This window comes from Pseudomonas syringae (genome assembly GCF_002157375.1).
In the GTDB taxonomy this organism is placed as follows: domain Bacteria; phylum Pseudomonadota; class Gammaproteobacteria; order Pseudomonadales; family Pseudomonadaceae; genus Aquipseudomonas; species Aquipseudomonas syringae_T.
Window position 1 is genome coordinate 115343 of sequence record NZ_MTSA01000005.1, and the last position, 57224, is coordinate 172566.

53 protein-coding genes and 2 tRNA genes (2 of these 55 running past the window's edge) are annotated in these 57224 nt (G+C 59.7%); 17 read left to right on the forward strand and 38 right to left on the reverse strand.

Going from position 1 to position 57224, the window contains the following annotated elements:
* Window positions 1-509, reverse strand: the 5' end (the start) of a protein-coding gene (locus BW686_RS07585) for an OprD family porin (RefSeq protein WP_084915730.1). The gene continues 814 nt to the left of window position 1, outside the view; the window shows 509 of its 1323 coding nt (coding positions 1-509); its start codon is at window positions 507-509; the stop codon falls past the left edge of the window.
* A gap of 325 nt (window positions 510-834) precedes the next feature.
* On the opposite strand from BW686_RS07585, the gene mhpT reads away from it, so the two are divergent.
* Window positions 835-2049 carry a 3-(3-hydroxy-phenyl)propionate transporter MhpT gene (gene mhpT / locus BW686_RS07590; protein WP_084915731.1) on the forward strand — a complete coding sequence of 405 codons (1215 nt, stop codon included), beginning with the start codon at window positions 835-837 and terminating at the stop codon, window positions 2047-2049.
* A 129-nt stretch (window positions 2050-2178) separates the two neighbouring features.
* Here the strand turns inward: mhpT and BW686_RS07595 are convergent, their stop codons facing one another.
* The 3 genes from BW686_RS07595 to BW686_RS07605 form a co-directional block, all read right to left on the reverse strand.
* Window positions 2179-3126 carry a SphA family protein gene (locus BW686_RS07595; RefSeq protein ID WP_084915732.1) on the reverse strand — a complete coding sequence of 316 codons (948 nt, stop codon included), beginning with the start codon at window positions 3124-3126 and terminating at the stop codon, window positions 2179-2181.
* 85 nt (window positions 3127-3211) lie between these two features.
* A complete protein-coding gene (locus BW686_RS07600; protein ID WP_084915733.1) occupies window positions 3212-3979 on the reverse strand; it encodes a coniferyl-alcohol dehydrogenase in 768 nt (255 codons plus the stop codon).
* 69 nt (window positions 3980-4048) lie between these two features.
* Entirely contained in the window at window positions 4049-5530 is a 1482-nt protein-coding gene (locus BW686_RS07605; protein WP_084915734.1) for a benzaldehyde dehydrogenase, read from the reverse strand.
* A 276-nt stretch (window positions 5531-5806) separates the two neighbouring features.
* On the opposite strand from BW686_RS07605, the gene BW686_RS07610 reads away from it, so the two are divergent.
* The gene (locus tag BW686_RS07610) at window positions 5807-7564 is read left to right on the forward strand and encodes a sigma-54-dependent Fis family transcriptional regulator (RefSeq protein WP_084915735.1); all 1758 of its coding nucleotides are present in this window, start codon (window positions 5807-5809) and stop codon (window positions 7562-7564) included.
* Between the two features lie 60 nt (window positions 7565-7624).
* Here the strand turns inward: BW686_RS07610 and treS are convergent, their stop codons facing one another.
* From treS to BW686_RS07630, 4 genes are all read right to left on the reverse strand, one after another.
* Window positions 7625-9688 carry a maltose alpha-D-glucosyltransferase gene (gene treS, locus BW686_RS07615; protein ID WP_084915736.1) on the reverse strand — a complete coding sequence of 688 codons (2064 nt, stop codon included), beginning with the start codon at window positions 9686-9688 and terminating at the stop codon, window positions 7625-7627.
* A gap of 158 nt (window positions 9689-9846) precedes the next feature.
* Window positions 9847-10416 (reverse strand): LysR substrate-binding domain-containing protein, encoded by a 570-nt coding sequence (locus BW686_RS07620; protein WP_245399207.1) that lies wholly within the window; start codon window positions 10414-10416, stop codon window positions 9847-9849.
* 35 nt (window positions 10417-10451) lie between these two features.
* Complete coding sequence (locus tag BW686_RS07625) at window positions 10452-10712, reverse strand: helix-turn-helix domain-containing protein (protein ID WP_084915738.1); 261 nt, start codon at window positions 10710-10712, stop codon at window positions 10452-10454.
* 373 nt (window positions 10713-11085) lie between these two features.
* Window positions 11086-11691 (reverse strand): DJ-1/PfpI family protein, encoded by a 606-nt coding sequence (locus BW686_RS07630; protein ID WP_084915739.1) that lies wholly within the window; start codon window positions 11689-11691, stop codon window positions 11086-11088.
* A 121-nt stretch (window positions 11692-11812) separates the two neighbouring features.
* On the opposite strand from BW686_RS07630, the gene ftrA reads away from it, so the two are divergent.
* Window positions 11813-12766 carry a transcriptional regulator FtrA gene (gene ftrA, locus BW686_RS07635; protein WP_084915740.1) on the forward strand — a complete coding sequence of 318 codons (954 nt, stop codon included), beginning with the start codon at window positions 11813-11815 and terminating at the stop codon, window positions 12764-12766.
* Here the strand turns inward: ftrA and BW686_RS07640 are convergent.
* From BW686_RS07640 to BW686_RS07690, 11 genes are all read right to left on the reverse strand, one after another.
* On the reverse strand, window positions 12726-13904 hold the full coding sequence (locus tag BW686_RS07640) for a serine hydrolase domain-containing protein (RefSeq protein ID WP_084915741.1): 1179 nt from the start codon (window positions 13902-13904) through the stop codon (window positions 12726-12728). The two genes, ftrA and BW686_RS07640, sit on opposite strands and share 41 nt — an antisense overlap.
* 3 nt (window positions 13905-13907) lie before the next feature.
* Window positions 13908-15062, reverse strand: coding sequence for an iron-containing alcohol dehydrogenase (locus tag BW686_RS07645; protein WP_084915742.1), 1155 nt, complete (start codon window positions 15060-15062; stop codon window positions 13908-13910).
* 36 nt (window positions 15063-15098) lie between these two features.
* Window positions 15099-15743 (reverse strand): LysE family transporter, encoded by a 645-nt coding sequence (locus tag BW686_RS07650; protein ID WP_084915743.1) that lies wholly within the window; start codon window positions 15741-15743, stop codon window positions 15099-15101.
* Between the two features lie 63 nt (window positions 15744-15806).
* The gene (locus BW686_RS07655; RefSeq protein WP_102048004.1) at window positions 15807-17519 is read right to left on the reverse strand and encodes an FAD/NAD(P)-binding protein; all 1713 of its coding nucleotides are present in this window, start codon (window positions 17517-17519) and stop codon (window positions 15807-15809) included.
* Window positions 17519-19567, reverse strand: coding sequence for a 2,3-diaminopropionate biosynthesis protein SbnA (gene sbnA, locus BW686_RS07660; protein WP_086934798.1), 2049 nt, complete (start codon window positions 19565-19567; stop codon window positions 17519-17521). The genes BW686_RS07655 and sbnA overlap by 1 nt, the downstream gene beginning before the upstream one ends.
* A gap of 5 nt (window positions 19568-19572) precedes the next feature.
* On the reverse strand, window positions 19573-20895 hold the full coding sequence (locus BW686_RS07665) for a lysine N(6)-hydroxylase/L-ornithine N(5)-oxygenase family protein (RefSeq protein WP_084915745.1): 1323 nt from the start codon (window positions 20893-20895) through the stop codon (window positions 19573-19575).
* Between the two features lie 51 nt (window positions 20896-20946).
* The gene (locus BW686_RS07670) at window positions 20947-21915 is read right to left on the reverse strand and encodes an ABC transporter substrate-binding protein (protein WP_084915746.1); all 969 of its coding nucleotides are present in this window, start codon (window positions 21913-21915) and stop codon (window positions 20947-20949) included.
* The gene (locus BW686_RS07675) at window positions 21912-23051 is read right to left on the reverse strand and encodes an NAD(P)/FAD-dependent oxidoreductase (RefSeq protein ID WP_084915747.1); all 1140 of its coding nucleotides are present in this window, start codon (window positions 23049-23051) and stop codon (window positions 21912-21914) included. The genes BW686_RS07670 and BW686_RS07675 overlap by 4 nt, the downstream gene beginning before the upstream one ends.
* 15 nt (window positions 23052-23066) lie before the next feature.
* Window positions 23067-24566, reverse strand: coding sequence for a methionine--tRNA ligase (locus BW686_RS07680; protein WP_084915748.1), 1500 nt, complete (start codon window positions 24564-24566; stop codon window positions 23067-23069).
* Window positions 24559-24951 carry a cupin domain-containing protein gene (locus BW686_RS07685; RefSeq protein WP_084915749.1) on the reverse strand — a complete coding sequence of 131 codons (393 nt, stop codon included), beginning with the start codon at window positions 24949-24951 and terminating at the stop codon, window positions 24559-24561. Before BW686_RS07685 ends, BW686_RS07680 begins: the two co-directional genes overlap by 8 nt.
* A 344-nt stretch (window positions 24952-25295) precedes the next feature.
* Window positions 25296-26261, reverse strand: a complete 966-nt coding sequence (locus BW686_RS07690) for a site-specific integrase (RefSeq protein WP_084915927.1) — start codon at window positions 26259-26261, stop codon at window positions 25296-25298.
* Window positions 26262-26443: 182 nt separating this feature from the next.
* Between BW686_RS07690 and BW686_RS07695 the strand changes: the two genes are divergently transcribed.
* On the forward strand, window positions 26444-26926 hold the full coding sequence (locus tag BW686_RS07695) for an antitoxin Xre-like helix-turn-helix domain-containing protein (RefSeq protein ID WP_084915750.1): 483 nt from the start codon (window positions 26444-26446) through the stop codon (window positions 26924-26926).
* Here the strand turns inward: BW686_RS07695 and acuI are convergent.
* Entirely contained in the window at window positions 26923-27906 is a 984-nt protein-coding gene (gene acuI, locus BW686_RS07700; RefSeq protein ID WP_084915751.1) for an acrylyl-CoA reductase (NADPH), read from the reverse strand. The genes BW686_RS07695 and acuI overlap by 4 nt on opposite strands.
* Window positions 27907-27952: 46 nt before the next feature.
* Window positions 27953-28588: an acrylate utilization transcriptional regulator AcuR gene (gene acuR, locus BW686_RS07705; protein ID WP_084915752.1), complete on the reverse strand. Its 636-nt coding sequence runs from the start codon at window positions 28586-28588 to the stop codon at window positions 27953-27955.
* A 140-nt stretch (window positions 28589-28728) separates the two neighbouring features.
* Here acuR and BW686_RS07710 point away from each other — a divergent pair, with 140 nt between their 5' ends.
* The 9 genes from BW686_RS07710 (at window position 28729) to BW686_RS07750 (ending at window position 36913) form a co-directional block, all read left to right on the forward strand.
* The gene (locus BW686_RS07710; RefSeq protein ID WP_084915753.1) at window positions 28729-29808 is read left to right on the forward strand and encodes an NAD(P)H-dependent flavin oxidoreductase; all 1080 of its coding nucleotides are present in this window, start codon (window positions 28729-28731) and stop codon (window positions 29806-29808) included.
* A 102-nt stretch (window positions 29809-29910) separates the two neighbouring features.
* Window positions 29911-30678, forward strand: coding sequence for a molybdate ABC transporter substrate-binding protein (modA, locus tag BW686_RS07715; protein ID WP_084915754.1), 768 nt, complete (start codon window positions 29911-29913; stop codon window positions 30676-30678).
* Window positions 30679-31359, forward strand: a complete 681-nt coding sequence (gene modB, locus BW686_RS07720) for a molybdate ABC transporter permease subunit (protein WP_084915755.1) — start codon at window positions 30679-30681, stop codon at window positions 31357-31359.
* Between the two features lie 3 nt (window positions 31360-31362).
* Window positions 31363-32451: a molybdenum ABC transporter ATP-binding protein gene (gene modC / locus BW686_RS07725; RefSeq protein WP_084915756.1), complete on the forward strand. Its 1089-nt coding sequence runs from the start codon at window positions 31363-31365 to the stop codon at window positions 32449-32451.
* An 89-nt stretch (window positions 32452-32540) separates the two neighbouring features.
* On the forward strand, window positions 32541-33596 hold the full coding sequence (locus tag BW686_RS07730; RefSeq protein WP_084915757.1) for a DNA topoisomerase IB: 1056 nt from the start codon (window positions 32541-32543) through the stop codon (window positions 33594-33596).
* Between the two features lie 167 nt (window positions 33597-33763).
* Window positions 33764-33849, forward strand: a tRNA-Leu gene (locus BW686_RS07735).
* A gap of 531 nt (window positions 33850-34380) precedes the next feature.
* On the forward strand, window positions 34381-35181 hold the full coding sequence (gene trpC / locus BW686_RS07740) for an indole-3-glycerol phosphate synthase TrpC (RefSeq protein ID WP_084915758.1): 801 nt from the start codon (window positions 34381-34383) through the stop codon (window positions 35179-35181).
* Window positions 35182-35541: 360 nt separating this feature from the next.
* Window positions 35542-36009: an MEKHLA domain-containing protein gene (locus BW686_RS07745; protein WP_179149196.1), complete on the forward strand. Its 468-nt coding sequence runs from the start codon at window positions 35542-35544 to the stop codon at window positions 36007-36009.
* A gap of 97 nt (window positions 36010-36106) precedes the next feature.
* Complete coding sequence (locus BW686_RS07750; RefSeq protein WP_084915759.1) at window positions 36107-36913, forward strand: c-type cytochrome; 807 nt, start codon at window positions 36107-36109, stop codon at window positions 36911-36913.
* Between the two features lie 275 nt (window positions 36914-37188).
* On the opposite strand, the gene BW686_RS07755 is transcribed toward BW686_RS07750, so the two are convergent.
* The 12 genes from BW686_RS07755 to BW686_RS07810 form a co-directional block, all read right to left on the reverse strand.
* On the reverse strand, window positions 37189-37935 hold the full coding sequence (locus tag BW686_RS07755) for a lytic polysaccharide monooxygenase auxiliary activity family 9 protein (RefSeq protein WP_084915760.1): 747 nt from the start codon (window positions 37933-37935) through the stop codon (window positions 37189-37191).
* A gap of 144 nt (window positions 37936-38079) precedes the next feature.
* On the reverse strand, window positions 38080-38466 hold the full coding sequence (locus BW686_RS07760) for a VOC family protein (RefSeq protein WP_084915761.1): 387 nt from the start codon (window positions 38464-38466) through the stop codon (window positions 38080-38082).
* A 1-nt stretch (window position 38467) separates the two neighbouring features.
* Entirely contained in the window at window positions 38468-39481 is a 1014-nt protein-coding gene (locus tag BW686_RS07765; RefSeq protein ID WP_084915762.1) for an isopenicillin N synthase family dioxygenase, read from the reverse strand.
* 226 nt (window positions 39482-39707) lie between these two features.
* Complete coding sequence (locus BW686_RS07770; protein ID WP_084915763.1) at window positions 39708-40346, reverse strand: cysteine hydrolase family protein; 639 nt, start codon at window positions 40344-40346, stop codon at window positions 39708-39710.
* Between the two features lie 130 nt (window positions 40347-40476).
* A complete protein-coding gene (locus BW686_RS07775) occupies window positions 40477-40674 on the reverse strand; it encodes a hypothetical protein (RefSeq protein WP_086934802.1) in 198 nt (65 codons plus the stop codon).
* Window positions 40675-40920: 246 nt separating this feature from the next.
* On the reverse strand, window positions 40921-41826 hold the full coding sequence (locus tag BW686_RS07780; RefSeq protein WP_256898329.1) for a DUF6694 family lipoprotein: 906 nt from the start codon (window positions 41824-41826) through the stop codon (window positions 40921-40923).
* 97 nt (window positions 41827-41923) lie between these two features.
* A tRNA-Cys gene (locus BW686_RS07785) sits at window positions 41924-41997 on the reverse strand.
* Between the two features lie 209 nt (window positions 41998-42206).
* Window positions 42207-43931, reverse strand: a complete 1725-nt coding sequence (locus BW686_RS07790) for a tannase/feruloyl esterase family alpha/beta hydrolase (protein ID WP_084915765.1) — start codon at window positions 43929-43931, stop codon at window positions 42207-42209.
* Window positions 43932-44119: 188 nt separating this feature from the next.
* Window positions 44120-44500 (reverse strand): TolC family protein, encoded by a 381-nt coding sequence (locus BW686_RS07795; RefSeq protein WP_143514167.1) that lies wholly within the window; start codon window positions 44498-44500, stop codon window positions 44120-44122.
* Between the two features lie 91 nt (window positions 44501-44591).
* Window positions 44592-45992 (reverse strand): LLM class flavin-dependent oxidoreductase, encoded by a 1401-nt coding sequence (locus BW686_RS07800; protein WP_084915766.1) that lies wholly within the window; start codon window positions 45990-45992, stop codon window positions 44592-44594.
* A gap of 4 nt (window positions 45993-45996) precedes the next feature.
* The gene (locus BW686_RS07805) at window positions 45997-46437 is read right to left on the reverse strand and encodes an acyl-CoA dehydrogenase (RefSeq protein WP_084915767.1); all 441 of its coding nucleotides are present in this window, start codon (window positions 46435-46437) and stop codon (window positions 45997-45999) included.
* Between the two features lie 15 nt (window positions 46438-46452).
* On the reverse strand, window positions 46453-47655 hold the full coding sequence (locus tag BW686_RS07810) for an SfnB family sulfur acquisition oxidoreductase (RefSeq protein WP_179149197.1): 1203 nt from the start codon (window positions 47653-47655) through the stop codon (window positions 46453-46455).
* A gap of 364 nt (window positions 47656-48019) precedes the next feature.
* On the opposite strand from BW686_RS07810, the gene BW686_RS07815 reads away from it, so the two are divergent.
* Window positions 48020-49258, forward strand: a complete 1239-nt coding sequence (locus BW686_RS07815; RefSeq protein ID WP_084915769.1) for an acyl-CoA dehydrogenase family protein — start codon at window positions 48020-48022, stop codon at window positions 49256-49258.
* A gap of 8 nt (window positions 49259-49266) precedes the next feature.
* On the opposite strand, the gene BW686_RS07820 is transcribed toward BW686_RS07815, so the two are convergent.
* Genes BW686_RS07820 through BW686_RS07835 form a run of 4 tightly spaced genes read right to left on the reverse strand, consistent with a single transcriptional unit; the run spans window position 49267 to window position 53831 of the window.
* Window positions 49267-50253: an ABC transporter permease gene (locus BW686_RS07820; protein WP_084915770.1), complete on the reverse strand. Its 987-nt coding sequence runs from the start codon at window positions 50251-50253 to the stop codon at window positions 49267-49269.
* Window positions 50250-51254, reverse strand: coding sequence for an ABC transporter permease (locus BW686_RS07825; RefSeq protein WP_084915771.1), 1005 nt, complete (start codon window positions 51252-51254; stop codon window positions 50250-50252). The genes BW686_RS07820 and BW686_RS07825 overlap by 4 nt, the downstream gene beginning before the upstream one ends.
* Window positions 51241-52812, reverse strand: coding sequence for a sugar ABC transporter ATP-binding protein (locus BW686_RS07830; protein WP_084915772.1), 1572 nt, complete (start codon window positions 52810-52812; stop codon window positions 51241-51243). Before BW686_RS07830 ends, BW686_RS07825 begins: the two co-directional genes overlap by 14 nt.
* A 14-nt stretch (window positions 52813-52826) precedes the next feature.
* Entirely contained in the window at window positions 52827-53831 is a 1005-nt protein-coding gene (locus BW686_RS07835) for a sugar ABC transporter substrate-binding protein (RefSeq protein ID WP_084915773.1), read from the reverse strand.
* 307 nt (window positions 53832-54138) lie between these two features.
* Here BW686_RS07835 and BW686_RS07840 point away from each other — a divergent pair, with 307 nt between their 5' ends.
* Complete coding sequence (locus BW686_RS07840) at window positions 54139-54567, forward strand: VirK family protein (RefSeq protein WP_084915774.1); 429 nt, start codon at window positions 54139-54141, stop codon at window positions 54565-54567.
* A gap of 317 nt (window positions 54568-54884) precedes the next feature.
* On the forward strand, window positions 54885-55652 hold the full coding sequence (locus BW686_RS07845; RefSeq protein ID WP_084915775.1) for a C1 family peptidase: 768 nt from the start codon (window positions 54885-54887) through the stop codon (window positions 55650-55652).
* A gap of 10 nt (window positions 55653-55662) precedes the next feature.
* On the opposite strand, the gene BW686_RS07850 is transcribed toward BW686_RS07845, so the two are convergent.
* Window positions 55663-56859, reverse strand: a complete 1197-nt coding sequence (locus BW686_RS07850) for a XylR family transcriptional regulator (RefSeq protein WP_084915776.1) — start codon at window positions 56857-56859, stop codon at window positions 55663-55665.
* Window positions 56860-57027: 168 nt separating this feature from the next.
* Here BW686_RS07850 and xylA point away from each other — a divergent pair, with 168 nt between their 5' ends.
* A protein-coding gene (gene xylA, locus BW686_RS07855; RefSeq protein WP_084915777.1) for a xylose isomerase crosses the window boundary here: on the forward strand, window positions 57028-57224 show its start. It continues 1120 nt past the right edge of the window; the window shows 197 of its 1317 coding nt (coding positions 1-197); its start codon is at window positions 57028-57030; its stop codon lies off the right edge, out of view.

Below are 57224 nucleotides of genomic sequence, written 5' to 3' on the forward strand. Positions count from 1 at the left end.
AAGGTCTGCGGCAGCAGACGTGAAGGACTGGCAAAGGCAAACGGCAGAAAAATCGACACATCGCCGGTTTTGATCGTGGTCTGGCTGAATTTCAGCTTGCCGGTCAGCGCCAGCCGCGAATACTCGTCAGCGGCGCGTCCGTCGCTGGCGGACACGGGCAAAAGCTCGGTGCCGCTACGGTCCGGCGCAGAGTCCAGCTTCATGCCGACCAAGGCGCGTGCATCAAGGCCGAAGCCCACCGTCCCTTCGGTAAAGCCCGACTCGGCATTCATGATGAAGCCCTGCGCCCATTCCCGGGTAGACGTTTTGGCGCCATCGTCCTTGTAATCACGGTCCATGTAGTAATTGCGCAGCGTCAGCGTACCGTGGCTGTCATCCAGAAAACCCTGAGCCCACGCAGGATCAGGCAGCACACTGATACCCAGCAAGCCGAGCACAAGGCTGCGGTTTATTCCACGACAAAACGGGACCGACACAGCGGCGGCTGCATCACGAGCGTGCATTGGCATATTCGGTTACCACTTATTGTTGTTGTTTTTGGGTTCGGTCCGGCGCTTGATGGCAGACCTTGAGCAGAGAATTGAAAGATTACGCGCTGGCGTCAATCGAAAATGACCGATAATCGAACGTTAATATTATTAACCACTTTCCATAAGCGTCTCCACCTCAAACCTAAGCTCATGTTTCTCAATGAATAAATGCGCTTTTTCTCAGGATATCTGCGCGGATTCTTTTTTTAGTTATTTTTGTTACCTTGATTGGCACTTGTCCTGACGCTGGTTTGGTGGTCGGGAACAGGCTTTGCACACAACAAAAACAACAATGAGGCTTGCCATGAACAGTCCGCTGCGTCGTTCGACGCTGACCATCGTCTTGTGTTTCATCGTTGCCCTTATCGAAGGATTTGACCTGCAGGCCGCCGGTACGGCCGCAGCAGGATTGCGTCAGACCTTCGCCCTGGACCCGAAAATGATGGGCTGGGTGTTCAGTGCCGGCATCATCGGGTTGCTGCCAGGTGCATTTTTCGGTGGCTGGATCGCTGATCGCATCGGCCGCAAGAAAATCCTCGTGGGCGCGGTGCTGCTGTTCGGCGTCTTTTCGCTAAGCACCGCCTATGTACAGACCTTTTCCGGGCTATTGCTGGTGCGTTTTCTGACCGGCCTGGGCCTCGGCGCCGCCCTGCCCAACCTGATCGCGCTGTGCGCCGAAGCGGTCGGCGAACGCCATCGCGGCCTGGCCATCAGCGTCATGTACGCGGGCGTGCCACTGGGCGGTGCGTTGGCGGCGGTGGTCGCCGTGTTCACCAGCGAGCACTGGCAGACGACGTTCATCATCGGAGGGCTGGCGCCTTTGCTGGTTGTCCCTTTGATGATCCTGTTGCTGCCCGAGTCCAGCGCGTTCAACCAGCAGACGTCCGCCAGCACCGTTAGGTACTCGGCCACTGGCGCGTTGTTCGGCGAAGGCAGGGCGCGTACCACACTGGCCCTGTGGATCGGCTACTTCTTTACCCTGACCGTCATGTACATGCTGCTCAACTGGTTGCCTTCGCTGTTGATGGCTCAGGGGTTCAGCAAGCCACAGGCGGGGATGGTGCAGATGCTGTTCAACATCGGCGGTGCCTCGGGCTCATTGCTTGGCGGGCTGCTGCTGGATCGTTGCAACGGCATCAAGGTCGTGTTGTTCGTGTATGCCGGTTTGCTGGTGGCGCTGGCGGGTGTGGGCGTGTCGGTCGGGATCGTACCGATGGCGATGGCCGGGTTTGCTGCCGGGGTGTTCGTCATGGCTGCGCAACTGGTGCTGTACGCTTTGGCGCCGCCGTCCTACCCCACTTCGGTGCGCGCCACTGGCGTGGGGGCTGCCGTTGCAATCGGACGCCTCGGCTCGGTGGCCGGTCCGTTGGCCGCCGGGCAGTTGCTGGGGGCCGGTGCAGGAACAGCCGGCGTGCTGCTGGCCACATCGCCAGGCCTGGTGATTGCGGCTCTGGCGGCGATCACCGTGCTGTCGCGTTCGACACCTCCCGAGAAGCATCAAATCAAAGTTGCCGGCTGAACAGGCTGGCACGCGCCGCACATCAGAATCGGACGCAGAGCGTTGGAACGAGAGCAAGGCCAGGCCTCTCTCGTTCCGCACGCTCCAGTGCGTTGACACAATGGTTCATCAGTCCGGTCGCATCACGCCCTACAACTTGTGCAGGAAGTTCAGCACCAGCTTGTTGCCTTCAGTACGGTTTTCCGCACCCTGTTCAAAGTAACTGTTGACCGTCAGCACGTTCTCTTTATTGAAGCTGTAGAGAACGCCCGGCCCGATTGCCCAGACTTTTTCCTTGCGACCGCTGACGTCGTGACCGTCCACCTGAGTGTCGGTGAACTGTTTGAGCCAATAACCGTTGAGGCCCAGCGAGAGCTGTTCGGTGACGGCATATTGCAGGGTCAGGTTGGCGTGCAATGCCTGACCGGCCTGCGTGTCGGAAACGTTGCCGAATCCGGCTTGCGGGTCATCATTCTTGCCATTCCACAAGTACATGAAACGCCCACTGGCGGACCATTTCGGCGAGAACCACCACGTAGCGGCGTAATACGGGTTGAACGACCAGAAGTTGCTGCCGGGGTTGATCGAGCGGTTGCGATTGTAGGCACCCACCGGAACAGACACATCGGCTTCAATCCGCTGGGTCAACAACGGGCTGCCATCGGCGCGGGTCAGGGTCGGCAATTGCAGAAAGGGCCCGATGACCACATCGCCAAAACCGGCACGTGAACTCAACACCGTGTTATCAAGGCCATCGTCCACGCCCACATGCGCCAGCGAGGTATTGATCACGGTAATACCCGGCATCGCACCATTGGCCAGCGGCTGGCCGACGTAAATGATCTGCGTAGTGACGGCCAATGCATCGACGTCTTGTCTGGGAAGTTGCAGTTTGTCGCCATTGACGTCATTGAAACGGTTGGCTTTGGAGTAATTGAGGTATTCCTCCAGGTACCAGCCCGGCCCCGCAGGTGCCGGTGATCCGTCGTAGAAGCTGGTGTTGCCCAGATTGAGGCCCGGCAGGTCGTACGCCAATGCTGTCGATGACAGCGCGACGAGTGAAACGGGCACAACGGTACGCAAGATAGACGTGAGCATCTTGGGATTCCTGTACGTATTGTTGTTGTTTTTCAATAGCCCCGGCTTCACGACCGTGTCGCCGGGGTTGCACCGTGTTCCCCCGTCAGACGTAAGAGGCGGCGAGCCCTCCATCTACCGGCAGGTTGACGCCGTTGACCCAACGCGAAGCATCGGAACAGAGAAACGCGATCACGGCAGCGACTTCATCGGCCAGTGCCGGTCTTTTCATGTGCAGGCTGTCGCGTGCCACCCGCGCCTCCCCGACCATGCTCACGAAGTCGCCCAGGATGGGCGTAAACACCGGCCCCGGCGCGACACAGTTGACGCGCACCGACTGGTCACGAAACCACGCTTGAGATTGCTGGAAGCTCCAGACAATCAGCGCCTCCTTGAAGTACTGGTAACAGGTGTCCTGCGCGACCGGGTTGGCCGCCAGCCACTGCTGCCCTTCGCTGTAGCTCTCGGTGGCGGCCAGCGCTTTGTGCAGTTCCAGCCGTTCAGCCCACTGGGAACCCAGTACGGACGCCACATTGACGATGCTGCCACCTTCAGTCATGCGGGGCAGCAGGCGCTGGGTCAGGTGGCGCAGCCCCAGGTAGTTGACCTGCGCCACGGCCTGAACCGGCGCCGTGCCGGGCACGCCGGCAATGTTGCACAGGCCGTCGATCTGCCCGGGCAGACGCTCGACCAGCGCGTCGATGCTTTCAGGGTCACCCAGATCGGCCTGAAAAAACCCGTCCACGGTGAGTTGCGGTTCATGGCGATCAATGCCGATGACGTTAGCGCCCTGAAAGCGCGCCAGACGCGCGACCTCAGCGCCGATGCCGGACGACACGCCTGTGACGATCAGTGTTTTGTTAGTCAGGTTCATGGTCACGCACTCTTATTGTTATGGGATTACGTCATTGATGTCTGAAAGGCTGAAGCGACTGGCCTTGCCTCAGAATGGATAAACCGGTGGCTGGTTTTTCACGGTGACCCACTGCCACTGGCTGTATTCCTCCCAGTCGGCGGGGCTGCCTGCGCTGCCGCCATTGCCAGATGCACCTCGCCCGCCGAACGCGTTGATGCATTCGTCGGCCACTGTCTGATCGTTGATGTGCAGCATGCCGCATCGGAGCCGGTCGCCAAGCGCCGTTGCGCGCCCGACGTCGGGCGAAATGACCGCCGCAGCCAGGCCATACTCGGAACGATTGGCCAGTTCGATGGCCTCCTCATCGGTGGAAAAACTGACCACCACGGCCACCGGACCGAATATTTCCTCCTCAAACGCACGCATGCCCGGTTTGACACCGCTGAGCACGGTCGGCCGGTAGAACAAACCTTCGTATTCGCCGCCGGTTTCCAAGTGCGCACCGGCTTGCAGGGTGTCACTGACCACTTGATGCACGTGCTGCAATTGCCGGCTGTTGATCAGTGGCCCCAACGCAGCCTCGCCCCGTGCAGCGTTGCCCACCGTCAGGGCTCGGGCTTTGTCCGCCAGTTTGCGGGTCAGGCTGGCGGCGATGGACTCGTGAACCAGAATCAGGCCAGTCGCCATGCAGATCTGCCCCTGATGCAGCCAGGCGCCAAAGGCTGCATTGCTCGCGGCCAGATCAAGGTCGGCGTCTTCAAGAATGACCAGCGGATTCTTGCCGCCCAGTTCCAGCGAAACCTTCTTGAGGTTGCGCCCGGCCACTTCGGCGACTTTACGCCCGGCCCCGGTCGAACCGGTGAACGTGATCATCTGCACGTTGGTGTCGCGGCATAACGCTTCGCCAGCGTCTGCCGCCCCCGGTAACACGTGCAGCAGGCCCTTGGGCAGGCCGGCTTCCTCAAACAGCCGGGCAATCAGGAAACCGCCGCTTACCGGCGTCTGCGGATCGGGTTTGAGCACCACTGCATTGCCGGCAGCCAGCGCAGGAGCGACCGAACGCAAAGACAGCACCAACGGGAAATTGAACGGTGAAATGACCCCCACCACGCCGTGCGCGACACGCCGCGCGTACGACAGACGACCCGCCGCACTGGGCAATATCAAGCCGTGGCCGTGAGCCTGTGACAGCATGCCTGCGGCCTGGCGCAGCAACACGATGGTTTCATTCACCTCATGCTGGCCCTTCTGCAGGCTGCCGCCGGTCTCGCGGGCGACATACAGCGCCAACTCGTCAAACGCGCAAACGGCGTGATCGGCGGCCAGAAGAAAGATTTCAGCTTTCTCTCGAGGTCCCATCGCCGCCCATGCAGGCTGGGCCTGAGCGGCTTCCCGACAGGCGACGGCAATGTCTGCCGCGTCGGCCATCGCCGTGTTCATGAGCCGTTCGCCGGTCGCCGGCTCGATAACGGCTTGCAGCCGCGCCGAGGCAGTAATCCAGTCGCCATTGAAGATGCATTCAGCTTCAATCGCACGTTGCAGCAGAGGGGTTTCATTGGAGGCAGACATTTCAGGACTCCGGCTTTTATGGTTGTAATCGCCTGTACCCAGCAAGTGGATAGCACGCGCCGTCATAGGGCCGGAGCAAAGCCTGTGCCGGGTTTGCCATCAATCGTTCATATGCCGGGGCGACCGCTCTGCAATGAGGTTCTTCAGGCCTCGTCATTTTCCGGTGACCGTCGAACGCCACGTGGCAGCCTTCAAGGCTTGTTCATTTGATCAAGTTATGTTTAGTAACTAACTTAAGGATTGATCATTTCGATCATGCAGGTCCCAGGTACACGCATGAAAAACCCTGACCACAGCATCGCCACCGAGCACTTCTCACCCAGAGGCGACAGCACTCACCTTGATATCGGTGACTCGCCCACTGCAGAAGAGCTGACCGGCTGCCTGTTCTTTTCCCCTGACGATGGGCGTATCTGGCTCAATGACCAGCGCATGCTGCTGCTTCACAGCTCATCGTTCGGCACCTTGCGCCGCGAAATCATCGAGCGTCTTGGCCAGGAACAGGCACGTGGCATGTTCACCCGCGCCGGTTATCTGTCTGGCGCACGGGATGCCCGGCTGATCCGCGAGCGCTGGCCATTGGCCGATGCCACCTCGGCATTCAGGGCCGGTACGCACCTGCACACACTGGAGGGCATGACCAAGGTCGAACCGCTGCACTTCAAATTCGACGCAGAGTCAGGCTTTTACGAGGGTGAGTTTCTCTGGCATCACTCCTGCGAAGCCGACGAGCACGTTGCGGCCTATGGCATCGGGCAGGACCCTGTGTGCTGGACCGAGATCGGTTACGCCATCGGCTTTGTCAGCGGTCTGTTCGGGCAAATGGTGGTTTTTCGCGAGGTGGAGTGCCGTGGCATGGGCCACGCCAACTGCCGGGTCATCGGCAAGACCGCCGAACAATGGGGGGACGTCGAACGCGACCTGAGTTATTTGAGCGTATTGAAATCGGCGGAACCTGTTCATCCGGCGCCACTCGCTGGCACTCGCCATGAATCGGTGCCGCCTGCGGGTACTGATCAGCCGCTGATCGGCGCCAGTGCGGCGTTCAATGCAGCCACTCAGGCCCTGCAACGTGTGGCGATGACCCCTGCAACGGTGCTGATCAGCGGTGAATCGGGTGTCGGTAAGGAAATGTTCGCCCGTCAGTTGCACCAGCTCAGCAAACACAGGGATGGCCCGTTCGTAGCCCTCAATTGTGCCGCCATTCCAGACAACCTGATCGAAGCGGAATTGTTCGGTGTGGAGCGCGGGGCGTACACCGGGGCGACCCATTCTAGGCCCGGGCGCTTCGAACGCGCCAATGGCGGCACCTTGTTTCTGGATGAAATCACCTCGCTGAGTCTGGCCGGGCAAAGCAAGCTACTGCGCGCGCTGCAAGAACGCGAGATAGAGCGCGTGGGCGGCGGACACGGGATCAAGGTCGATGTGCGGGTGGTGGCGGCCACCAACGTCGATTTGCGCAAGGCGGTGGCCAGCGGCGATTTTCGTGAAGACCTGTTCTACAGGCTCAACGTTTATCCGATTGCCCTGCCCCCACTGCGTGAACGCCGCGATGACATCCCGCTGTTGATCAATGCCTTTCTGAAGCGGTTCTGTCAGGAATACGGCAGAACGCCTGCGGGGCTGACCATGCGCGCCTTGAAAACCCTGTTGCGTTACGACTTCGCCGGCAACGTGCGCGAATTGCAGAACCTGATCGAGCGCGGGCTGATCGCCAGTGATGAAGGCCAGGCGATCGATCTGGTGCATATCTTCCGCAACGAGTCGCTGCCTGTGAATTCCTACTCGTTGAACCACGATGGCGTGCTGTCGCAGGCTTCTTCGGCCGTGGGAGACACGGCACCCGAGGCGGGGCTGCTGGATTCGCTGGGGCGCAACGATCAGGCCTTCTCCATTGACGAACTCGAGCAGCGCCTGATCCGCGAAGCACTGGACAAGAGCGAAGGCAACCTGGCGGCCGCCTCACGCCTGCTGGGCCTGAGTCGCGCCCAGTTTGCCTACCGCGTCAAGAAACATCAGCTCAAGCAGGCCTGATCGTTACACCCTCCGTCAGCGACCGACACGCAGCCAGGCAGGCTGCGCGTCACACCGACATCACATGGGCAGCGCGCTGACCACACGCAACGCGAGGCCTTCGTAGGCATCCAGGGTGATGGTGAACTCGCCCTGTTCGGTCAGATCGCCTTCCACCCGCTCGTTGATGATGTCGACCACCGGCCCCGGCGCGATGCCCGGCAGGTGCAGCGTCTCGACAATGGTCTCGGAACTGAAGTTGAGTGCCGTGATCTGCGTGCCCTTCCCGGCTGGCAACTCGTGAACCATGACCAGCAATCCCGGATGCTCGACATCCGGGATCAGAATCTGGCGGCTGGCGGCAATGTCATAGGCACGGCGCACGGCGAGAATCTTCTTGAGCTGCGACGCAAACGAATCTGGTCGTTTCAACTGACTGACCAGGCTGCCGTACAGCGTCCTTGGACGCGGCATGTCGCCTGCAGAAAACTCGGCTTCCGGGTCCAGATCGGCCAGGTCGTAAGCACCCCGGTGAATCCAGCGGGTATCGCCGTCCTGCATCAGATGGTCGACCTGCTCGGCAGGCAGGGTCAAGGCACCGACAAGGTCCCAGCCAGACAAGGCAAACACACCTGGTTGCATGGCGTTGTACATCGCCAGCAGCAAGTGAATGTGCTGGATCTGCTGAATGTCGGCATCGGTGATCGCGTCCAGGTCTCGAATGCCCAGCGCTGCCGTGATGATGCTCGCCGTGGTGCAAGACACACCATTGGTCACGAACTTGAGGTTGTAAGGCGCATGCTCGCCGGACAGTTTCTCGTACATCTCTTCGCGGATGTGCTCGCGCAGGATGTTGCCGGGGAACGTCTGGCCTTGGTAATGGAACGTGTCGTGGGCGTGCAGCGTCCAGAAATGCACCAGCTCCAGCGTCAGCTCATCGTGGTTCTGCAACGCGTGAATAAGCGAAGCCGGGTCAATGCCATAAGCATGGACCTGACGCAGCATCAAGCGCAGGAATTCGGTGGTGCCGGTCAACAGCGCGTGCTGATAGGCCGGTCGGGTGATGAAGTCGTAGGACAGGTCGGCACCGCCCTGGCCCATGGACGCAATGTCATCAATGGTCAGGTTCAGTTCCTGAAAGCTGAAACCGCCAGCCTTGCGAATGGCCCCGGCCAGAAGCTGGTTGCCGGTGATCGACAGCGGATGGCTTTCCGACCAGGCCGTGCCCTCGGCACGACGTTCCACGCCCAGGAAGCCGTTGGCATCCAGACGCAATACGCGGGCGCCCATGACATCAATGGCGTGCAGCGCATCGCCGATGATCATCTGCTGGGCGGCAAAGCTGGGGTCCAGCCAGTTCAATGAAGGCTGGCCGTCCTTGAAATAGTGCAGGTAGACCCAGCGCCGGGCCTTGCCGTCGACGCCTTGCACAACGTCGGTGGCGCTCCAGTCGGTTTCCTTGACGCCCGGCTCGAAGAAGATGACGCGCTGCAACTGGCCGACGATGTAATGCTTGTCGCGCAACTGATCGACCACATCGGGCATCAGGTTGACCGCGTCCCGGCCCGCCGCAACATCGGGCAACAGTGACCAGTCTTCTTCACGGATCTCGACCATGTGAAACAGGCCGGGATAATCCTCATACGCCATCTCGGCCAGGCGGAAATCCGCGCCTTTGCCGGTGTGCGACGGGATGATGTCATCAATGATCACGGCATTGTGCGCCGCGGCGATGCGCGTCAGGCTCAACAGTTGCGCTTCGGTACCCAGGTCCGGGTCGATGCCGAAACTGATGCGGTCGAAGTTGCCGTCGATACTGGGCGTGCGTTCGCGGCCTTGCAGCCCGCCGGACAGTTTGAGCGGCCCGTTGTGGATACCCTGAATGCCGATTTCGGACAACGCATGCCACAGGGTTTCATCGCCCAGCGCTTCAAGCACCGAGCCGCCTTCACGGGTGACAATCGATGCCGGGTAGGCGGTAAACCAGACCGACGCGATAGCGGATGCATCTCTGGGACGTGCCAGTGCGAATGGACGCTGCCACAGCCTGCCCTGCCCCGAATAGGTCTTGGCGCGCTGTCTTGCGGCATTAAGCATCGATTGCTCGACCAGCCAGTCCACGTACTGCTTGTCCGGTATCGTCATAGCGTCCAGTCTTCCTCTTGAATCGGCGACCTGAGGCGCTTCGTGATGAAGCGCCCTGAATGTATTACCTACGAATAGGAGCGCACGAGGCCCGATTCGTTGCATTCATGTTCCGGCCAGGCCACGTTCAGGCGCACTGCGACGGGCGTTTTTTCGACTCAATATTGCGGGGCGGCAGCGATTGACGGTTTTTTCAGTGCCTGAATCACGGCGTTGGCAGCGCTGGACAGCAGCGAGGCCGGGCGGGCCACCACACTGATGTGACGCATCACCGTCAATGGCAGCGCAATCTGTTCCAGTTCCCGGACGCCGTCCCGCACCAACATGCTGGGCACAATAGAGATGCAATGGCGCTTGGCAACCAGATCCAGAAGCGTGTCCACACAGGTCAGTTCACCACGATGGCTGAGGCGAACCTGAGCCGATGCCAGTTGCTGGTGCAGACGTTCCATACCGGGATGTCGCCAGGCCACATAACGTGACACCTGGGAAAGCTCGACAAAGCTCTGCGGTATCGCCTGCTTGCCGTGCGCGGCCACCACGACGTAATGATCCGACCACTGATGATGCTCCATGTAGTGTTCGCTCAGTACCGTGCCCGGCAGGATGAGAATGTCGGCCGTTTCCTTGATCAACGCCTCCAGCGACGGATTCTGGACGCCGGGGTGCAACACGTTCAAATGAATATCGGGGTAATGATGGGCGAGGAAGTCCAGCGATGCGGACAGGCTGGTTTCACGAATATGAGTGTGGTAGTGGATGGTTACGCTGCCACTGACCCCATTTTTTTTAGTTGTTCGAGGGTGGCCATCACGGTCCCGAGTGTCTGGGTGATGACTTTTCCATCAGGGGTCAGCGTGCAGCCTGTGCGGCTGCGGATGAACAGGCGCTTTTCGAAGAAGTCCTCGACTTCTTTGATGGCATAACTGATGTTCGACTGGCTGCACCCCAGAATGGCGGCGGCCTCCGAGAACGAACCATGCTGGGCAACGGTTTGAACGACTTTGAAGAAGTGGGTTTTCATGTGTCCTGAACTCTGTTTTTTGCAAGGAGTGGGCGCGGGCCTGTCGCATGGCTGGAGGCTGCGGAACCGGCGAGGCGCCGGGAACTATCGGGAATACAGGAACCCCCACTGATACACCGGATTGCCCGGCATATCGGCAACTCGAAGCGATGTCTCAAGTGGGGGTAATGCGATTGCTGGCTGTTGCGTGAAACGTTCGCTATGCAGGTTTCGGGCACATAGCGCCATCCGTGGCAGCCCGAGGCTGAATGTCCCGGGTAACGCTGGGTGTCTTCACGTCAATAGAGTCGTCATGATCGTCAAGCCGTCCGGTTTTCCGAAGGCGCCTGGCGTGCCGGGATCGGCCTGACTGTGGTGAATGACGGGATCTGGTTCAGTCGTTCTCGGTCCAGTCAAAGTCCATTTGCAAGGCAGTGCGCTCGGCGAGTTCACGGCTGTGCAGGCGCTCGACCAGGTGAAGGCTCATGTCGATGCCGGCGGAGATACCGGCCGATGTCACAAACGAGCCTTCATCGACCCAGCGCAGGGTGCTGAGCACGTCCACAGACGGAAACATTTCCTTGAGATCGTTGATGTCTTCCCAGTGCGTGGTGACCTGCTTGCCGGCCAGCTTGCCGGTTCTGGCCAGCATGAACGCCCCGGTACACACGGCGGCGACAACCCGGTTCGGTTCCGACTGGTCACTGATCCAGCGAATCACGTCAGGTTTTTCCATTTCAGCGGTGATCACACCGCCCGGAACGATCAGGCAATCAATGGCCGGGTGGTCGTTGATCGAGAAGTCCGGATCGACCTTCAACCCGGCCCGGGCACGTACCGACTCTGTGCTGCGACCGATGGTGAACACGTTGAACAATGGGTGATCGTCACGGCTGTTGCGCGCGTGCATGCGTGTGGCTGTGGTAAACACTTCGTAGGGGCCGGCGAAATCGAGAACCTCGACGTCGTCATAAACGTAGATACCGATATTGAGTGGCACGAATTGGCTCCTGGGTCTGCTTGCCAGACCGCTTGCATGTTAAGGTTTTACCCGCGCAGATTACGCAGTGGCACCGATACAAACTACTGGCTGAAATGCCAATATCCGGTAACATCACGCCATGAAAAATCATCTTGTCGTCGCCCTCATCTACAACCAGCTCTGCACCTTCGAATTCGGCTGCACGGTCGAGGTATTCGCCCTCAAACGACCCGAACTGGGCGTCAGTTGGTACGAGTTCGCGACCTTTCCGGTGGATGACGGTCCGATCACCGCGGCCGGTGGCATCACCATCGTGCCGACGCCTGGCGAAGTGTTGCTGGAAAACGCCGACACCATCATCGTGCCGGGCTGGCGCGGCGTGGAATCCGCAGTCCCGCAACGCCTGATCGAACAGCTTCAGGCCGCTCACGCACGCGGCACCCGGATCTGCTCGATCTGCACCGGCGCCTTTGTGCTGGCGGCGGCGGGCCTGCTCGACGGGCACCGGGTCACGACCCACTGGCGTTACACCGACTTGCTGGCCACCATGTACCCGGGGCTGACCATTCAACCCAACGAGTTGTATGTGGATCAAGGCAACATCGTCACGGCTGCGGGCTCGGCGGCCGGGCTGGACATGATGCTGCACCTGGTGCGCAACGATCACGGGTCGCGGGTGGCCAATATGGTGGCGCAACGCATGGTGATCCCGCCCCATCGCGAAGGCGGACAGTCGCAATATGCATCCCGGCAACTGGTGGCGGCCAGCGACGGGCCGATTTCCAACCTGATGGACTGGATTCGCAGCGATCTGCAACGCCCGCACACCATCAAGGAAATGGCGTCGCGAGCGTCGGTCAGCACCCGCACCCTGCACCGCAGCTTCATGGAAAGCACCGGGCTGACACCGTATGACTGGCTGCTTGGCGAACGCGTGGCGTATGCCAAGGAGTTGCTGGAATCTTCGAAGCTGCGCCTGAATGAAGTGGTGGACAGGGCCGGTTTCGGCTCGGAAGAGTCGTTCCGCCGACACTTCCGCAACCTGGTAGGCATCAGCCCGAGCAGTTACCGCAAGCAATTCGCCCGGACCTGACATACACCGCGTCGACAATCGACTCGGCAAATTCCCCCCACGCACCGGTGACGGCGGTATTGGTCATCGCGACCATGCTGATCGCTGACACCGGATCAACCCAGTAATGGCTGCCGTACAGACCGCACCACGACCAGGTGCCTGCACCCTGCCGCTGCCCGGCAGCCGCTGGGTCGGTCAGAATCATCGGCCCCAGCCCGAATGCCCAGCCCGGCCCACGATGTGCGACAGGCGTCTGGCCGATGGCGTTGCCCAGCAGGCGCCCGGTACTGGTCGGGTTCAACAGCGGTGCGCCGCCCAGACGCAGGCACTCCAGCAGCCGAAGGTAGTCATCCGCCGTGCCCAGCAGGCCCGCCCCGCCCGACTCATAAGCGTGTACGTCATGGGCGCGCGTCGAGGACAGCCGCGCCTGCCCGCTGTCCAGCAACAGAACATCGTCGTGGCCTATTCGCTCAGGCGCCCGAGCACCCTGCATGTAAGCAGTGGCGAGCGGTCGTCGCAGCTCGTGGCGGAACGATGTCGACTGCATGCGCAGCGGCACCGTGACCCACCTTGCGACAGCCTCCGACAAACGCAGCCCGGTGGCCTGCTCGACCAGCGCGCCCAGCACATCGGTAGCCAGCGAATACCCCCAGGCGCAGCCCGGTTCGAACAGCAATGGCAGCGTTGCCAGCCGGTTCAGGTTCTCCCGCAAGTCGAACGAAACGCAATCCAGTCCGTCCGACACCCCGCTTCGCTGGTAAGCGTTGCCGCCCGGCTGTTCGAAGCCGTAACTGAGGCCGGAGGTGTGCGACAGCAGATGCTGCACCGCAATGACCGGCTCGCGACCGTCAGCCAAGCGTGGCCGAAAGGTCGGAAGCCAGTCTGTTACCGGCGCGGACAGGCTGATCACGCCCAGCTCGCAAAGGCGCAGCACGGTCACTGAAGTCAGCAGTTTGGTCAACGACGCCAGACGAAAGCGCGTGTCACGAGTGACCGGAATCCCCAGCTCGCGATCGGCCCAGCCCAAAGCGCTGGCATAGCGCAGACGCCCGTGCCGGGCGAGCAGCAACACGCCGCCGACTATCCGGCCCTGATCGACGAAACGACGCCAGACCTCCTCCACACGCTGCACAGATAGGTCGTCCAGTTGCACCATGCCTCAATGCCCCGCCACTGCACGGCGAAAGACCTGCGCATACTCTTCAGCCGAATGGCGAATCGGGTTGGTGTGCGAACAGCCGTCGGCAAAGGCCATGCGTCCGACCAACTCGGCATCGCGGTCATCGATGCCGATGGCACCCAACGCAGACGGAATGCCGATCTGGTCACGCAGGCTCAACACCCACTCCATCACGCCGTTGAAGCCCGGTCGCGGCAGGCGCAGGTAAACCGCCAGATCATCCATTTGCGTCAACAGCGCCGGACGATTGGCCTCCAGCACGTAAGGCAGCAAGATTGCATTCAGCAAACCGTGGTGATGGTCATAAAGAGCGCCCAGGCTCTGAGCGATGGCATGCACACCGCCCAGCCCGCGCTGAAAGGCCGCTGCCCCGAGGCTGGAAGCCACCAGCATCTGTTGACGCGCCTCCAGGTCCTGCCCGTCAGCGACAACCCTGGGCAGGAACGTCTTGATCATCTGCATGCCCTTGACCGACACCGCTTCGGCCATCGGGTGCCAGACCGGCGAGCACCAGGATTCCATGCAATGGGTCAGCGCATCGGCCCCCGTGGCTGCGGTCAGGTGTTTGGGCAGGCTCAGCGTCAGCGTGGCATCGAGAATCGCGATGCGAGGCATCATGCGAATGTGCAGCAGGGTGCGCTTGACCTGCGCCTGTTCATCGGTAATCACCGACGCCCTGCCCACCTCGGAGCCGGTACCGGCCGTGGTCGGCACGGCGATCACCGGGGCAATGCCTTCGGGGTCGGCACGCAAGTGATTCTGCCCGATGTCCTCGAAGTCCCACAGCGGTCGGTTCTGGCCAGACATCAGTGCGACAGCCTTGGCGGCGTCCAGCGCAGAACCGCCGCCAAACGCGATCACGCCGTCATAGCCGCCAGCCCGGTAAACCTCCAGACCGTCCGCTACATTGGTGCCGGTCGGGTTGCCCTTGACCCGGTCAAACAGGCCGCAATGGCCCAATTGATGGCGACAGTCCTCGAGCGCAGCTGAAATCATGTCGGTGCCACCCAGAACGCTGTCGGTGATCAACAGCGGGCGCTTGATGCCTGTCACCCGGCAGGCGTCGGCCAGCTCATTGACGCGTCCTGCGCCTGCGCGAATGGATGTCGGGTAGTGCCAGTCGTTGTGATGCATGGGTTTATTCCTTTAAAAATCGAGTAGGCGGACGCTTCAGTGAAAGAAGCCCGTGGGCAGCAAACCGATCAGCAGGCGCAAGCCGAACGCGATCATGAACAGACCGGTCACGATGTCGATTGCCCTCTTCATGCGCTGATAGCGGGCTTGCACGGCAGGAATCGAAAACAGCGTGGCCAGCAGCACGAACCAGGAGATCGCCAGCACCGCGATGATCGATACCCCGGCGGTGCGCACCCACAAGGGCATGCCCGGCGTGGTGACGGTGGTGAACATGCTGGTGTAAAACGCCAGCGCCTTGGGATTGGTCAGGTTGGTCAGCAGGCCGAAACGGTAGGCACGCCCGAGGCTGCCAATGCCCAATGCGCCGATGTCCCGGGGTTTGGGCTGGCTGCCGGCACTGCGCAGGCTTTTGGTGCCGAGCCAGGTCAGGTAAGCACCACCGAGCAGTTGCAAGGCCGGTTGCAGCCACGGCAATTGCTGAAAGATCAGCCCCAGCCCGGTCGCCGCCAGCAAGGCCCAGAGGATGCTGCCAGACGCAACACCCAGGCCGGCGCAGATTCCCTGCTGCCTGGACTGACTGAACGACAGTTGGGTGATCACCAGAAAGTTCGGTCCGGGGCTGATGATCAGAACAATGAACGCGCCCGCCAGCGCCGTCAGCAACGTGATCTCATACATACTGTTAATTCCTTTTTAATCATTTGGTTAAATGGTTTTATTCATCTTGAATGTGATGCAGCTTTAAGAACGGTCTGCCAGTGTTTCCAGACAGGTTTTCACCGCTTCATGCGCTTCGATGAGCGCCCGGCAGGCCGGATCGGGCGTGGGAACGTAGTGGTTGTAGAACGTGCAGCCCTCGACGGCAGGCCCCAACGCCCAGAGCCGTGACTGAGCGTGACCCTCGCGACCGATGACCCGACCTGCCGGGTCAGTGTCGATGCCATCGGCAGGCCACGCATGCGCTGGCCGAATCAGGCCGTGCTCATGCAAATCGTTGATCACGTCACTGCACGGCCCCGAAAGACCGCTACCAGCGACCCGAGCGCAGATGACGCTGTCGAATCGACGCTCTGCCCGCTGCGCGTCATCCATCGGCGCCAGAACAGTCACCACCCCGGCGTCGATCAACGCCAGCAGGTCTTCATGGCGCTCCTTTTGCGGCCCGCCAACCAGACGGTTCGAAAGCCCGGCCCACACGCCGTAAAACGCCTGCGTCGAAGCCTCGGTTAGGCCGTTGCGATCCGCGACCCTACGCAACAGGTCGCGATAGTCGCGCCAGACCTCCAGCGCCTGGCGAATCGGGCTGTGCGCCGTGCCCAGGCGGCTCAGCGCCAGGTCTTGCCTGATCCACTCGGCGAACCATTGGCCGTACGTACCCGCTTCGCCTGACCAGCGTCGGGTCGTCAGCCAGTCATCCGGGTCGAATGCCCCCCACTGTTTGGCCAACCGAGCAAACAGTGCGGGCCTGGAAACGGCTTCACGGAGCATGTTCTGCACGGACTCCAGTTGCCGTGGCGCATCGAGCCTGACCCTGGCCTGATAAAACACAGCCCGCATTTCGTCCTTGATCATGGGCAGCACATCGGTCTGGAAGTCGAGCTTCCCGCCGCGCTTTTGCTCGCGCAGGCAATCAATGGCCGCCGCGTTGAAAAACAGCCTTGGCAGCGCGGCATGGCCGGATGGATACCACTGCGGCCTGGCGTGGAACGGCAGCCCGCTGCGCGAATACAGAAACACCCTGGGCTCGCGTCCTGAGGGCAGGTAGCGCCAGCCGGTAAACCCTGCATCGCGCACATAACGCCCACCACGGCCCTGAGTGAGACGGGCCAGCGTGTCCATCGCCGTCAACCCCAGGCCTTCGATCCCTACGGTTTCGCCAACCGTCTGATGCCCGACGGTTTCAGAGGCGTGCCCGCCCGTGAGAAAGACCGCGTCGACATCCCGCGCCTGACTCACGCTACTCAGCCTGAAACCCGCGGCATCGGGCCGTGAGCGACAAGTGATGACCTGCTCTGCGTGATAACGCACCTGCACGTGGGCCGGGCAGTGTTGCAGCAGGAATCGATAGCTGTACTGCAAATAGCGCCCCAGCAAGGCGCGCGGCACGAAGTCGCCGAAAGCCACCGGCCTGCCCTGCCCGTCTTTGCTTGTATGACCACGCTCGTCAAGCCGTACCTTTTCAGCGTGACACCACTGCAAAAAGGTTCGGCCCGACGGCTCACAGGCCGGGAACGCTGCAGAGAACGCCGACAATTGGCCTGCGATGGTATTCAGCATCAGGTAGTCCGGCTGCTGCGCGTGGTGCAAGCCACTGCCCGGCGTCTGCGGATCGAACACCTCGATCTGCAGCGCCTGTTGTTCGGCGTGACGGCTCTGGCCGATCAACTGCTCCAGAACGCTGAGGCCACGCGACCCCATGCCGATAATGGCGATGATTGGCGTCTTCACGGCCATCACCAGCGCTTCGACTCGAAGAAGAACCGAGGCACCGACAACGCAACCCCCTCCGCCAGCGCCTGACGATAAATGCGCTGGCCCACGGCCAGATCAAGCACCCCGAGGCCGAACGGCGAGAAGATCGATGCCCGATCCGGGCTCAGCTCGACCTGCCCGCTCATCAACTGAGCCAGGGTGCCGGTAATGAACGAACGATCCTGATAGTGCCGCACTGCAAGGTCAGGAGAGGTCTGCGCCTTGAGGCAGTGCTCAACGTCATCGAGGATGTTATTGGCCTGGGCAATGACCTCATGGCCCAGGTCACGCAGCGAAATGTTCAGGACCAGTTGGCCTGGCCGGAACACCGGCTCCAGCACGTACGGGCTTGGCGCAGTCGTGGCAAACACCACGACATCGGCCTGCAGACTCCCGGCCAGGTCCGTCTGCACGCTGTTCAATTGATGCCGGGTGGCAGCGTGCCGGATCAGGGCCAGCGCCGAATCCTCGTGTTGATCGAAGACGCTGACCGTGTCCATGCTCCAGCCGTCGCTGATAAACATATCGAGCAGGGTTCTGGCGATGAAACCGGCCCCGACAAACGCCATTCGTCTCACATGACGCTGCTGGCGGTTCATCCAGCGCGCTCCGAGCACCGCCGACGCGGCCGTGCGCACCGCGCTGATTCGCGAGGCTTCCAGGCAGGCGAAGGCATAGCCGGTCACAGGGTCATTGAGAATCAGCACCGCCGACGCGCGTTGCTCGCCGTTGGCGACATTGCCGGGGAAGCTGGAAATCCACTTGATGCCGCTGACCGGTTGCGCCCCCGTCAAGCTGGCCGGCAAGGCAATGATGCGATTGGCCGGGGCTTCGGGAAAGCGCAGAAAATAGCTGTCGGGGTTGATCGTGCGGCCCGCGTCATGGGCCAGATACGCGGCCTGCACATCATCGATGCAAGCCAGTGGATCAGCCGCCAGCAGGCGCGCCACCGTTTCACCGTCGATCACGTGAAACGGTGTCTGTTGCCTGAAAGTTGAATCGACAGCCTGTGAGGTGTTGCGGATCGGGTTTTCAAGGCTCGATTCTGACGACGCGAGGTCCGCCAGGGTCATGCTCAGCACGTCACGGCCAAAACGCTGCTCGACCCACTGATCGTCGTAAAGCGTATCCAGATAGCGCTCGCCCCAGTCCGGCGACAACGCGACCACCACCGAACCGGGTTCGATGCGCTCGCGCCAGGCGTGTACCGCTGCGATCACCGTCGCCGTCGAACCGCCAACCAGCATGCCCTTGCTGCGTGCCAGAATGCGGCACATCGCAACGCTGCGTGCTTCCGGGACCATTTCCAGTGCATGAATGCCCTCGGCATTGAAAATCGGCGGACGCTGACTGGTGCCAAGACCCGGTATAAAACGTCGACCGGCGGGTGTGCCGAATGTCACCGAACCGACGCTGTCGACGGCGATGATTCGGGTGGTCGGATGATGCCGGCGAAAATGCTGCAGGCAGCCCATCAGCGTGCCAGTGGTTCCGGCCCCGACAAACAGGTAGTCCACGTGACCAAAATGCCGGCTGATCGAACTGGCCGTCGTGCGGGCATGGGCTTGCGGGTTGGCGGCGTTCTCGTATTGGTTGAGCCAGACGTAACGCGAATCGCTGGCCACCTTTTCGCGAATCAACGCAATGCGTGTCCCCAGAAACCCGCCATTGGCATCCGGGATGTCGACCTGAATGACTTCGGCGCCATAGCTGCGCATCATGCGGATGTTGTGGCTGGAACTGATGGGGTCGACCACGCAGGTAAACCGGATCCCGCGCTCGGCGCAAATCATCGCCAGTGCGACGCCAAGGTTGCCTGACGACGACTCGATCAGCACCGTGTCAGGCCCCAGCAGGCCGCGCGCCTGTACGTCGTTGACCAGCCCGACGGCGGTTTTGAGTTTGATCGAGCCGGCCGGGTTGAACGACTCCATCTTCAGGAAGAAATCGTGGCCGATGCCCGTCACTTTCAGGAAGGCCTGATCGTGAACAATATCGCCCAGGCTTTGGTATTCGGCAGCGTTGTTCATAGAGGTCATGTCCACTGCGCCAGCAAGGCTGCATCAGCCAGCGGTTCGACGGCCTGCTCAAGGGCAACGGCAATTCGTTCGGCACGCAACGCCATCAGCGAAAACGACTGGCTGTCGCTGATCCCGTGACTGCGCTCCGAGAGGCCGTTGATCCAGATGCTCACCTCGCACTCGTCCTGCATCGCGACGCGGTAGTCGCGATCAATGGCCAGGCCACCCTCCAGGTCTGTCTTGAGCCAAGGCTGCAACCCGCTCAAGAGCGGTGGTATCAGGTGCTGCTGATAACCGGTGCCGAGCACCACCGCATCGACCTCCAGCACCTGAGTGCGTTGGCTGAAAGTGTCGGTCAGCACGACACGGTAGCCATCGTCGTTATGTTCGAGGGCTGTAATCACGCTGTAGCCATAGGTTTGCAGACGTTTGCGGCCCGCGATGGCGTCCTCGTAGATCAGCGAAAACAGCTTCTGGCTTTCATCCGGGTCGATGCCGGCGTAGTTGGCCGAGCGGCTGCAGTCGAGAAAGCGCTGCCGCGCTGCGGGGTCCAGGCTGTGGAAATAATCGACATGCTCCGGCGCGAAGACCCGGTTGGGGAACTGCCCCAACTGAGTCAATTTGAAACCGGCGGAGCGATGCACTGAATGCACCTCGATGGACGGGTCGCGGCCGAGCAGTTCCAGCACAGACTCACTGGCGCTCTGCCCCGACCCCAGCACCAGCCAGCGCTTGGGCAACTGCTCACCGAAGGCTTGCAACCGGGTCAGAAACTGTGACGTGTGAAACAGCGTCGGGCCGAGCAACGCCTCGAACGCCTGCGGAATACGCGGCGCACTGCCGCCGGACAGCACGACATTGCGCGTGGTGAAGCTCGCCTCCGGGGTGTAAACCCGAACCTCGTGCAGACGGCCGTTGCGGATCACCGGGTCGATCTCGGTGACCGGTGAGTTGAACAGGGTCTGGCTGTCCACCTGCCTGGAGACCCAGGCCAGGTAATCCGACCATTCATGGCGGCTGGCCGGGCGGCCCAGCAAGCCAAAATCGAACATCCGCCCCTGATCCTTGAGGTACATGGCGAATGAGAAACGGCTGCGAGGGTTGCGTGGTGTCACCAGGTCACGAAACACGTGATGGTTGATGTCAGTGCCGCTCAGCAGCAGCTCGCGGTGCCATTGAGTGTCCGGCGCAGCTTCCAGATAACGCATGGAAAGATTGCCCAGCGGCTCATTGGCTTCCCGGGCGTCTTCGACGGCGCAGGCCAGAGCGATGCCGGCTGGACCAAAGCCGATACAAATGGCGTCCGAATGCAACGAGTGAGGTATCAAGTTACCCATGAAATTCCTGTCCTTAGAGTTGGCGTGAAACGCTGTTCTTGGTGTGTCCGGTCAAGGTTGTGCGGGGGTCAGCCCTGCGGGGCCAAGCGCCCAGATACGGGTCAGCGCGCTTCGACACTCACCGCGGTCAAAGCTGACCGCGCCCAGCGGGGTGTCGAAAACGGTGCAATGCAACGCGTCCGGCAGGGGGCCGTTGCGCCTGCCGCTGGCCAGCCCGGCCAGCACGTAAAGCATCAGCAGGCTTTCGCGGAAATAGGTATGTGGCTCGCTGGCGAACAGCGCCCGATGCAGCGCGCTGGCGTGACAGCCCTGAGCGGTGCTGTCTGGCGTTCCGAAACCGATGACGAACGTATTGCGGTCCTGTTCCGGGGCGCAGCCCAGATGCGGCGAGGCCGCGTCATCGGTCAGTACCAGCGGTCGAGTGCTGCCTGCGCTTCGTCGCGCCCGCCAATGCTCGCGGCTGGCCTTGAGGCGACCGGCAAACACCTCTACCTCGGCGTGTTCATCGCCCGGTTGCAGCCCTTCGCGAGACAGCGCCTGGCTGATGGCAGCGGCCAGCGCTTGCCCGTGCGCACTGTCATCGGCCTTAACCTGCACACGCCGCCATCCCCGCGAAACCAGCCAGTTGACCAGATCGCCAGCGAGTCGCCGGTCCGAGGGGCAGCAGCGAAACACGTTGTGATGGTCCATTGTCAGGCGATCAATCGTTGCCGCAGGGGTCAGCAGCGCAATACCGGCCTGCTCATAAAGCGGCGCAGCACCGATGGCCGCATCCGAAGAAAAATGGCCCACGACGATGTCGGCCTTCCAGTCGATCATCTGCCGCGCGACGGCCGCGCCACGAATGGCGTGGGCACCGTCATCGAGAAAGCGCCACTGCACGTGCTTCAGCTCCGGCATGCCATTTCGCGCGACCGCCAGGGCCCGCATGAAAGTCCGTGCATGGGGCGTGTCTTCGGGGTCGAACAGCGCACTGACGCCGACCCGCAGAGCCGCAACAGGGGGGGTGATCGGCGTCATGGCTGCACGCTCGAGGGGGTATAATCCGGCATCAGCCGTTGCGGCGACAAGCCTGACCAGCCGGGGCCGGAGCGGTCTTTTCCGGCCAGATGACCACGCAGGTGTTCGAAAGCGATCCGGGCGATACCTGGGGCAAACTTGAACCCCAGCCCTGACAGGCCGGCAGCCAGGTACACCGGGCTTTGATCGCTGCAAAAGCCCACCAGTGGACGACCATCGGCGCTGTAGCTGTCAAAACCCGGCAGCACATCCAGAACACGGGCGTCCATGGCTGAACCACACAACCGGGTGATGCGCCGACGGGCGTCTTGCGCATGCCGCGCATCGGGCTGTGCCAGGTGCTCCGGCCATAACCCGCTGTCGCGCAGGCCGCAGCCGGTCTGCACAATCGTGCGAGTCAGCGGAATGGCATAGCTTTGGGTGACGGCATCAATGACCGGCATGGACCAGTCGCCGTCCGTCAACACCCGTGCCAGCGGGATCGAACGCGCTTCAAGTCCCGCGTGGGGCAGCAGATGCTGGCTCCAGGCGCCAGCGGCGACCACCACAGCGCGACAGCGCAGCGTCGCATCGCCCAGCTCGATGTACGCAAGATCGGGAGCGCGGCAGTCGATGGACTTGACCTCGCGGTGCTCCAGCAACAGGCCCTGCTCGCGCACCACCTGACACAACCCCGCTACCGCCTGGCGTACATTGCCGACGCAAGCGCGAGGCTCGAACAGGTTGGCCCGCGCCTCCGTCGGGCCATGCGGGTAGCGACGACCGTCGAGTTCATGATCCGGCAACAGGCGCATCGGGTAGCGCTCGCTGCCATATTGCTCGATGGCTTGGCACAGAGTGTCTATCTGATCAGTCGCGGCCCGGTAGACCACCCCGGTGCGCCGCAACGCAGTGGCGTAGGTGGTGGCAAAAATGCCGTCGTCCATCAGCCCGATGGAGTACGCCGCCAGCGCCATCAACAGCGGATCGCTGTCATACAGGCGCACCAATCCGCCGGAATAACCGCTCGCCCCCAGGCTGCCGGCCGCCCCTTTGTCGACCAGGGCGACCGACACACCGGCGCTGCACAGCTTCGCGGCAATGCTGGCGCCTGTGATCCCGGCGCCGATGACCGCTATTTCATAGTCGATGAACATGTGGGGTGCGTCCGTTCAGATGGAGTACTCGGCGGCCGAGCCGTTCATGAGCGTGGCGGTGATGCGGGCTTCGGGCAGGCCATAGGCGTCCATGAGCTGCGCCGACATCTGCGGAATCAGCGCCTTGCCGGCCACCGCGATGAACGCTGCCAGATGGCTGACCGGGCGACCTTCTGCCAGACGCCGGCGGGTGATGGCGATGACATCCAGCAACACCTCAGCGATGCCCTTCATAGAGAACTGCGCCGGGTCGGCGGCTTTCGTCCATTGCAGGCGAAAAGCTTCCAGCCACCCGGCATCCGTGCCGCAGAGGCCGCTCCACCAGCTGCCGCCTTGCTGTTTGCCCGCTTCCAGCAACGCGGGAAAGAAATCGTTGAACAGCGTGTCCCGCCATTCAAGGAAATGCGCCAGCCGGAAATCGCCTTCCGCGTCTTCGGGTGCAATGCTGGCCAGGTACAGACGTGCGCTGTCGGCGCAGGCCTGTCGCGCCAGGTCGGCGATCCAGATGGCATGGTTGCGACTGGTCGACAGGTTCAAACCGTCCAGTTTGAGAAACTGGTTGGGCACAAAGCGCTGCCGCACCTTGATGCCCCGCAACGCCGACAATTGCGCCGGGTAGACGATGGCGTGGCTGAACACACAGTCAAACCCGAGGAAATGCACCAGCGTGCCCTGCCCCGACTGCCAGTACTGGCTGAACAGCTCCGGGCGGCCAACCGAGTCGGCGTACTCGCGAAAAGCCGCCATGTAACCGGCCAGGCCCATGAACCAGGTATGCACCCGACACGAACCGTCAGTTTTCAGGTCCAGCCCGCTCTCCCCCGGACGCGTCACACCCCAGTCATGCAGATGCTCCAAGGTGTCTCGCAGCCAGCCGCTCAGCGGCTTGCGCCACGGCTGGCCCAGCAGACGATCACGCAATTGCGGTTCGAAATCAGCCAGCTTGAGAAACGCGCGGTGCGCGGTTTTCCATTGCGACGGCTGCTGACAGCGCTTGCAGTGCAGCCCGGTCATCAATTCGGCATCCGGCGCTTGAGCGCAGTTTTCGCACTGGCTGGCGTCGGATTCGGCCCCGCAATAATTGCACTGGCCCCGGGCAAACGCCTCGTAGCCCCAGACATCGCATGCCGGGCAATAAGGCTCGCTGGAATCACGAAAATCGATCGAGCCTGCCTCACGCAGCGCGCCGAACACTTCGCTGACCGCTTCGGCAAACCAGGGGTTGTTGTAGGGGCGCATCCAGTTGTCGGGCTGAATACCGATGGCCGCCAGTGACGCTTCTATACGGTCAGAGTTGCGGTTGGCAAGCGCCACCGGGTCAACACCGAGCTCCAGCCCTTTGCGCAGCATGTAGGACTGGTAGTCGTCGGAATAGGACACCAGCACGCAATCATGACCGCGCTGGCGCTGAACACGGGTGAAAACGTCTGCGGCCAGAAACGGGCCGGCGATGTGGCCGATGTGCAAGTCGCCATTGGGCGTGGGCGGCGTGATGGTGACGATGTACTTAGTCATCCAGGCACCCCGTGGTCTCGGTGTGCTGCGCAACGAAGGCGTTCACGTGGTTCATGTCCCACCAGATCACGTAAAAGTGAAAGTCCTCGGCAGAATCATTGATGACGTAATGGTGAGTGTGTTTCGGAATGGCCGCGATGTCGCCGACGTTGAAATCCATCTGTTTTTCGCCCACCACCAGACGGGCGCTGCCTTTGATGGCAATGAAGATTTCCTGATCGATCTGCGTGTGCGCTTCACTGCTGGTGCCCGGGCGAACCACGCACCAGCCGCCTGCGAACGGCATCGGGTAGCCTTCCCACGGCAGCAGGCGACTGCCCTCAAGCCCATACTCATGTACCAGGGCATCGAATGCGGTTTTACGGTGTATATCGAACTTTTCCATGCTCAGTTCCGTACGTTTCAAGTGCGGCAAAGCATGAAAGTGTTGCCCGGTGTTGGCTATCTGATCGCTGGATAGCTCAGGGCCGAGAAATCGATTTTTCGGATAGCGGACGCCGCCAGCGCCTGGCTGTCCTATCTTTTATGACGATGACGAGTATCAATAACGCTGATAATTGAATCGGGGGTGACGGTGTTACCGTTGGCGGCGATGAACGAACACGTCTCCCGGCCTTGCGAATCCGCGTCGCAAGGCCAGTGAATCACTGCTCTGCTTCATCACTCCTTTGGTTAGATCTTTAAGCCACCCCACCTTGCGTGAGGTGGCTTTTTTTTGCCCGGTGTCGGCTACAGATCAAAGCCATCCACTACGTTGCGGCGCTCGTTGTCGTTGCGCATGTCGTAACTGGCCGTGGTCGATATATGCGTGTGGTGCGCCAGTTTCTGCGCAATCGACAGGTCGTACTCTTCGATCACACGGGTAATGAACGAACGGCGGAAATCGTGAGGCATGATGTTAACGCCCACCTGCCGCCCACGCTGCTTGGCAATGAAGTAGATGGCGTGCTTGGTAATGCGGTCGCGGGTGATGTGGCTGCCGCGTCGTATCCGGTTGAACAGAAACGGGTCGTCGCCCTGCCCCGGCTGAAGGCACGAGCGGCGTAGTTCCAGCCAGTCACCCAGCGCCTTGAACGCCCACGCCGGGGCATATTTGATCAACTGCTTGTTGCCTTTGCCCATGACCCGCAGGCTGCGCTCGGCGAAATCGACCTGCGAAAGGTCCAGATTCACCGATTCTGACTTGCGCATGCCCGATCCATACAGAATCGCGATGATCGCGGCGTCACGCCGTCCCTGGGGCCTGGGGTCGGCAGCACAGGCCTCCATCAGTTCACGAATCAGCGTACGGCGGATGTTGCGACCTTTGACCAGCCGTGTGCCGCTGACCGGTTTGATCGAGCGAATTTTCAACAGCTGGTCATGGCTGATCAGGTCATGTCGCCAGGCTTCGTTCATCACCCCGCGAATGGCGTTCACATACAGCGAGGTGGTATTGGGGGCGTAATCATCTTCACGCAGTGTGGCGACCAGCGCCGTGACATGGCCCGGCTGCAATGTGTGCCAGGGAATGTCATGGATATCCACGTCGGCCATGCCCAGCCGGTCAGCGGCATCTTGCAGCACATAGGTCATGGTCAATCGGCTGGAAGGGGCAAGACGGTCGAGGTAGAGGCGCAGCGGTTTGTTGACATCCGGTAGCGATGGGCGGCTGGCGGGACGTTCAGCCTGGTCGGTGTGAGGGTCTTGCGGCATGTGGAGCAGCGCCTTTTCGGGTGCAAGTGCAAGCAGGCGGTGCCTGCACTTCTGATTCAGTTTCATGCGTCTGACTTTAGCACGCTCGCTTGGGCAATCCTCAGTAACAACCCGGCACTTGATGCAGCCTTGCTCTGGGTTAGCCTTTCGCGTGTGTTCACTCTCACAAACGAGGCCGCTCAATGTTGTCCGCTGCTACCCGATCATCAAGCCGCCGCGAGGCGGCAGCCCGTTTCTGGCTGCTTGCCCATCAGGTCAGTCAGCGCAGCGAAGCCGAAAGGTTGGCGCATATTCGGGCCGGATTTGCCCCCGACTGGGTCCGCATGGTGCGAGAGGCTCTCAACCCGGGGCCTCAGCAGATCGAAGCGCTGTTCAATGCCTCCATGTCCACGCTGGAACGTCGGCAGCGTCAGCAACGGTCACTGGACCCGGTGGCCTCTGAGCGTCTGGACCGGGTTGCGCTGATTGCGTGCCACGCCTTGCAAGTGTTCGAAACGCCCGAGCGGGCCGGCCAGTGGATGGTCTCCCTCGACCAGGCGCACGGCGGGCGCACACCGCTGCAATTATGCGAAACCGGAATGGGCGCCGCCCAGGCGCATCGGTCATTGTCCGAGCACGAGGGCGTCTCAGCGATGTGCTCAAACACGCCTGTCGAGCCGCTTTAACGCCCGGTGTCCACCACTACTCTCCCGCGGACCTGCCCTGCGATCAGTTGCGGGGCGAGGTCGATCACCTCACTCAAGCCGACTTCCCGGCTGATCAGCGGCAACAAGGACAGGTCAAGGTCGGTCGTCAGCCTGGACCAGGCTTCCAGCCGGTCAGCGCGCGGACGCGTCACGCTGTCGATCCCCGCCAGCGTGACGCCGCGCAGAATGAAAGGCGCCACCGAGCCCGGAAAGTCCATGCCTTGCGCCAGACCGCAGGCCGCGACCACACCGCGATAGCGAATCCCGGCGCATACGTTGGCCAGGGTGTGGCTGCCCACAGAGTCAATCGCTGCCGCCCATTGCTCCTTGGCCAAGGGCCGCCCCGGCTGCGACAGGGCTTCACGATCAACGATCTGCGCAGCACCCAGCCGTTGCAGGTACTCGCTTTGCGCCACACGCCCGGTGGACGCAATCACCCGATAACCAAGCCTGGCGAGAATGGCGATGGCAAAACTGCCCACGCCGCCATTGGCACCGGTGACCAGCACATCGCCGTGATCGGGCGTCACGCCGTGCTTCTCCAGCGCGATCACGCTGAGCATCGCCGTGTAGCCTGCGGTGCCTATCGCCATCGCCTGCGCCGGGGTGAAGGCCTGCGGCAACGGAATCAGCCATTCGCCCTTCAAGCGGGCCTTTTGCGCAAGGCCGCCCCAATGCCCTTCGCCTACGCCCCAGCCATTGAGCAGGACCATGTCACCGGCCTTGAACGCGTCGGTATCGCTGGCTTCAACAGTGCCCGCCAGGTCAATACCCGGCACCATCGGAAAACTGCGCACAATCGGACTTTGACCGGTGATTGCCAGCGCATCCTTATAGTTGAGCGTGCTGTGCGACACCCGCACCGTCACGTCTCCTGACGGCAATTGCGTTTCATCGATATCCGTCAGTTGGACGCGATAACCTGCCTCGTCCTTGTCGATCAAGATGCCCTTGAACATGTGTGCCTCCAGTTTAGACCGATCGTCTTTAAATGAGCCTGAAACGTCACTGCGGCAACCCGCGAAGGTAACCGGCAATGAATGTGTTCAGGGGAGTGTCGCTTTTGACCAGCCGGGCACGAAGCACAGCGCCCTCCCAGCCGATCCAGAAAAACGCCGCCAGCTCGTTGCAGTCCGCGCTCTTGGACACTTCACCGCTGACTTGCGCTTCTCGCAGGCAGCCTGCGAGTTTCGACTGCCAATCGAGCAGAATCTGCTCCAGAGTGTCGCGAAAACCGTCCGGCAACAGGCCGACCTCTTGCCCTAGATTGCCGACCATACAGCCGCGCCGGTAATCATGGCGCGCCATGCCGCCTTTGGCGCTCTGGACAAAACCCACCAGCCGCTCCAGTGGCGAACAGGATTCATCCAGCAGCCAGTGATCCAGACGTTGCGCGAAGTAACGGGCATATTCGTCCAGCACCGCCCGGCCAAAGGCCTCTTTGCTGGGAAAATAGTGGTAGAACGACCCCTTGGGAATCCCGACCTCCTTGAGGATGTAGTCCAGACCCGTTGCCGAGAAACTTTGTTCGGTCAATACCTCGAGGCCACGGCGCAGCAGCACCTTGCGGGTTTCGAGGGGGTCCCGGTCCACTTTGGGTGGACGTCCGGGGCGTCTGGTCTTGATCAGTGTCTGAGTCATGCAGGGATATTAGACCGATCGTCTTTTATGTCAACTGCCCGCCATGCCCCAGTCAAAGAGACGGCAAATGACGATTGCCAATCACGCCCGTCTCACGCTCAATGAACGCATCGTTTCACTGCCAGAGAACCGGAGCACACATGCCTCATTGGCCAGATACCCGCCTTCTTGAACTGTTCAACATCGCGCTGCCCATTGTGCAGGCGCCAATGGCCGGAGCCAGCGGCTCATCAATGGCCATCGCCGTGGCGGCGGCTGGCGGTCTGGGCTCATTGCCTTGCGCAATGTTGACCCTCGACAAAATCGACGAAGAAGTGGTGCTTTTCCGCCGACACACCGGCAGCGCTCCACTGAACCTCAACTTCTTCTGCCATCAGCCTCCTGACGTTGACCCCGAGCGGGCGGAACGCTGGAAACAGGCGCTTGAACCCTATTACAAAGAACTAGGCGTCGATTACGATGCACCTACGCCGGTCTCCAATCGCGCGCCTTTCGACAGCGACACCTGTGCCCTGGTCGAGCGCCTGAAACCCGAGGTCGTGAGCTTCCACTTCGGCCTTCCCGAACAGGCGTTACTGGACCGGGTCAAGGCCACCGGCGCAACCATCCTCTCGTCGGCCACCACGGTCGAGGAAGCCGTGTGGCTGGAGCAGCGTGGCTGCGACGCAGTGATTGCCATGGGCTATGAGGCAGGCGGCCACCGTGGGCTGTTTCTCAGCGATCAACTGCACACCCAAGTCGGCACCTTTGCGCTGGTGCCACAGATTGCTGACGCCGTGCGTGTCCCGGTCATTGCGGCGGGCGGTATTGCCGACGGTCGAGGCGTTGCAGCGGCGTTTACCCTGGGGGCTTCGGCGGTCCAGGTCGGCACGGCGTACCTGTTCTGCCCGGAATCCAGCGTCAGCCCGCTTCATCGCCAGGCGTTGCAAGACGCGACGGACAGCCAGACGGCGCTGACCAACCTGTTCAGTGGCCGTCCGGCGCGCGGTATCGTCAACCGGATCATGCGTGAAATCGGCCCGATCAGCGCCCTCGCTCCGGCCTTTCCGCTGGCAGGCGGCGCGCTGATGCCCTTGCGTGCAGCGGCCGAGAAACAGGGTAACCGCGACTTCATGAACCTCTGGGCTGGACAGGCGGTCGGCATCAAACACCGGCTTGGCGCAGGCGAACTGACCCGGCAACTGGCCGAAAACGCGCTGAACATTCTTTCTTCACGATGAAACAGTGCTTTCAGAACCAAGGGGCGTCGCTATATATTTAGCTATATAGCGAAACGTCTCTGCGTCAGCGACGTCTGTTCTACCGTCAAGGAACCTGTTTTCATGCAAAAGACCACGCTGCACGCCCTGCTCAAGCTGGCGACTCTGACGATTGCCCTTCCTGCTGCCGCCTCCGCATTTGCCGACGACGTGCAGGTGGCCGTTGCGGCCAATTTCACGGCGCCTATCCAGGCAATCGCCACTGCCTTCGAGAAAGACACCGGGCACACGCTGGTCGTCTCCTCTGGTGCTACAGGCCAGATCTACGCACAGATCAAGAACGGCGCGCCGTTCGAGGTGTTCCTGTCGGCTGACGACATCACCCCGGCGAAACTTGAACAGGAAGGCGACACCGTCAAAGGCTCGCGCTTCACTTACGCCATCGGAACGCTGGCCCTGTGGTCGGCCAAAGAAGGCTACGTCGACAATACAGGCGAGGTGCTCAAGGCCAATCAGTTTCAGCACCTCGCCATTGCCAACCCCAAGACCGCACCTTACGGCGTTGCAGCCACTCAGGTGCTGAGCAAGCTGGGGTTGGCTGACGCGACCAAGGCAAAGATTGTCGAAGGCCAGAGCATCACTCAGGCTTATCAATTTGTTTCCACCGGCAATGCGGAATTGGGCTTTGTGGCCCTGTCGCAGATCTACAAGGACGGCAAGCTGACCAGCGGCTCGGCGTGGATCGTGCCGGATTCGCTGCATGATCCGATCAAGCAAGACGCTGTGATGCTCACCAAAGGCAGGGACAACGCCGCTGCCAAGGCTCTGGTCGACTACCTGAAAGGTCCGAAAGCCGCTGCGATCATCAAGTCGTTCGGGTACCAGCTGTAAATGCCGCTGGGGAGTGCCGACATCGCGGCGATCTGGCTGACGCTCAAGCTGGCGTCGCTGACCACTGTCATCCTGCTGATCATCGGCACGCCCATCGCGCTGTGGCTCGCGCGTACCGATTCATGGCTCAAAGGACCCATCGGCGCGGTGGTCGCGCTGCCGCTGGTGTTGCCGCCCACGGTCATCGGTTTCTATCTGTTGTTGCTGCTCGGGCCCAATGGCGCGGTGGGCCAACTGACCCAAAGCCTTGGCCTGGGGACATTGACGTTCAGCTTTGCCGGGCTGGTGATCGGCTCGGTGCTGTACTCGATGCCTTTTGTCGTGCAGCCGTTGCAGAACGCGTTCGCGGCGATTGGCACCCGCCCCCTCGAGGTGGCGGCCACCTTGCGTGCCGGCCCGTGGGACACCTTCTTCCATGTGATCCTGCCACTGGCCAAACCGGGCTTCATCACTGCATCGATTCTGGGCTTTGCCCACACGGTCGGCGAGTTCGGCGTGGTGTTGATGATCGGCGGTAACATTCCCGAAAAGACCCGGGTGGTGTCGGTGCAGATCTTCGATCACGTCGAGTCAATGGAATACCTGCAAGCGCACTGGCTGGCCGGCGCGATGCTGGTGTTTTCCTTTCTGGTCCTGCTGGCGCTCTATTCAAGCGGCCGATCCAGAACGGGATGGAGCTGAGTCATGGTGTCGCCCATTGAAGTACGCCTGGAAATGGCCTACCCCGATTTCGCCGTCAGTACCGACCTGACACTGCCCGGTTCGGGTATTACCGCGCTGTTCGGGCCGTCGGGCTCGGGCAAGACCACCTGCCTGCGCTGCATCGCCGGCCTGGAGAAGGCCGCAACAGGGTTCATCCGCGTCCACGACGAAACCTGGCAGGACAGCGAAAAAGGAATATTCCTGCCCCCCTGCAAACGCGCCATTGGCTATGTGTTCCAGGAAGCCAGCCTGTTTGCGCACCTGTCGGTCCGCGACAATCTAGAGTTCGGGCTGAAACGCATCCCGCGCCAGCAGCGCCGCATCGGGTTGCCGCAAGCGGCTGAATTGCTCGGTATCGATCATCTGCTGGAACGGCGTCCAGACACGCTGTCAGGCGGTGAACGTCAACGGGTGGGCATCGCAAGGGCCTTGCTGACCAGCCCCCGTCTCATGCTGCTTGATGAGCCGCTGGCGGCGCTGGATGCCAAACGTAAAAGCGAAATCCTGCCCTATCTGGAGCGTCTGCACCGAGAACTGGACATTCCCATGCTGTACGTCAGCCATGCCCAGGACGAAGTCGCGCGCCTGGCTGACCATCTGGTGCTGCTTGAAGCCGGCAAGGTGCTGGCCAGCGGCCCGATCCACGAAACACTGGCGCGTCTGGATCTTCCGCTGGCGATGGGTAATGACGCGGGGGTGGTCATCGAGGGAACAGTGATCGCCTACGACCCACATTATCAATTGCTCACCCTGACGCTGCCCGGCAGCGAACTTCGCATGCGCGTCGCACACGCCGAGGTGACCATCGGCACGTCACTGCGCATCAAGGTGCAAGCCCGCGACGTCAGCCTGAACCTGCAACCTGACGATCACAGCAGCATTCTCAATCGGCTGCCGGTCGTGGTGACAGAAGAAATGCTCGCCGACAACTCAGCGCATGTGCTGGTGAAGCTGGACGCTGGCGGTACACCCTTGCTGGCGCGCATCACCCGCTACTCGCGGGACCAACTGAGCCTGCACTGTGGCCAAGCCCTTTGGGCACAGATCAAGGCGGTTGCGGTACTGGCCTAGGGCTTCAAAAAAATTCACCCGCCATAAAATAGACGGCACCACCGCCAATGGCCGAGGTCAGTGTTTTTAACTGCCTCTGGAAATTAGCCATGCCTGACTCGACTGCCATCAGCCAGCCTGCCAGTGACCTGCATTACGTAGACGACACTCAGCCGGGCCTCACGCGCAAAATACTGCGCGGCAAATTTGCCTACTTCGACACCCAGGGCCAACGCATCAAGGACGAGTCGGAGGTCAAGCGCATCAACGCCTTGGCGGTTCCGCCCGCCTACACCGATGTGTGGATCTGCGCCGACCCGCTGGGCCACCTGCAGGCCACCGGCCGTGATGCACGCGGGCGCAAACAGTATCGCTATCACCCACGCTGGCGGGAGATTCGGGATCAGGACAAGTACTCGCGTCTGATCGAGTTTGGTCACGCGTTGCCAAAGGTTCGCAAACAGATCGAAGCGCAGCTCGCGCAGCCTGGCATGGGCCGCGAAAAGGTCATGGCGACGGTGATCTCTTTGCTCGATGCGACACTGATCCGTATCGGCAACAGCCAGTACGCCAAGGAAAACCGCTCTTATGGCCTGACCACCTTGCGCAACAAACACGTGGAGGTCAAAGGCGGCCAGATTCAGTTCGAGTTCCGGGGCAAAAGCGGCGTCGAACACAAGGTCAGCGTCAAAGACCGCAAGTTGGCGGCCGTGATCAAGCGCTGCATGGAGCTGCCGGGGCAAAACCTGTTTCAGTACCTGGACGAAGACGGCGTACGCCACGCCGTGACCTCTTCCGACATCAACGCCTACCTGCAAAACCTGACCGGTTCCGATTTCACCGCCAAAGACTATCGGACCTGGGCCGCCAGCGCGCTGGCTCTGGCCACCTTGCAAAAACTGCATTGGGAGCCGGAAGCAGACGCCAAGCGGCACATTGTCGACATGGTCAAAGCGGTCTCCAAACAACTCGGCAATACCCCGGCCATCTGCCGCAAATGCTATATCCACCCTGCCGTCCTGGAAGGCTTCCTGCTCGGCAACCTGGCCAAACTCCCCCGCTCACGACAACGAAAGGGCCTGAGGCTTGAAGAGGTCGCGCTGGCCAGCTATTTGCGAATCCTGGCGGATAAAGTCGAAACCGCAGTAAAAGAAAGCAAAGCCTGACCGGCGCAGGCGCAACAATTCAGCCTTTGCGTCAGGCATTTTTTGTAGCCTCATGATTTGCCAAGCATTTCTGACAGACGGGAAAGCGGCACCTCATGGCATTTGAGGTGCTTTCAAGCTTGCTTCATGGGGGCCGGGTGTATATATTCCCTGCTCTTGGCGCTACCGCCCCGATGGCGAAATTGGTAGACGCAAGGGACTTAAAATCCCTCGTCCTTTGGACGTGCCGGTTCGACCCCGGCTCGGGGCACCACATATGTATCGAGGGCTTACAGGGCAATCTGCTCAGTAAGCCCTTTTTGTTGGGGCGCCCAAAACAGTCGTGGTGCGCAATGCTTGTTCTAATCGCCTGCGGCATCCAGCCGACGTCCCCTCCAAAAACCCAAATACTGTTGTCGACCACGTAAGCACAGCCGCTGATTTCAGGCTGGTAAAGGTGGGGACGACTGGCTGTTTTTCCAGCACGTTCCTGTGGAACCCACCTGCTCTTGTCGACCACACAGGTCATCATGCTATCGCCCAAGGGCTGAAAAAACATGAGAACAAACGCGGATCGATGAGCGGTCGCGAGGGCGTATTACAAGTGGCTTAAAGACCGTGCCAACGAGCATAACATAATCATTCGACGTTAACGTTAGAGGTTGATTAATTATGTTTAATCATACTCTGCCACCCAGTGATTACACTCTTGGCCTGACCCGTGACACGCCAAGCGCGAACACGCTTGCGTAAACACCATATAAGCCTGACGCGACAGACTCCCCCTGAAACATGAGGAACTGCAATGAGTGATATTCTGAATAAAATAAAACATTATAAACTTCAAGAAATCGAAACAGCAAAAGCAACGGTGCCGTTGAACACCATTAAGCAACGCGCCCTGGAGCAGCTCAGTCCTCGAGGCTTTTATAAAGCTCTGAAAGCGAAAGAACAGCAGGGTTTAATAGGATTAATTGCAGAAATAAAAAAAGCCAGTCCATCAAAAGGTCTGATTCGTGAAGACTTCAACCCCCCTGCGCTGGCTCAAGCCTATGAAACAGGTGGCGCCGCCTGTTTATCCGTTCTGACAGACACTCCAAGCTTTCAGGGATCCCCGCAGTTTCTCATTGACGCGCGAAACGCGTGCTCTCTTCCTGCGCTGCGAAAAGACTTCATGTTCGACACTTATCAGGTGTACGAAGCACGTGCCTGGGGCGCAGATTGCATACTGCTGATCATGGCCTCATTGACTGACGACAACGCTGCGGAGCTTGAAAATGAGGCCATGGCGCTTGGGATGGACGTCCTGGTAGAAGTGCATGATGAACGTGAAATGGAGCGTGCGCTTAAATTGTCTTCTCCGCTGATCGGCGTTAATAATCGCAACCTGCATACCTTCGAGGTCGACCTCGGCGTGAGCGAGCGTTTGGCATCGATGGTGCCCGCCGGCAAACTTCTGGTCGGTGAAAGTGGGATCGCTAACCATAATGATTGCCTTCGACTTAAAAATGCCGGCATCACCACCTTTCTGGTCGGCGAAAGCCTGATGCGCCAAGAGAATGTTGTGGCAGCGACAAAAACATTGCTCACAGGTCGTGCCGACTGAACAACCCGTAAACCTCTGTTCAGAGGGGCGGCCCTGCGCCCCTCTGACGCGTGATGAAACACACGATTCTTGTTTATATGAGGACTGTTACCTTTAACGGGATGGCGTCGTAAGTACGTCGCAGACTCTATCTGCCAAAGAACTTACCTCGCCTTGCCGACGGTTCGTACAACGTCTGGAGGGCCGCGGAGCCGTGCGCTCAAGCTCAGCCCTTTTTCGCAAACCCGCGGGCTGAATATCGTGTGTTGTTGGACAACCCGACGGGAACTGAATAACCATTTATCGCCACTCAGCCACGCTTGATAGGCGTTATAAAACACGGATCAGGGAAGACTTCCAACTGACGATGTGAGGCAATGTATGTACCTTCAAGAACATTTCATACAGGTGCTCGATGAAAGTTACCGACATTGGACCGGCCACGGACTATCGTCCCCTCAACACCTGGACCCGCAACAACGCCTGACCTGGTTACACACCCACGCGCCCTACAGCCTGTTGGCCCACGACGGCGCCGCAGACCCGCGTTTTACCTACGCGAACGAATGCGCACTGCAATGCTTCAAGTACCCGCGCGACAGTTTTATCGGCATGCCCTCACGTTTAAGCGCCTCGGAGCTTGATCGCGCTGCGCGCCAGATTTTACTGGAGCACGTCACCGCCAATGGCATCGCCGAGGGCTACAGCGGCTGGCGCGTGGATGCGAATAATCAGCCGTTCATGATCTACGCCGGCGTGGTGTGGACCTTATTGGACCCGCACGGGCAGGCGTGCGGGCAGGCCGCGTTGTTCTGGCCGGATGAGCAGCGCATCGGCGTGCTGGATTAGGGCATGCGTACTCATGTGCATTCTTGCTTGAATCCTTTTGTGGCCTCCGCGTGGCGGTGCCAGACTTTTCGCTGCTCACGATAGGGAGCAATATCCAGTGAAAGCGCTTATTTTGGTCGGGGCTTTGTTGCTGAGTCTGCCGTTGTCCGCTGCTCAACTGGAGTTGCAGTTGGACCGTAACAACCGCACCTGGCAAACAGAAGAATTACTTACCCACCCTCAACGGCAAGTCATTACTGTTAAAAATGATGTGGCCTACAAGAAGGACATGGTCTACAGCGCCGTGCCCTTGGCTGCGCTGCTGACAGGTATCAAGCCCGGCGATCACCTGCAGGCAGTCGCTCTGGACGGGTTTGCCGCAGAGTTGGCCGCCGCGCCGTTGCTCAACGATAAGGGTGCGCGAGCGTGGCTGGCGATTGAAGACCCTGCCCATCCGTGGCCGCCTCTGTCTGCCGGCAAACCCGGTGCAGGGCCTTTCTATCTGGTATGGACGGACCCTCAGGCTGGAAATATCAGCCCGGAGCAATGGCCGTTTGAAGTGGCCAGCATTAAACGTATGGCTTCGGTTTCCGAGCGCTTCCCCGCCCTGCTGCCGGACCCGGCGCCCAAGAGTGATGATCCGGTCAATCAGGGGTTTGCGCTGTTTCAGAAAAACTGTCTGGCGTGTCATCGCTTGAACGGTGCAGGCGATGCGCAGTTCGGGCCGGACCTGAATATTCCCTATAGCCCGACCGAGTATTTGGGAATGGACTTCCTCAAGCGCTACATTCGCAACCCTCAGGACTTACGCCAGTGGCCGCAAGCGAAAATGCCGGCGTTTTCGGAAACGGTATTGCCGGATGCAGACTTGGAGAAGTTAATGGCCTATTTGCACCATATGGCTGGACGCAAGACAACGCCTTGACCTCTTCAATCATGCTGGACGTGACAGTACAGGCTGATGTCATTGTCATGCACGCTATAACCTATCCCTGATAGAGCTGGACGTGCCGCTGCGGCACCGGCTTGAGGCATCGCATATGTATCAAGGGCTTACGGGGCAATCTGCTCAGCAAGCCCTTTTTGGTCCGCAAAAACAGTTCCGATCCGCAACGCCTAAACTCCTATCTAGACGCCCTGCCGTGCCCTGCGCAAGATTGAAGACGGGCCTCAGAGATCTTAGCTGTCATCCTGAGACCCTCACTGATCAAAGTCGACATCAATCACTTGGTAGAACGCTTTGCTGGTCTCGGCCACAATCCAGAGAACGAGAAGTACATGATGTCCGTGCTTGTCATCGGGCAATGTAATAGACATTGTTGTGACCGGCGCAAGCTCTTCTCGATGCTCGCTGAAAGGACTCAATGTAGATATCTGACTCCACAGCAGCCCATCGTTAGAGTGTTCTGTAAAGTGGTTATCGTCTTTGACGTAATTCTTGCCCTTGAAATCATCGCGTGTGATTCGATGGTTTTCATTCCAATTATCTTTGGTAATAAAGCAGCGGTAGCCACGCGTAACATGATCCGCAGAATAACCCCAATTCACTGCAATCTCTTTTTCGCCTTTCACATTAATACGAGGCCAGCCTTGAACTGTTGTATTTTCGTCTTTTTCCTTTAATTTTTGAACCAGCTCAGCGTCGGTAAAGTTTAAGCAAATACGCGCATCGCTCATGCCGCCGCTCAAGATAAGTCCATCGGGGGGAGGCGCTTCACTTTTGTAATCACTTTCAGGAAAGTCGTGGGCGGGACCACCCATAATATCGGGAAAATTTTTGTCTCCCTCACACGCGTCACGGTGCCAGTCCAGCATCATGTTCACATTCACGGCATACTGCGCACGAGACAAAGGGGATTTCACCCACCCGTGTTTGCCTTCCCCGGGGGAAGTTTTTTTGTCGTTAGATTTACTCATTTCCATGCCCTCAGTTGTTGAATCAGGCATTCCTTGCCTGTCACACAATTGAAGACCTGCTTTCACGCGTCTGATAGCTAGCAGACCAACCAGTAGACGTTGACGCAGAACTCTGAAGTGATGCCTCTCTGAGACCAGGTTCTGCTCCGGACTGCTTTTCAGAGCATCATCACGTCAAAGCATGTAATTGATCCGAAACACATTTCCCTCCGGGTCCAGCATAACCGCCTGGTACCAATTGTAATACGTCAGATACGGCGCCTTGACCGCCCTCGCCCCCAGTGCCACTGCCAACGGTACCAGCCTGTCCACCTCGGATTGCTCCTCGACATCAATAGTGAGCAAAAACCGACACCCGCTGCTACCGATAAACTCATCCAGACCCAGCAATGCGTACGCATCCAGCGCGTTGAAGCCTATACAGGATTTGCCCGTGTCCAGCCCACGAAAGATCGGCGACCTGATTGCCTCTATTTCGCTGAAACCGAACAGCTCCGAATAGAAACGACTCAGGCCGACGATGTCCTGAGCAAACACGTTGACGTAGGACAGTGTGTTCATATCAGGCCACCTTGCTGCCGCCGAAAGTCGTCTGTTTGACGAACTTGGCCAGTAAGTGGTCGCCCGACGTGACCGGCGCGTGACGCGGCGTTGTGCCTGGCAGCAGGCAACCTGGCAGGCATTCGATCAGCGCGTCGTAGTTAGGCTGGTGAAAAAACACCAATGACTGACGCCGGTTATCCTGCTCGCTGGTCATCGGCGGGTTGACCACGCGGTGCAACGTGGAAATCCACTGGTCGTTGGTCCACTGCATCATCAGGTCGCCTATATTGACCACGAAACCGTTCTCGACATAGGGCACATCGACCCATGCGCCTTGCTGATTGCGGACCTGCAAGCCACCCAATGCATTGTCAGGACGCACGATGGTCAGGCTGCCGTAGTCGGTATGCGCACTGGCCCGCAATTGCCCCACTTCGACCTCGGTCTTGATGTCCGGATAACTGAGGCTGCGAAACATGCTGATATGGCGATCAATCTTGTCATCGAAAAAGCGCTCGTCCAGTTCCAGCGCCACTGCAAACAGGCGCATCAACGATTGAGCCAACTGGCTCATCGCGTCGAAGTATTCCTGATAAGCCTGCTGAAACCCCGGCACCCGCTCTTTAGCAGGCCAGACGTTGGGGGCGAAGTGCGGGCCAGCCTGGGCGTTATGGTAATAGTCTTCATTCGGCACATCGCTCGGCCCGATGGAAAACGACTCCTTGAGATCACCAGGCGCACTTTCCTCCAGCGAATACGACAGACTTTCCTCGGCCACTGCACTGTAACCACGCACCATGTCCGGACTGGGACGGTCGACCTTGCGCTTCTCAGAAAGCGGCAGATCGAAAAACTGCCGGGTCACACGTGAGACCCGCTCAATCAGTTCGGTGGGAATCCGGTGTTCGGTAATGACCAGAAATCCGATGTCCTTACACGCCTGGTTGACCGCCTGCGCCACGGCGGCCTTGCCGCCAGGTTCTCCTGAAAAATAAGGGGCCAGGTTGATAATGGGCACATATTGCAGAGTCATACGGCTGATTCCTCTCGCAGACACGACGCGGAAAAGTTTCACCGCCAAGGGTGAAGGTCAGCGGGGCAAGAGCAGAAACTGTGCCACCCGATGAATCCGTTCGATATACAAAGAGTTAGCCAAATCACACCACGCAATCAGATCAAACAGTCTGAAACAGAGCGCATGGTTTGAATGCGCAAACACCGGAAACGGGCCATAACTGCGCACGGTCGAGCAGCGGCCGCTATGCGTTTTCGATACGCCGGATGACGTCTGCCGTGGTAGCCACTTCACCAAATTCGTAGGCAATCGTTGTCATCGATATACGCTGCACGTCTTCGGCCGAAACAGCGCCAAACCCCACATCCGGATAATCCATCGCTGCGTTTGCGTCACTCAGCGCAATGACCTTGTATTCACGATGCACACCGTCTCTGATCGTGGTTTCGCAGCAGACATTGGTCACCGTGCCGCAAACAACAAGGGTGTCGACATCGCGCGCACGTAATACCGTGTCCAGGTCAGTGTTGTGAAAACCGCTGTAAAACAACTTGTCGACGATGACATCGCCCGCCTCGGGCGCCAGTGCTTCGATGATGTCAACGTCCGGGTCGTGGCGCGCAAGGATCTGGTCAACATTCGGATACAGGTCACGCATGCGCCCGGTATCCGAGCCATCGCCGCGCACTGTGTGGCGCAGATAGACCACCGCCACCTGAGCAGCACGGGCTACGCCAAGCAGCGCCTGGATGGGCTGGACAATGTCAGCCGTGCTTTTCACGTACAACGCACCATGCGGCTCGCAGAAGACCTTTTGCATGTCCACAACGATGACGGCGGTTCTGTGCGGGTTGATCGGCCATTGGACAAGGGGTTTGCTCATTGAAATATCCTCGGTCAAGCCTGACGATACAGGCGGGCTTGCCAAGCAATAATCGTGCTGTAGCGATGCCGTCCTTATCCTGAAGCGCAAGACCGATGGTCTGGCCGGACATGAGCGCTGTGCATTTCGGTCACCAGCGCTTCGAGAAATAAAACATGACCGAACCTGACCCCACAGCCACAACCCCTTTGAATACGGGATAGCCCGGCCCGCCGCAGGCTGCATAGACATAAAGACTCTCGGCCAGGAAGAGCCCCGCCACGCTCAGCAAAAAAATGGATAACCCGCGCTGAAGCTTGAATCGCCGCGCTTCTCGTTCAGACAGCATGGCTGCCTCCATTCATGAGGCTCCGTAGAATGCGGAACCTGCTTTTCTTTCAGAACTGATTTTAACCCTCTCCGGCGTCTTGCCGACGAACACCACTCCCTAACCCGAGGAGCTCGACAACTCTACAGCCCTGTAAATGATCCTATTCGGGCCACTCGTTCCAGCGTAAGCGCACCCAGTGACTGGCTCATTCATTTTCTTCAGACAGAAAAAAACCGCCGCAGCGGTTTTTCTTAATGAGTGGATTCAGCCTCCGGCATATTTACTTTTGAGTTCCTGCAATCTTTTCTGCTCACGCTCAGTTAACCCCGTAGCGTCGTACAAAGGAGCATTATCCGGGCTGTCGACCCTAAGAACCTCAACTGTAAAAACAGCGTCGTTAGTAGCCCTTATCTTGGCCCAATCGCTATACACGGTAGGCGCCATCACCCAAATCGCAGTTTCCCCAGACTCCAACCCGCCGCTAATCGCGTAGTTAAAGTCACCGACGTACCAAGGGACAGACCTACCGGGCGACGCAACCGTGCCTCTGAAATAAGCATGCGAAATAGCCTTGCCGGTGTCATTTTTGACCATCAACTCTATGATCGGCTTGGGCGTGGTGGAGTACTTCTCTTCACGCAGGTAGAAGATAGATTTCACCACTGTAAACTTTGAAAGCTGAGCCTTGGCTGCCTCCGAATTTTTCTGCTTCTCTGTCAGATCGTTTATTTCCAAATTCGCTTGCGTCCGCTCCCGCGCCTGGCGCTCTTCGACTATACGTTTTGCTTCCGCAGCAACATCGTCAGCCGTTTTTCCGTCCAGCACGGAAAGCATGTTCATTTTTGCTGTAGTACCGTTACTTTCGCCTTTCAGAACGCGCCCCATGTCCAACTGGCTTAAGGCAACTAATTGCACATTGCTTTTAAATTGCTCCTTTTTTTCGCCTGAAAGACTATCCGACACTTTAGTAATGGACTTTTGAAGCGCTTCATCTGAGCTTGCATCTAGCTTAGGCTGCCCGCAACCGGATAGAGCCAACGCTGAAATAAGCAATACCGCTGTCCTGCGCATAAATGATCCCTCGTGGTCGGTGAAGCGCAGGATATCAGTTCGCCACATCTCGACAAAGCCTATGTTCATCGTTCCATAGTCTGCTTTTGGAGAGGACATCGTCTTTACCTTCAAAGATGAGAAAGTGTCGGAACCCCTCACTTTCCAGCGCCCAATAAAAAACCCCGCAGATGTTAGTCTGCGGGGCTTTGAATAGTGGAGGCCGAGGTCGGAATCGAACCGGCGTAGGCGGATTTGCAATCCGCTGCATAACCATTTTGCTACTCGGCCTCATACGTCGGATGCTTTACCGCTGCATCAAACGTGTTGAACTATATGGGAAACCACTATTTCTTTGGCTTCCAACCCATTGAATCTTAAGGGTTTTTTTAAATTCCGCGTTCAGGAATGGACGCAATTCTCTACTGGTTCGGATGCCATGTCAAGAACGACGCGAAAATAATTCGCCTGACAGGCACCCGCTTTGCAAAGCTTCGAGCCTAAAGCTCCCGAGCGGTGTAGGGCTGAAAGAAACTTGAACCCATCCACTGCGGGGTCTTTTCCGTGGTCAGCGGCTCTGCGCGCTGATAGCGGTTTGCGCTTCTCGAATAGCCTTTGTGGTCGTACTCGGCCATGAATGGATACGGAAAAACCCTGCGTGTGCGGCCACGGTTGGCAATGTTTTCGTTCACCAGAAACGTGGGCAGTGGCTGCTGCGTGCGGGGCCGGTCTTTAGCGGTTTTGTCTGGCCAGGCCTGCCGGGCAACGATTGCATTCGGCGCACGGCCACCTTCGACCCAGGCCATCATGGGCGTGAGCAGGTCGACCACGCTCGGCCCTTCCCCGCTGCCGCAGTGATAAACACCGGGCAGCATGTACAGGCGCTCAAAGGACTCAGTGCGGGCTTTGCCCATCTTTGCTTCGACAGCTTCGTGATACGCCAGGGTGTTGAGCGGCGAGACATTCGGATCGGCCCAGCCATGCCAGAGGATCAGTTTGCCGCCACGGCTGGCGAAGGGCGAAAGGTCGGGGTTGGTGGCGTCATACAAAGGATGCAGCGGGCGCAGCTTGTCAAAAATGCTTTTGTCGAAGCGCAGCGTGCTCAGATCAACCTCCGCAGAGGGGTTTTCCTCGAACACCAGGTTGCGAATAGCCTCCGTCGCTGCCGTCTTACTGTAGACCGTCTGATCCGCAGTCACGGGCACGAACACGCCTGCCCAGGCCAGTTCCGATCCGGGTTGCGGGCCACCGATGATCAGGCGTTCGCCACTGGCCGGATCCTTCGGCCCCGCGTAGAAACGTTTGACCGCAGCGACTTCCGGCTCGCTGAGGCAATTGGCGGTATCCGCAGCGGCCTTGCACTGCAGCACCGAAGGATCGAAGTCGCAGAGGCGCGGATCAGCAATAAGCCCGTCGATCTGCCCGTCCAGCACGTCACACTGGGCCAGTACAGCCTTGTGCAACAGCGGTAGCTTTGAGGCCAGCAGAATCGGCTTGCCGTCTGGCCCGGTATTGGATTGCGCCATCCAGCCGTGGTACAGCGTTTTCTGCACCTGAAAGTTCAGTGCAGGCGCTCCGGCGGTGATGCCGTTAAAGTCATCCGGGTAGCGCTGAGCCTCGATCAAGGCCTCGCGCCCGCCATCGGAACACCCCGAGAAATAGGCGTATTCAGGTTTCTGCCCATAAAAAGCAGCGATCAGTTTCTTAGAGGCCAGCGCGGTCAGATGCACGCCGCGATAGGCGAAGTCGACGCGCTTCTGTGGGTCATCGCCGAACGTCTTGTCGGACGCCTGATGGCCCATGTCGGTGGAAGCCACGGCGAACGCTCCGGTTTTCAGCGGTTTGCAGCCTTCTGCAACACGCACCTTCGTACTGATATTGCCGCACAATCCACCGCACCCCACTTGCAGGTAACGTTGTGCCCAGGTACTGACGGGCAGCTCCAGCTTGAAACCGATCTCGGGTGCCAACCGGCCTTCAACCGCACACACCGCGACGCCTTCACGGGTGGATTCGCTGGCCGACAACACGCTGCTGCCCTGCCCGCCGATATCGTCGAGTGCGACCTTGGCCAGCTCGGCGCACGCGGTAACAGGCTTGATCACTGGAAGTCTGGCAACCGCATCAGCGGAGCCAGCTGCCAGCGGTTTGGCCTGAACCTGTAAAGTGACTGAACCGGTCAGCAGCATCAGGGCGCACACGCACCTCGGTAGGGTTGGTTTCATGAGAACTCCTGTTCATGAAGGATCAAAACGGCAGCACGCCCCACTGATGACCGCACTGCCGACAAAGGTTAAACGGTTAAGTGGCTGATTTCTTAAGGCTAGTAGAAAAAACCGTCAAGGGTTCCACCCGCCGCCCATGACTTTGTAGAGCGTGACGCGGTTGCTCTGCTCGGTCAGGCGCAGTGAAATCAGGTCCTGTTCGGCGCTGTAAAGGGAACGCTGAGATTCGAGCGCTTCGAGGTAACTCTGCGAACCACCGCGATATAGCGCATAGGCGAATTCCTTGAACGCTGCCTGGATTGTCTGCTGACAAGTCTGGATCTTGGCAGAGCCCAGCGTGGCCCGATTGGAACCCCCGGCGAAAAACACCAGGCGCCGGTTGCTGATTTGAACAGCCCGGACAGACGCGAACGGGAAGAACCTGCGCTGGCAGTCAACGTAATACCGGGAAAGAACGCTACGCGCGCAGCGCCAACGTCGATGTTCGCCCACTTCAGGCTGTGCTCTGCGCTCAATACATCAGGACGGCGTTGCAGCAGGCTGGAGGGCAACTCGTCCGGCACTTGCACACGTGCGCAGCTTAAGCTGCGCGCGGTACTCGTGACGGGTCGACTCGCTACTACTGGACTTGTGTATGACGATAATCACCGGTTACGGCGATCAGGCACTCTCTGTCTCGCGACGGCGATTCAGCGCGGCCAGGTCCCGAAACCCGGCCCCCGGATGGCCGGCTTCCAGGCGCGGGCCATCGCCAAACAACTTCTCACGCAGGGTGCCTTTGGCGTATTCGGTCTTGTAGACACCACGTTTCTGAAGCTCCGGCACCAACAGTTCAACGGCATCAATGAAGGTTTCATGGGTCAGTGCATACGCCAGATTGAAGCCGTCGACATCGGTGTCTTCGACCCACTCCTGCAACAAGTCCGCAACGGTCTCCGGGCTGCCGACAAACAAGGGGCCGAAGCCGCCGATGCCGACCCAGTCGGCCAACGCCTGCGGGGTCCATACGGTATTGGGGTCGGCAGTGGAAAATGTCTCGACTGCCGACTGGATGGCATTGGTATGCACATGCCGCAGCGGCTCGTCAGGCTTGAACTGGCTGAAGTCGATGCCGGTCCAGCCTGAAATCAGCGCCATTGCCCCTTCATAACTCACCCAGCTTTTGTACTCCTCGAATTTGGCTTTGGCCTTGGCGTCGGTCTCGCCAAGGATCACCGTCTGCAAGTTGAATATCAGCACCTTTGAGGGGTCGCGACCGGCCTCGGCGGTGCGACGGCGAATATCGGCGACGGTCTTTTTCAGCAGGACTTTGGAGGGGGCAGCCACAAAAACGCACTCCGCGTGCTCGGCGGCAAACTGCTTGCCTCGGCCCGAAGCCCCTGCCTGATAGAGGACCGGTGTACGCTGCGGCGAAGGCTCGCACAGGTGAATGCCGGGAACCTGAAAATGCTTACCGATGTGGTGAATCTCGTGGATCTTGCTCGGGTCGCTGAACAACCGCCGTTCACGGTCACGCAGGATTGCGCCCTCTTCCCAACTGCCTTCCCACAGTTTGTAACAAACCTCCAGGTACTCCTCGGCATAGTCATAGCGCGCATCGTGCTCAGTAAGCGTTTTCTGGCCCAGGTTTCTGGCACCGCTTTCCAGATAAGACGTCACGATGTTCCAGCCTGCCCGACCCTTGGTCAGATGATCCAGCGTCGACAGGCGCCGGGCAAACGGATAAGGATGTTCGAATGACAATGACGCCGTCAGCCCGAATCCCAGGTGCTCGGTCACCAGCGCCATCGGCGTAATCAACTGCAACGGGTCATTGACCGGCACCTGCGTGGCTTGGCGGATCGCTGCGTCACCGTTGCCACGGTAGACATCGTAGATGCCCAGCACATCGGCAATGAACAGGCCGTCGAACTTGCCGCGCTCGAGAATCTTCGCCAGATCAGTCCAGTATTCCAGGTCCTTGTACTGCCACGACCGGTCACGCGGGTGCGCCCAAAGCCCCGGCGACTGGTGACCGACGCAATTCATGTCGAAGGCGTTGAGGCGTATTTGACGAGACATGCGCTTACTCCTGAAGCTGCGGCGGTACTGCACCGTTGAGGCGTTGGTTGCCGATCACCTGATAGTGCCAGCGCAAGGGTTCGCGTTCGGTCTGAGCCGACAGCGACAGGCGTTGCCCGGTCAGTTCGTACTGAATGTTGCCGACAGCCTGAAGCGCGTCGGCACTGGCAATGACCGCCTCGCTACTGGCGATCAGGCGCTGCTCGGGCGAGCCGTCCAGACCCTGAGCGCGCTCAAGCAACGCCGCAGCGACTTCCAGACGAATTTGCAGGTCGCCGACTTTGCTGATCACATAAGGGTCATCGACGATGCGCTTCGGATCACCGAGCGCCCAAGGCTGGCCCTGCTCGCGAAGGTAATCGAGGGTGTACAGAAACCCGCGTCGGGCATGACCCAGGTCTTCGCGGGCGACTGCCAGTTGCGCGGTAATAGCAGGATGAGGCATGAGGCGGTTCCTTGATCAGTTCCAGGCGTGACGTGGCGGCGGGATGTTGTTGAGCACCTGATTACCGATCAGGTGGTACTTCCAGCGCGCCGGGTCATGCAGCGTGTGGGTACGGGCATTGCGCCAATAACGGTCGAGGTTGAGCGTGCCCGTTACCGAGCGGGTGCCGGCCAGTTCAAACAGCTTGCTGCTGGCGAGCAAGGCGATCTGCGCCGACAGCACTTTGGCCTGCGCGACAATTACCGAGGCGCGCGCAACACTGGCTTCGCTCGGTTCGGCAAGCGCCTGATCGATGGCCTCCCCGGCTTTGGCAAGAATCGCGTCGGTGCCGTGCAGTTGCCATTGCAGGTCACCGACGATGGCGATGCTGAACGGGTCCTGCCAGCCGAAATCCTGTTTGCTGTCGATCCACGGCCGTGCCAGACGTGCGTACTTGAGGGTTTCTTCGAATGCACCGTGGGCGATGCCGGTGTCCACCGCCGCCTGGATGATCTGCGAAATCGGGCCATGAGCGGTCGGCTGATCAAACGCCTGATGCGCCGGAATCACCGCGCTGACGGGCACCCGTGCCGCCTTCAGAACGGCGCCGCCACTGGCCGTGGTGCGCTGACCGAAGCCGTCCCAACTGTCGATGATGGTCAACCCGGGATTGTCACGCTCGACAAAGGCAATGAACGCCTTGTTCTGCTCATCGACACCCACCACCGGCACGATGTGGGCAAACAGTGCGCCTGTGCAGTAGAACTTCTCGCCGTCCAGCCATGCCTGCTCACCCTCGAACCGAATCCGGGTCTGAAAGGCTCCGGCGTTCTTGCTCTTCGACTCGGAAAACGCATTGCCGAAACGGTAGCCCGCCAGAGCCTTGGCGAAGTAGTGCCGTTTTTGCTCCTCGGTGCCGGTTTGCAACAGGATATCGAGCACGCCCAGATGGTTTTGCGGGATTTGCCCGAGGGAAGAATCGGCGGCAGAAATGATTTTGATCACCTGCGCCACGGTGACGTAGGAAACGCCGGCGCCGCCGTAGGCCTTCGGAACGGTGATGGCCCACAGGCCGCTGGCAGAGAATTCATCCAGCTCGGTGACGGGCAGACGGCGTTCGCGATCCCGAAGCGAAGCTTCTTCGGCAAAACGGCCGGCCAATGCTTTGGCGACGTCTATGGCTTCGGCATCCGAAGCAATCACGTGTGCCTTGGGCGGAATGGGAGGCGGGATGCTCATGGGCTGACTCCTGATCGTTGGCGACAGGTTGAGAACACTCAACACGCGTAGCCTCGAACATTGCACAGCCCATGCCGGAAAATATTTTTCTTTTAAAACATAAAGTTAAATACACATCCTGATAATCGGCAGGATCACACCGCACAAAATGCCTAAACGCTGTTGCTGGTTGAACAGTGATTCAAAGTGCCCGGTGCTGAATGTGCGGTTTGCTGACAGGCTGTTGCACAGCTGTTGCGTGTTCAACAGAAGCGCCTGAGCCATAAAAAAATAACCAGCAAACTCATGGCCTTACATTCAGGCACAAAGCATGCACTGAGCTGAACGACCCCATTCATTGGCCCGACCTGCTCAGGAGCATTGCATGACTCAATCCACCGGTTCAAACCCACTGTCGCTGGGGACGGATTACGAAACCCTGGCCAACCGATTCCGGCCGATCTTTCGAGAGATCAGCGCTGGCAACGTCGAACGGGAGAAAGCCCGCGCCCTGCCCTATGAACCTGTCGAATGGCTCAAGAAAGCCGGCTTCGGCGCCGTGCGTGTTCCCACCGAATACGGCGGTGCCGGCGCGTCGATTGGCCAGTTATTTCAGCTATTGATAGAACTGGCTGAAGCCGACTCGAATATTCCGCAGGCGCTGCGGGCGCATTTCGCCTTTGTCGAGGATCGCCTGAATGCGCCACCAGGCGCAGACCGTGACAAATGGTTCGCACGCTTCGTCGCCGGTGATCTGGTCGGTAACGGCTGGACCGAAGTCGGCGCAGTCAACATCGGCGACGTCATCACCAAGGTCAGCCGTCAGGGCGATGGTTTCGTGCTGAACGGCACCAAGTTCTACAGCACCGGCAGCATCTTTGCCGACTGGATCGACGTCTACGCCCGGCGCGCCGACACCGGCGCCGATGTGATTGCGGTGGTGGACGCCAGGCATGCGGGCGTACGCCACAGTGACGACTGGGACGGATTCGGCCAGCGCACCACCGGCAGCGGCACATCGGTCTACGACAATGTGCCGCTGCCTGCTACCCATGTCATCCCGTTCGAGCAGCGTTTCAAATACCAGACGGCGTTTTATCAGTTGGTGCTGCTGGCCGTGCTGGCAGGCATTGGCCGAGCCATCGAGCGTGACATTGCCCAAGAGGTGCGTGACCGCAAACGCATCTTCAGCCACGGCAATGCCGGCAGCGTCAGCCAGGATGCGCAGGTGCAACACGTGGTCGGGCAGATCGCCGCGCAGGTGTATGCCGCCGAAGCCGCAACGCTGCGGTCCGCCGAACCCCTGCAACGTGCCTATGTGGCACGTTTCGGCAACGACGCCCGACAGGAACACGACGCCAACATCGCAGCGGAAATCGAAACGGCCAAGGCGCAGGTGATCGTGTCGGAATTGGTCCTGCGTTCTGCCACCGAGCTGTTCAATGCGCTGGGCGCGTCGGGCGTGAGCGTCAACAAGGCGCTGGATCGCCACTGGCGCAATGCACGCACCGCGGCGTCGCACAATCCGCTGATCTACAAGGCGCGCATTGTCGGCGACTGGCGCATCAACGGCACCGAGCCGCCCTTTGTATGGCAGATCGGCAGCGGCACCGGTAAAGCCTGAAACCTCATTCAGACCGCGTTACGCAGCAGGTGGCGGCTGGTAAAACTGAACGCCAGCACCATCAGGATCAGCACCCCGGTCGCGACCTGCTGCCAATAGAAGTTCCAGCCGATCAACAGCAGGCCATTCGCGATTACATTGATGAGCAGAACGCCCAGCAGTGTTCCAACGATGTTGGGCCGTCCCAGGCGACTCAGCGTTGTGCCGATGAACACGGCGCCAATCGCATTGATCAGGTAGGCATTGCCGGACATAGGTACGTAGGCGTTGACGGTGGAACTGAGCAGGATGCCGGCGACCGAGCAGGCCAGCGCGGCGCCGAGGAACACCAGCGCGGCGATGCGCCGGGTGGAGAGGCCCGAGTAGTAGGCCAGTTGCGGTTGCGTGCCCACGGCCAGAATCTCGCGCCCCAGACGCCCGCGAGCCAGCAGCAGCCCGTAGACACTGGCCAGCAGCGCCATGACCACCAGCGGCAACGGCACCCCCAGAATCGACACACTGCTGATGCCCGGTAATGCACCCTGGGCGATGTAGATCGGCTGGCCGCCATCGGACAGCAATTGCTGCACGCTGGTGCCGATGAACAAGGTGCCCAGCGTCGCCAGAAACGGCGAAATACGCAGCCCGGCGATCAGCAGTGCATTGAATACGCCTGCCGTCACACCCGCCAGCAACGCAATCGCAATGGCCACGCCCAGACCGTGACCGGCGTTGAGCGCCACCACAAAACCGAGGCTGGCAAAATCCAGTGCCGTGCCCACCGACAGATCAATCCCGCCCACGGCCACCGCCCAGGTCATCCCGATTGCCACGATGGCCAGCAATACGAAATTGTTCAGGACCAGGCTCGACAGATTGCCCCAGCTCAGGAAGCCAGGCGCATTGAGGGCGAAAAACAGCAGGATGATCAGCACCAGTAACGGCAGAACCGCAGGCAACAGGCGCGGCAACACTTTCACCAGCGCGGACGGGGTATTCAGAGCCAACGTACTCATTGTTCACCTTCCTGTCGGGCAAGCACTCCGGAAAACGCAACCACCACCAGAATCAACACCCCTTGCACGCCGTTGACCCAGAAGTTGGAGATGTTCAGCAACTGGAACCCATTGATCAGGAACCCCAGTAACAGGGTCGCCAGCAGAGTGCCAGGAATGTTTGCCGTCAAACGGCGCGAAAACACCACACCCAGGAAAGCAATGGCCACCACCGACAGCAGCATGTCGCCGGAACCGGTGGTGCTGCCGCTGAAAAACGCCGCAGAACAGAACGCCGCAATGGCCGCGCAGCCACCGGCAATCAGGTAGCTGGCGAACACATAGCGCTGCAGGCTCAATCCGGCAGCCTTTGCGGCCTGGGGGTATTCACCGATGGCGTACAGGCGCAATCCGAAGGCACTGTGCTGAATCAATAGCCACAACCCTGCCGCCACACCCATCAATACCCACGCCAACGCCGGGATACCGAGCCAGACACCCGACGCCAGGCTGTCAAGCAGTTCGGAATCGGTAGCCAGCACGGTGTTCTGGGTCAGCACCAGCTCAAGCCCTGCAATCAGGTTCATGCTCGCGAGGGTTGCCAGCAAGGGCGGCAAACGCACGAGCACCACCGCCAGCCCGTTGAAAGCGCCAACCAGCAGGCCGCAACCAAACGTCAGGGAAATCGTCTGCCAGGCTTCAAACCCGGCATTGTTCAGGCTGCTGTAAACCGCTGCACATAACCCGAGATTGGCCGCCAGCGACAGATCCAGCCCGCCGCTGACTACATTGGAACCGCCGCCGATGACCACGCAGGTCAGGCCCAGCGCCAGAATGCCCAGTACCGCCGACTGGGCGAACACGTTGCTGAGGTTGGCGGTGCTGAGAAAATTCGGTGCGCTAACGGCGAATACCAGCAGAATTGCCAGAAACACCAGCACAGACCCGCGCTGAGCCAGGCGCACAAGCATTTGTGGCGCAGGGTCAACGTCAAGGCTGGCAATCACTTCATGCGTGGACATTGCCAACCTCCTCATCACGTAGGGTTTCGAGAGGCCGGCGACGCTCACTGGCGTCGGTGGCACAGGCCAGCAACTCATCGCTGTCCGTGGCGTGTGAATCGAATTCGCCTGCAATACGGCCGCGGTGCAGGACCACAATACGGTGAGTGATGCCGATCAGTTCGGGCAGATCCGACGACAACACCAGCACCGCCGCACCGGCCTCGGCGAGCCGCGCGATCAGCCGGTAGATTTCTACTTTTGCGCCGATGTCGACACCTACGCTGGGCTCGTCCAGCAAGTACAGCGAGGAATGTCGACTCAGCCATTTCGCCAGAGCAACTTTTTGCTGGTTGCCGCCGCTGAGCAACTGGACCGCTGCATCGTGGTCAGGCGTCTTGATCGCCAGTTCGTCGATCAGTCGCTCGCTCTCCCGGGCCTGGGCAGGGCCATCCAGGAACCCTCGGCGGCTGAATCGTCCCAGGCTCGCCAAGGTGATATTTTCCAGCACGGAAAGCGCGGGGGCCACACCGTGAGTCCGGCGCTCTTCGGGAACCAGCGCAATGCCGTTGCGCACGGCATCACGGGGCGACTTCAGGCGCAAAGGCTGGCCGTTTACCCGTAACTCGCCACGATCAGGCTTGAGCAACCCGAACAGGCTTTTGAGCAGCTCTTTCGCGCCAGAACCGACCAGCCCGGTCAGGCCGAGCACTTCACCACGCCGCACGCGCAGATCAATACCGTCGTAGTAACGCCCTGCCCCCAGCCCGCTGAGCTGCAGAACATCGTCACCGGGAACAGCCTTCGAGCGAATGTACTGCTCACCTACATCGCGATTGACCATCAGCCGGGCAATCTGCGCCGTGCTGGTCGTTGCGGGATCGACCACTGCCACATCGCGACCATTGCGCAGAACTGTAACCTGATCGCACAGCGATTCGATTTCCTGAAGGTAATGGGAGATGTACACAATCGTCAGCCCTTCATCGCGCAAACGCCGCACAATGGCCAGCAACCGGTCCACCTCCTGCTTGACCAGCGAAACGCTTGGTTCATCGAACACCAACACTTTGGGCCTGGCCAGCAGTGCCCGAGTGATCTGTAATATCTGCCGCTGGGCACTGTCCAGATCGCGTATCAGCGCACCGCTCGGCAAGCGCATGGCAAAGTAATCGTCCAGCAACCGAGCGGCCTCGCGGTCCTGAGCACGTCGGTCGACGAACAACCCACGCTTGATCTCCTGACCGAAAAACAACGCTTCCCCAACCGTGAAACTGCCCGGCAGCAAGCGTTCCTGATGAATGAAATGCACCCCCAGTGACTCGACCTGGCGCGGCGTCAACGCATCGAATGGCTGGCCGTGGATGCTGAGGCTGCCCGCGTCAGCGCGATGAATGCCTGCCAGCACCTTGATCAAGGTTGACTTGCCTGCGCCGTTCTCGCCCACCAGCCCGTGAATCGTTCCGGACGCCACTCTCAGGTTGACCCGGTCCAGCGCCTGAGTGGCGCCGAACCGTTTGCTGACTCCAGTCAGGTGTAACGCGGGCACATCCGCTGCCTTGGCTATCGATGAAACCATGAGCCACTCCCCCGTCAGTTATCGCCCCGAAGCTTTTGTACTTCCGGCAGGTTGGCTGCGGTGGTCAACAGGGTCGACACCTGTGTCTCTTTAGGCAGATCGCGCTGTCCGGCCAGGTAGCGGGCGACGTTCTGCACAGCGGTCTTGCCGATCAGCACCGGCTGCTGGGCGACCACGGCGCCTATCGGTGAGTCTTCACGACGCATCAGTTCCAGCACTTCCGGGGTGCCGTCCACGCCATAGGTCTTGATCTCGGTGCGTCCTGCATCGATCAATGCCTTGCTGGCGCCCAGTTGCGGAATATCCCAGGCTGACCAGATCGCCGATACGCTGCCTTTGGGGTATTTGTTGAGCAATGCCGACACCTGCGAATAAGCGTCCTGAACCGTATTCGGAATCACATCTCGCAACTCGGGCTCGATGATTTTCAGCTCCGGGTAATCCTTGAGCGCGAGCTTGAGCTGGTCATAACGAATGGCGCAGACCGGCACGCCATAAAAGCCGTTGAACACCAGCACATTGCCTTTGCCTCCGGTGTCCTTGATCAACTGCCCGGCAAGCGCCTTGCCCGTTGCAACGTTGTCGGACGTGGTGTTGTTGAGGCTGTATTGCGAAGGCGCGTCGATGGTGAACAATGGAATGCCCGCCTTGCTGATGCGCTTGAGCCACGGGTCGATCACGCTGAGCGTGCCCAGGGTCTGAATGACCGCATCGGGCTTTTGCGTGACCACCGTCTGTAACTGATTGACCAGGTTCTTGTCGTTACGACCGGCGTCGAGGGTGATCGGCGTCCCGCCCAGGCGCTTGACCTCATCGACCTGAGCCTGAAAAGCCTTGATATCAAAATAGTGACTGGTGCCGGTCATGCTGATAGCAATGCGCTTCCCCGCCAGCGACGGCACGTCACTGTCATCGGCACAGGCTGGAGCAGCAAGGCTGGCGGCAACCAGGGTCAGCGCAAGGGCGCGCCCTAGCGCATACACGCGGGGTGGCTTGGAAGTCGAAACGGCATCAGGCATTCGGGTAGCTCCGCTGGCTCGAGAAAACATTCCCGATCAGCACTGCACAGGTCATGCCCAAAGCCCCCAGGCCGCCTGCCCGCCTTGGCAGCAGGCGCGTTCCCGTCATTGCGCCGAGTGGCATGGGCACCGTCAGCGGAGGTGTTCAGGCAACGCTGTAAAGCAGATTGCCGATTCGCTGTTGCCTGACCAACAGCGAATCGTGGCCCACTTTGAAAAGGCCTTGTGCTACGGTTCGCGCTGCCTGTTTAACCTGCCCCGGACCTGACTGGCAGTCATCAAGCCAGTCTGCATTACTGGAGAATCCATGAAACATTACTATGCCGCGCTGCTCGCACTGTCACTGCCCGCCCTTGCTCATGCAGGCGACGCTTTGGTCAGCTACCCCGCCCTCACTCAAGCGTTGAATACCGGCGAGTCGGTCGCCGTGGTAATTGATCTGGGGCAATGCAAATCCTCGGTCGAAGGTGCCGAACCCTCCAGAACCAAAGGTGGCAAACGCATAGAAACCTACCTCATCACCCCGGACGGCACACTGGCCTTTTCCGACACCCACTTCACCCTGAACCGCGATAACAAACCCATCGAGCAATTCATTCGCTATCAGGTACGGTCCAACGGCACGGCCAGTTTCAGCATGACGACGCTGAGCGTTCCTGACTATCAGCCGGTGGGCAAAGCGGTGAGTTATGAGTGTGCGATCGGCAAAGGGATGAGCTTTTTTGCCGGAACCTGATGACCCGTCGCGAAGTCTTGACGAGGCCTCGCTGGGTGCTCCAGCAAGCGCCTGAACCTCACCGCTTTTCGATTACCGGCGAAGCCTGGCGCACGACAACAGTGATTCGGATTATTCGAATCACTGTTTAAAAAACGTGTGGGTAGCACAGTGAGCGTTTGAGGGTGGCTGATTGAATGCGATATTTAGCCCACTAAGCACTAAAAACATCTTCATCCCTTGCCATCGGGAAAACTGCTTACATAGCCTCAGGCACCGTGATGCGATGCACGTGACCGGGTGCCTGTCAGGCAGTCCCTTTTGCATGGAGACAGACGATGACCTACACCGTCAAACAGTACGGCTGGATTCGCGATCTGCCGGATCATCGCGATCATTTGTATGCTGCGCCCGTGGCCGCATTGACAACACTTCCGCACACGATCGATCTGAGAAAGCACTGCCCTCCCGTCTACGATCAGGGGCAACTCGGCAGTTGTACAGCCAACGGCATTGCCGCCGCCATTCAGTTTGACCGGATGAAACAGAAACTGAAACCGGGCTTCGAACCCTCGCGTCTGTTTATCTACTACAACGAGCGGGTCATTGAACATACCGTCGACTCAGACAGCGGCGCGATGATCAGAGACGGAATCAAAACGGTTGCAACCCTGGGTGACTGCCCTGAAAAAGAGTGGCCTTACGACATTGCCCGGTTTGCTGTAAAACCTCCGCCTGCCTGCTACAAGCACGCCACGAAATACAAAGCCGTGTCCTATCAGAAAGTTGCGCAACACCTTAATCAGATGAAAGGCTGCCTGGCTTCAGGGTATCCGTTCGTTATCGGCTTCAGTGTGTACGAAAGTTTTGAAACCAAAAAAGTTGCCGAAACCGGGCACGCTCCGATGCCTGCGCACGGCGAAAAGCAGCTCGGCGGGCACTGCGTACTGGTAGTGGGTTATGACGATGCCCATCAGCGCTTCATCTTACGCAATTCATGGGGTGTTTCCTGGGGCATGGAAGGCTACTTCACCCTGCCGTACGGATACCTGATGGACGCGAACCTGTCCTCGGACTTCTGGACGATACGGGTTATCGCCGACTAGCCGTTGCAGATCAGTTGACCAAGGCAGCGTTAGCGCTGCCGCCCTGCTGATACTCCCGGGGCGTACACCCGAACTCACGACGAAACACCGTATGCAGGTACTGCGCTGACTTAAAGCCGCAGGCGCGGGCAATGTCTGCAATGGCCGAGTCGGTTTTTTCCAGCCCGCTGGCGGCGGCAGCCAGTTTGAAGCGCAGGATCTCGTCGTGAACGCTGCAGCCCCTGTCCTTGCGAAAGTGCGACTCCAGCGATGAGCGCGAGATGCCCACGTAGGCGGCGACTTGCGCCGTCTTGATGCCCTGACACGCGTATTGACGGATAAACAGCAGCGCTTGCATTACATAGGGATTACCCAGCGCTTGATGCAGGCTTGAGGCCTGCACATTGATTGCGTCCGGGGGGATCAGAATCTGTGTACCGCTGGCGGGCATGCCGTGCAACATCTGGTGAAGCAGGCGCGCAGCCGTTCTTCCCATGGTTTCGGTGCCTTGAATCACCGAACTCAACGGTACTCGTGTGAGGGTTCTGGTCAGCGGATCGTTATCGATGCCAATCAACGCAACCTGCTCCGGCACGGCAATCCCGGCGGTCAGGCAGGCCTGCAACAACTGCCGCGCCCGGGCGTCTGTCACGGCGATGATACCGATGGGTTTGGGCAGGCTTTGCAGCCAGGCAATCTGCTGTTCCACGGCACTGTCCCAGAGCGGTGCGCTGGTGCCCATGCAGCGATAGACCTCGACGTGCAGGCCATCACGCTGCAACAACCGGCGAAAGGCTTTCTCGCGCTCCTGCGCCCAGCGGTTGGCCTGGGCCTCGGGCAGGCTGAAGCAGGCAAACCGCGTCAGCCCCGCCTCGATCAAGTGTTCGTAGGCCGCCTTTATGAGCGCGTGATTGTCGGTGGCAACGTACGGAATGCCTTTCGGATAGGCGCGCTCATCCTGATAGGAACCGCCGACCGCCACGACCGGCAGTTTGATCCCGGCCAGCGCCTCGCCAATCAGCGGGTCATCGAAATCCGCAATGATTCCGTCGCCCTGCCAGCGCTCGATGCCTCTCAGGCGGCACAGAAAATCTTCCTCGAGAAACAGGTCCCAAGACACGCGAGTGCTGCTGAGGTAATTGCCGATGCCACTGATGATGCCGCGGTCGTAGATCTTGCTGCCGTTGAACAACAGCGCGATGCGGTGAACGGGAGGTACGGTTTTCATTGTTTTTATGCCGATCCGGAAAGCGTGGCGCTTTTCAACAGACTAGGCGTGTGAAAGGCGAATCTCAATACTCAAAATCGCACTCGATGTTGATGATTTTCATAATCAGCAGCCTTTAGGCCGTTGCTAGTATCGAGGCATCGCCAAGAACAATAAGGAAAATCGTCCATGCCTTACTTCCCCACTGTCGACAAGGTTATCTACGAAGGCCCCGACAGCGATTCACCCCTCGCCTTTCGCCACTACGACGCCGACAAGCTGATCCTCGGCAAACCCATGCGCGAACATTTGCGGATGTCTGCCTGTTACTGGCACACGTTCGTCTGGCCGGGGGCTGACATGTTCGGTGTGGGCACGTTCAAGCG

What these genes read in the sequence shown, in the direction of transcription:
- mhpT (WP_084915731.1), top strand. Translation starts at nt 835, where the DNA reads ATGAACAGTCCGCTGCGTCGTTCGACGCTGACCATCGTCTTGTGTTTC.
- BW686_RS07595 (WP_084915732.1), bottom strand. Translation starts at nt 3,126, where the DNA reads ATGCTCACGTCTATCTTGCGTACCGTTGTGCCCGTTTCACTCGTCGCG.
- BW686_RS07600 (WP_084915733.1), bottom strand. Translation starts at nt 3,979, where the DNA reads ATGAACCTGACTAACAAAACACTGATCGTCACAGGCGTGTCGTCCGGC.
- BW686_RS07605 (WP_084915734.1), bottom strand. Translation starts at nt 5,530, where the DNA reads ATGTCTGCCTCCAATGAAACCCCTCTGCTGCAACGTGCGATTGAAGCT.
- BW686_RS07610 (WP_084915735.1), top strand. Translation starts at nt 5,807, where the DNA reads ATGAAAAACCCTGACCACAGCATCGCCACCGAGCACTTCTCACCCAGA.
- treS (WP_084915736.1), bottom strand. Translation starts at nt 9,688, where the DNA reads ATGACGATACCGGACAAGCAGTACGTGGACTGGCTGGTCGAGCAATCG.
- BW686_RS07625 (WP_084915738.1), bottom strand. Translation starts at nt 10,712, where the DNA reads ATGAAAACCCACTTCTTCAAAGTCGTTCAAACCGTTGCCCAGCATGGT.
- ftrA (WP_084915740.1), top strand. Translation starts at nt 11,813, where the DNA reads ATGAAAAATCATCTTGTCGTCGCCCTCATCTACAACCAGCTCTGCACC.
- BW686_RS07640 (WP_084915741.1), bottom strand. Translation starts at nt 13,904, where the DNA reads ATGGTGCAACTGGACGACCTATCTGTGCAGCGTGTGGAGGAGGTCTGG.
- BW686_RS07645 (WP_084915742.1), bottom strand. Translation starts at nt 15,062, where the DNA reads ATGCATCACAACGACTGGCACTACCCGACATCCATTCGCGCAGGCGCA.
- BW686_RS07650 (WP_084915743.1), bottom strand. Translation starts at nt 15,743, where the DNA reads ATGTATGAGATCACGTTGCTGACGGCGCTGGCGGGCGCGTTCATTGTT.
- BW686_RS07655 (WP_102048004.1), bottom strand. Translation starts at nt 17,519, where the DNA reads ATGGCCGTGAAGACGCCAATCATCGCCATTATCGGCATGGGGTCGCGT.
- sbnA (WP_086934798.1), bottom strand. Translation starts at nt 19,567, where the DNA reads ATGAACAACGCTGCCGAATACCAAAGCCTGGGCGATATTGTTCACGAT.
- BW686_RS07665 (WP_084915745.1), bottom strand. Translation starts at nt 20,895, where the DNA reads ATGGGTAACTTGATACCTCACTCGTTGCATTCGGACGCCATTTGTATC.
- BW686_RS07670 (WP_084915746.1), bottom strand. Translation starts at nt 21,915, where the DNA reads ATGACGCCGATCACCCCCCCTGTTGCGGCTCTGCGGGTCGGCGTCAGT.
- BW686_RS07675 (WP_084915747.1), bottom strand. Translation starts at nt 23,051, where the DNA reads ATGTTCATCGACTATGAAATAGCGGTCATCGGCGCCGGGATCACAGGC.
- BW686_RS07680 (WP_084915748.1), bottom strand. Translation starts at nt 24,566, where the DNA reads ATGACTAAGTACATCGTCACCATCACGCCGCCCACGCCCAATGGCGAC.
- BW686_RS07685 (WP_084915749.1), bottom strand. Translation starts at nt 24,951, where the DNA reads ATGGAAAAGTTCGATATACACCGTAAAACCGCATTCGATGCCCTGGTA.
- BW686_RS07690 (WP_084915927.1), bottom strand. Translation starts at nt 26,261, where the DNA reads ATGCCGCAAGACCCTCACACCGACCAGGCTGAACGTCCCGCCAGCCGC.
- BW686_RS07695 (WP_084915750.1), top strand. Translation starts at nt 26,444, where the DNA reads ATGTTGTCCGCTGCTACCCGATCATCAAGCCGCCGCGAGGCGGCAGCC.
- acuI (WP_084915751.1), bottom strand. Translation starts at nt 27,906, where the DNA reads ATGTTCAAGGGCATCTTGATCGACAAGGACGAGGCAGGTTATCGCGTC.
- acuR (WP_084915752.1), bottom strand. Translation starts at nt 28,588, where the DNA reads ATGACTCAGACACTGATCAAGACCAGACGCCCCGGACGTCCACCCAAA.
- BW686_RS07710 (WP_084915753.1), top strand. Translation starts at nt 28,729, where the DNA reads ATGCCTCATTGGCCAGATACCCGCCTTCTTGAACTGTTCAACATCGCG.
- modA (WP_084915754.1), top strand. Translation starts at nt 29,911, where the DNA reads ATGCAAAAGACCACGCTGCACGCCCTGCTCAAGCTGGCGACTCTGACG.
- modB (WP_084915755.1), top strand. Translation starts at nt 30,679, where the DNA reads ATGCCGCTGGGGAGTGCCGACATCGCGGCGATCTGGCTGACGCTCAAG.
- modC (WP_084915756.1), top strand. Translation starts at nt 31,363, where the DNA reads ATGGTGTCGCCCATTGAAGTACGCCTGGAAATGGCCTACCCCGATTTC.
- BW686_RS07730 (WP_084915757.1), top strand. Translation starts at nt 32,541, where the DNA reads ATGCCTGACTCGACTGCCATCAGCCAGCCTGCCAGTGACCTGCATTAC.
- trpC (WP_084915758.1), top strand. Translation starts at nt 34,381, where the DNA reads ATGAGTGATATTCTGAATAAAATAAAACATTATAAACTTCAAGAAATC.
- BW686_RS07745 (WP_179149196.1), top strand. Translation starts at nt 35,542, where the DNA reads ATGTACCTTCAAGAACATTTCATACAGGTGCTCGATGAAAGTTACCGA.
- BW686_RS07755 (WP_084915760.1), bottom strand. Translation starts at nt 37,935, where the DNA reads ATGCCTGATTCAACAACTGAGGGCATGGAAATGAGTAAATCTAACGAC.
- BW686_RS07760 (WP_084915761.1), bottom strand. Translation starts at nt 38,466, where the DNA reads ATGAACACACTGTCCTACGTCAACGTGTTTGCTCAGGACATCGTCGGC.
- BW686_RS07765 (WP_084915762.1), bottom strand. Translation starts at nt 39,481, where the DNA reads ATGACTCTGCAATATGTGCCCATTATCAACCTGGCCCCTTATTTTTCA.
- BW686_RS07770 (WP_084915763.1), bottom strand. Translation starts at nt 40,346, where the DNA reads ATGAGCAAACCCCTTGTCCAATGGCCGATCAACCCGCACAGAACCGCC.
- BW686_RS07775 (WP_086934802.1), bottom strand. Translation starts at nt 40,674, where the DNA reads ATGCTGTCTGAACGAGAAGCGCGGCGATTCAAGCTTCAGCGCGGGTTA.
- BW686_RS07780 (WP_256898329.1), bottom strand. Translation starts at nt 41,826, where the DNA reads ATGTCCTCTCCAAAAGCAGACTATGGAACGATGAACATAGGCTTTGTC.
- BW686_RS07790 (WP_084915765.1), bottom strand. Translation starts at nt 43,931, where the DNA reads ATGAAACCAACCCTACCGAGGTGCGTGTGCGCCCTGATGCTGCTGACC.
- BW686_RS07800 (WP_084915766.1), bottom strand. Translation starts at nt 45,992, where the DNA reads ATGTCTCGTCAAATACGCCTCAACGCCTTCGACATGAATTGCGTCGGT.
- BW686_RS07805 (WP_084915767.1), bottom strand. Translation starts at nt 46,437, where the DNA reads ATGCCTCATCCTGCTATTACCGCGCAACTGGCAGTCGCCCGCGAAGAC.
- BW686_RS07810 (WP_179149197.1), bottom strand. Translation starts at nt 47,655, where the DNA reads ATGAGCATCCCGCCTCCCATTCCGCCCAAGGCACACGTGATTGCTTCG.
- BW686_RS07815 (WP_084915769.1), top strand. Translation starts at nt 48,020, where the DNA reads ATGACTCAATCCACCGGTTCAAACCCACTGTCGCTGGGGACGGATTAC.
- BW686_RS07820 (WP_084915770.1), bottom strand. Translation starts at nt 50,253, where the DNA reads ATGAGTACGTTGGCTCTGAATACCCCGTCCGCGCTGGTGAAAGTGTTG.
- BW686_RS07825 (WP_084915771.1), bottom strand. Translation starts at nt 51,254, where the DNA reads ATGTCCACGCATGAAGTGATTGCCAGCCTTGACGTTGACCCTGCGCCA.
- BW686_RS07830 (WP_084915772.1), bottom strand. Translation starts at nt 52,812, where the DNA reads ATGGTTTCATCGATAGCCAAGGCAGCGGATGTGCCCGCGTTACACCTG.
- BW686_RS07835 (WP_084915773.1), bottom strand. Translation starts at nt 53,831, where the DNA reads ATGCCTGATGCCGTTTCGACTTCCAAGCCACCCCGCGTGTATGCGCTA.
- BW686_RS07840 (WP_084915774.1), top strand. Translation starts at nt 54,139, where the DNA reads ATGAAACATTACTATGCCGCGCTGCTCGCACTGTCACTGCCCGCCCTT.
- BW686_RS07845 (WP_084915775.1), top strand. Translation starts at nt 54,885, where the DNA reads ATGACCTACACCGTCAAACAGTACGGCTGGATTCGCGATCTGCCGGAT.
- BW686_RS07850 (WP_084915776.1), bottom strand. Translation starts at nt 56,859, where the DNA reads ATGAAAACCGTACCTCCCGTTCACCGCATCGCGCTGTTGTTCAACGGC.